General features: G+C 71.7%; 47 protein-coding genes, 2 tRNA genes and 1 pseudogene (1 of these 50 running past the window's edge). 27 read left to right on the forward strand and 23 right to left on the reverse strand.

The window, feature by feature from the left end:
- Positions 1-69: 69 nt before the first annotated feature.
- Genes PT931_RS16320 through PT931_RS16335 form a run of 4 tightly spaced genes read right to left on the reverse strand, consistent with a single transcriptional unit; the run spans position 70 to position 3,843 of the window.
- Positions 70-1,341 (reverse strand): MFS transporter, encoded by a 1,272-nt coding sequence (locus PT931_RS16320; RefSeq protein WP_456246593.1) that lies wholly within the window; start codon positions 1,339-1,341, stop codon positions 70-72.
- Positions 1,338-2,492 carry a MalY/PatB family protein gene (locus tag PT931_RS16325; RefSeq protein ID WP_456246594.1) on the reverse strand — a complete coding sequence of 385 codons (1,155 nt, stop codon included), beginning with the start codon at positions 2,490-2,492 and terminating at the stop codon, positions 1,338-1,340. The genes PT931_RS16320 and PT931_RS16325 overlap by 4 nt, the downstream gene beginning before the upstream one ends.
- Before the next feature lie 12 nt (positions 2,493-2,504).
- On the reverse strand, positions 2,505-2,921 hold the full coding sequence (locus PT931_RS16330) for a GFA family protein (protein WP_456246595.1): 417 nt from the start codon (positions 2,919-2,921) through the stop codon (positions 2,505-2,507).
- 13 nt (positions 2,922-2,934) lie between these two features.
- Positions 2,935-3,843, reverse strand: coding sequence for a 2OG-Fe dioxygenase family protein (locus PT931_RS16335; protein WP_456246596.1), 909 nt, complete (start codon positions 3,841-3,843; stop codon positions 2,935-2,937).
- Between the two features lie 208 nt (positions 3,844-4,051).
- Here PT931_RS16335 and PT931_RS16340 point away from each other — a divergent pair, with 208 nt between their 5' ends.
- From PT931_RS16340 to PT931_RS16355, 4 genes are all read left to right on the forward strand, one after another.
- The gene (locus PT931_RS16340; protein WP_456246597.1) at positions 4,052-5,389 is read left to right on the forward strand and encodes a preATP grasp domain-containing protein; all 1,338 of its coding nucleotides are present in this window, start codon (positions 4,052-4,054) and stop codon (positions 5,387-5,389) included.
- Positions 5,390-5,431: 42 nt separating this feature from the next.
- Positions 5,432-6,046, forward strand: coding sequence for a chloramphenicol phosphotransferase CPT family protein (locus PT931_RS16345; RefSeq protein ID WP_456246598.1), 615 nt, complete (start codon positions 5,432-5,434; stop codon positions 6,044-6,046).
- Positions 6,047-6,075: 29 nt separating this feature from the next.
- Entirely contained in the window at positions 6,076-6,765 is a 690-nt protein-coding gene (locus PT931_RS16350; protein WP_456246599.1) for a hypothetical protein, read from the forward strand.
- Positions 6,766-6,909: 144 nt separating this feature from the next.
- Entirely contained in the window at positions 6,910-8,415 is a 1,506-nt protein-coding gene (locus tag PT931_RS16355; protein WP_456246600.1) for an alpha/beta hydrolase, read from the forward strand.
- A 57-nt stretch (positions 8,416-8,472) separates the two neighbouring features.
- On the opposite strand, the gene PT931_RS16360 is transcribed toward PT931_RS16355, so the two are convergent.
- On the reverse strand, positions 8,473-9,120 hold the full coding sequence (locus PT931_RS16360) for a response regulator (RefSeq protein WP_456246856.1): 648 nt from the start codon (positions 9,118-9,120) through the stop codon (positions 8,473-8,475).
- Positions 9,121-9,178: 58 nt separating this feature from the next.
- Positions 9,179-10,390, reverse strand: a complete 1,212-nt coding sequence (locus PT931_RS16365; protein WP_456246601.1) for a sensor domain-containing protein — start codon at positions 10,388-10,390, stop codon at positions 9,179-9,181.
- Between the two features lie 126 nt (positions 10,391-10,516).
- Here PT931_RS16365 and PT931_RS16370 point away from each other — a divergent pair, with 126 nt between their 5' ends.
- Positions 10,517-11,833 carry an MFS transporter gene (locus PT931_RS16370; protein WP_456246602.1) on the forward strand — a complete coding sequence of 439 codons (1,317 nt, stop codon included), beginning with the start codon at positions 10,517-10,519 and terminating at the stop codon, positions 11,831-11,833.
- 63 nt (positions 11,834-11,896) lie between these two features.
- On the opposite strand, the gene PT931_RS16375 is transcribed toward PT931_RS16370, so the two are convergent.
- The 4 genes from PT931_RS16375 to PT931_RS16390 all read right to left on the reverse strand — a co-directional run bounded on the left by PT931_RS16375 (position 11,897) and on the right by PT931_RS16390 (position 16,710).
- On the reverse strand, positions 11,897-12,115 hold the full coding sequence (locus tag PT931_RS16375; protein WP_363728095.1) for a hypothetical protein: 219 nt from the start codon (positions 12,113-12,115) through the stop codon (positions 11,897-11,899).
- 22 nt (positions 12,116-12,137) lie between these two features.
- Positions 12,138-12,620, reverse strand: coding sequence for a YrhB domain-containing protein (locus tag PT931_RS16380; protein WP_456246603.1), 483 nt, complete (start codon positions 12,618-12,620; stop codon positions 12,138-12,140).
- Positions 12,621-12,706: 86 nt separating this feature from the next.
- Positions 12,707-15,262, reverse strand: coding sequence for a trehalose-phosphatase (gene otsB / locus PT931_RS16385; protein WP_456246604.1), 2,556 nt, complete (start codon positions 15,260-15,262; stop codon positions 12,707-12,709).
- Entirely contained in the window at positions 15,259-16,710 is a 1,452-nt protein-coding gene (locus tag PT931_RS16390) for an alpha,alpha-trehalose-phosphate synthase (UDP-forming) (RefSeq protein WP_456246605.1), read from the reverse strand. Before PT931_RS16390 ends, otsB begins: the two co-directional genes overlap by 4 nt.
- 301 nt (positions 16,711-17,011) lie before the next feature.
- On the opposite strand from PT931_RS16390, the gene PT931_RS16395 reads away from it, so the two are divergent.
- From PT931_RS16395 to PT931_RS16420, 6 genes are all read left to right on the forward strand, one after another.
- Positions 17,012-18,601, forward strand: a complete 1,590-nt coding sequence (locus PT931_RS16395) for a hypothetical protein (protein ID WP_456246606.1) — start codon at positions 17,012-17,014, stop codon at positions 18,599-18,601.
- 102 nt (positions 18,602-18,703) lie between these two features.
- On the forward strand, positions 18,704-21,295 hold the full coding sequence (locus PT931_RS16400; protein ID WP_456246607.1) for a fibronectin type III domain-containing protein: 2,592 nt from the start codon (positions 18,704-18,706) through the stop codon (positions 21,293-21,295).
- Positions 21,296-21,490: 195 nt separating this feature from the next.
- Complete coding sequence (locus PT931_RS16405) at positions 21,491-24,067, forward strand: fibronectin type III domain-containing protein (protein WP_456246608.1); 2,577 nt, start codon at positions 21,491-21,493, stop codon at positions 24,065-24,067.
- 74 nt (positions 24,068-24,141) lie between these two features.
- Positions 24,142-25,128: an AAA family ATPase gene (locus PT931_RS16410; RefSeq protein WP_456246609.1), complete on the forward strand. Its 987-nt coding sequence runs from the start codon at positions 24,142-24,144 to the stop codon at positions 25,126-25,128.
- Positions 25,129-25,165: 37 nt separating this feature from the next.
- Positions 25,166-26,302 carry a DUF58 domain-containing protein gene (locus PT931_RS16415; protein WP_456246610.1) on the forward strand — a complete coding sequence of 379 codons (1,137 nt, stop codon included), beginning with the start codon at positions 25,166-25,168 and terminating at the stop codon, positions 26,300-26,302.
- The gene (locus tag PT931_RS16420) at positions 26,296-28,569 is read left to right on the forward strand and encodes a DUF3488 and transglutaminase-like domain-containing protein (protein WP_456246611.1); all 2,274 of its coding nucleotides are present in this window, start codon (positions 26,296-26,298) and stop codon (positions 28,567-28,569) included. Before PT931_RS16415 ends, PT931_RS16420 begins: the two co-directional genes overlap by 7 nt.
- A gap of 139 nt (positions 28,570-28,708) precedes the next feature.
- Here PT931_RS16420 and PT931_RS16425 read toward each other — a convergent pair whose 3' ends face one another.
- Positions 28,709-30,775: a protein kinase domain-containing protein gene (locus PT931_RS16425; RefSeq protein ID WP_456246612.1), complete on the reverse strand. Its 2,067-nt coding sequence runs from the start codon at positions 30,773-30,775 to the stop codon at positions 28,709-28,711.
- Positions 30,776-30,931: 156 nt separating this feature from the next.
- Here PT931_RS16425 and ettA point away from each other — a divergent pair, with 156 nt between their 5' ends.
- From ettA to PT931_RS16445, 4 genes are all read left to right on the forward strand, one after another.
- A complete protein-coding gene (ettA, locus tag PT931_RS16430; protein ID WP_456246613.1) occupies positions 30,932-32,608 on the forward strand; it encodes an energy-dependent translational throttle protein EttA in 1,677 nt (558 codons plus the stop codon).
- Positions 32,601-32,996, forward strand: a complete 396-nt coding sequence (locus PT931_RS16435) for an acyl-CoA thioesterase (protein ID WP_363728106.1) — start codon at positions 32,601-32,603, stop codon at positions 32,994-32,996. The genes ettA and PT931_RS16435 overlap by 8 nt, the downstream gene beginning before the upstream one ends.
- The gene (locus PT931_RS16440) at positions 32,993-33,697 is read left to right on the forward strand and encodes a hypothetical protein (protein ID WP_456246614.1); all 705 of its coding nucleotides are present in this window, start codon (positions 32,993-32,995) and stop codon (positions 33,695-33,697) included. Before PT931_RS16435 ends, PT931_RS16440 begins: the two co-directional genes overlap by 4 nt.
- Before the next feature lie 231 nt (positions 33,698-33,928).
- The gene (locus PT931_RS16445; RefSeq protein WP_456246615.1) at positions 33,929-34,450 is read left to right on the forward strand and encodes a YbjN domain-containing protein; all 522 of its coding nucleotides are present in this window, start codon (positions 33,929-33,931) and stop codon (positions 34,448-34,450) included.
- Positions 34,451-34,619: 169 nt separating this feature from the next.
- Here the strand turns inward: PT931_RS16445 and PT931_RS16450 are convergent, their stop codons facing one another.
- The 6 genes from PT931_RS16450 to PT931_RS16475 all read right to left on the reverse strand — a co-directional run bounded on the left by PT931_RS16450 (position 34,620) and on the right by PT931_RS16475 (position 41,790).
- On the reverse strand, positions 34,620-36,038 hold the full coding sequence (locus PT931_RS16450) for a M1 family metallopeptidase (RefSeq protein WP_456246616.1): 1,419 nt from the start codon (positions 36,036-36,038) through the stop codon (positions 34,620-34,622).
- 185 nt (positions 36,039-36,223) lie between these two features.
- Complete coding sequence (locus PT931_RS16455) at positions 36,224-37,666, reverse strand: M1 family metallopeptidase (RefSeq protein WP_456246617.1); 1,443 nt, start codon at positions 37,664-37,666, stop codon at positions 36,224-36,226.
- A gap of 34 nt (positions 37,667-37,700) precedes the next feature.
- Complete coding sequence (locus tag PT931_RS16460) at positions 37,701-38,957, reverse strand: delta-60 repeat domain-containing protein (RefSeq protein ID WP_456246618.1); 1,257 nt, start codon at positions 38,955-38,957, stop codon at positions 37,701-37,703.
- Between the two features lie 30 nt (positions 38,958-38,987).
- A complete protein-coding gene (locus PT931_RS16465; protein ID WP_363728112.1) occupies positions 38,988-39,371 on the reverse strand; it encodes a globin in 384 nt (127 codons plus the stop codon).
- A gap of 4 nt (positions 39,372-39,375) precedes the next feature.
- Positions 39,376-40,677: an MFS transporter gene (locus PT931_RS16470; RefSeq protein WP_456246619.1), complete on the reverse strand. Its 1,302-nt coding sequence runs from the start codon at positions 40,675-40,677 to the stop codon at positions 39,376-39,378.
- 165 nt (positions 40,678-40,842) lie between these two features.
- Positions 40,843-41,790, reverse strand: coding sequence for a mechanosensitive ion channel family protein (locus PT931_RS16475; RefSeq protein WP_456246620.1), 948 nt, complete (start codon positions 41,788-41,790; stop codon positions 40,843-40,845).
- A 146-nt stretch (positions 41,791-41,936) separates the two neighbouring features.
- On the opposite strand from PT931_RS16475, the gene PT931_RS16480 reads away from it, so the two are divergent.
- Positions 41,937-42,488, forward strand: coding sequence for an HNH endonuclease (locus PT931_RS16480; RefSeq protein ID WP_456246621.1), 552 nt, complete (start codon positions 41,937-41,939; stop codon positions 42,486-42,488).
- Between the two features lie 112 nt (positions 42,489-42,600).
- Here the strand turns inward: PT931_RS16480 and PT931_RS16485 are convergent, their stop codons facing one another.
- The 3 genes from PT931_RS16485 to kynU form a co-directional block, all read right to left on the reverse strand.
- Entirely contained in the window at positions 42,601-43,230 is a 630-nt protein-coding gene (locus tag PT931_RS16485; protein WP_456246622.1) for a class F sortase, read from the reverse strand.
- A 10-nt stretch (positions 43,231-43,240) separates the two neighbouring features.
- Positions 43,241-43,732, reverse strand: a complete 492-nt coding sequence (locus PT931_RS16490) for a hypothetical protein (RefSeq protein ID WP_456246623.1) — start codon at positions 43,730-43,732, stop codon at positions 43,241-43,243.
- A gap of 139 nt (positions 43,733-43,871) precedes the next feature.
- Positions 43,872-45,128 carry a kynureninase gene (gene kynU, locus PT931_RS16495; protein WP_456246624.1) on the reverse strand — a complete coding sequence of 419 codons (1,257 nt, stop codon included), beginning with the start codon at positions 45,126-45,128 and terminating at the stop codon, positions 43,872-43,874.
- 59 nt (positions 45,129-45,187) lie between these two features.
- Between kynU and ctaJ the strand changes: the two genes are divergently transcribed.
- Positions 45,188-45,457: an aa3-type cytochrome oxidase subunit CtaJ gene (gene ctaJ, locus PT931_RS16500; protein WP_363728119.1), complete on the forward strand. Its 270-nt coding sequence runs from the start codon at positions 45,188-45,190 to the stop codon at positions 45,455-45,457.
- 10 nt (positions 45,458-45,467) lie between these two features.
- Complete coding sequence (locus PT931_RS16505) at positions 45,468-45,878, forward strand: DUF5130 family protein (RefSeq protein ID WP_363728552.1); 411 nt, start codon at positions 45,468-45,470, stop codon at positions 45,876-45,878.
- Between the two features lie 175 nt (positions 45,879-46,053).
- Here PT931_RS16505 and pepN read toward each other — a convergent pair whose 3' ends face one another.
- Positions 46,054-48,612: an aminopeptidase N gene (gene pepN, locus PT931_RS16510; RefSeq protein ID WP_456246625.1), complete on the reverse strand. Its 2,559-nt coding sequence runs from the start codon at positions 48,610-48,612 to the stop codon at positions 46,054-46,056.
- Between the two features lie 118 nt (positions 48,613-48,730).
- On the opposite strand from pepN, the gene PT931_RS16515 reads away from it, so the two are divergent.
- Together PT931_RS16515 and PT931_RS16520 are read left to right on the forward strand one after the other, a co-directional pair.
- Positions 48,731-49,903: a DUF1015 family protein gene (locus tag PT931_RS16515; protein WP_456246626.1), complete on the forward strand. Its 1,173-nt coding sequence runs from the start codon at positions 48,731-48,733 to the stop codon at positions 49,901-49,903.
- A gap of 131 nt (positions 49,904-50,034) precedes the next feature.
- Complete coding sequence (locus PT931_RS16520) at positions 50,035-50,481, forward strand: ribose-5-phosphate isomerase (RefSeq protein ID WP_456246627.1); 447 nt, start codon at positions 50,035-50,037, stop codon at positions 50,479-50,481.
- Here the strand turns inward: PT931_RS16520 and PT931_RS16525 are convergent.
- Positions 50,482-50,673: pseudogene (locus PT931_RS16525) on the reverse strand (hypothetical protein); the annotation flags it as partial.
- 68 nt (positions 50,674-50,741) lie between these two features.
- On the opposite strand from PT931_RS16525, the gene PT931_RS16530 reads away from it, so the two are divergent.
- The 5 genes from PT931_RS16530 to PT931_RS16550 all read left to right on the forward strand — a co-directional run bounded on the left by PT931_RS16530 (position 50,742) and on the right by PT931_RS16550 (position 56,000).
- Positions 50,742-51,614 carry an NAD-dependent epimerase/dehydratase family protein gene (locus PT931_RS16530; RefSeq protein WP_456246628.1) on the forward strand — a complete coding sequence of 291 codons (873 nt, stop codon included), beginning with the start codon at positions 50,742-50,744 and terminating at the stop codon, positions 51,612-51,614.
- Positions 51,611-53,434: a serine/threonine protein kinase gene (locus PT931_RS16535; RefSeq protein WP_456246629.1), complete on the forward strand. Its 1,824-nt coding sequence runs from the start codon at positions 51,611-51,613 to the stop codon at positions 53,432-53,434. Before PT931_RS16530 ends, PT931_RS16535 begins: the two co-directional genes overlap by 4 nt.
- Before the next feature lie 172 nt (positions 53,435-53,606).
- Positions 53,607-54,497 carry a phytanoyl-CoA dioxygenase family protein gene (locus tag PT931_RS16540; protein ID WP_456246630.1) on the forward strand — a complete coding sequence of 297 codons (891 nt, stop codon included), beginning with the start codon at positions 53,607-53,609 and terminating at the stop codon, positions 54,495-54,497.
- A gap of 64 nt (positions 54,498-54,561) precedes the next feature.
- On the forward strand, positions 54,562-55,266 hold the full coding sequence (locus PT931_RS16545; protein WP_456246631.1) for a tyrosine-protein phosphatase: 705 nt from the start codon (positions 54,562-54,564) through the stop codon (positions 55,264-55,266).
- A 14-nt stretch (positions 55,267-55,280) separates the two neighbouring features.
- The gene (locus tag PT931_RS16550) at positions 55,281-56,000 is read left to right on the forward strand and encodes a hypothetical protein (RefSeq protein WP_456246632.1); all 720 of its coding nucleotides are present in this window, start codon (positions 55,281-55,283) and stop codon (positions 55,998-56,000) included.
- 51 nt (positions 56,001-56,051) lie between these two features.
- On the opposite strand, the gene PT931_RS16555 is transcribed toward PT931_RS16550, so the two are convergent.
- Positions 56,052-56,125, reverse strand: a tRNA-Gly gene (locus PT931_RS16555).
- Between the two features lie 51 nt (positions 56,126-56,176).
- On the opposite strand from PT931_RS16555, the gene PT931_RS16560 reads away from it, so the two are divergent.
- A tRNA-Pro gene (locus PT931_RS16560) sits at positions 56,177-56,250 on the forward strand.
- 116 nt (positions 56,251-56,366) lie between these two features.
- Positions 56,367-57,671, forward strand: the 5' portion of a protein-coding gene (gene tig, locus PT931_RS16565; protein ID WP_456246633.1) for a trigger factor. It continues 33 nt past the right edge of the window; only the first 1,305 of its 1,338 coding nucleotides appear in the window; its start codon is at positions 56,367-56,369; its stop codon lies beyond the right edge, outside the window.

Consider the following 57,671-nt stretch of genomic DNA (forward strand, 5'->3'; position numbering starts at 1 on the left):
CGGGGCGGAGGAATCGGCCCCGCGCGCGGGGGTGTGCCCGGGCGGGAGTGCCTGACGCCCGGGAGCCCCTCACCCCTGCCCGATCCCCCCGTCCCGGGGCAGCCGGAACACCGACCCCCCGATCATCGGCAGCGCACTGGCCAGCATCCCCACGGCGCACACCCACAGGGCGTTCCGCTCCCCGACGACCTCGACCAGGAAGCCGCCGAGCAGCCCGCCGACCGGCATCATGCCCCACATCGCGAACCGCATGGCCGAGTTCATCCGGCCGTGCAGCTCGGGCGGGCAGATGGCCTGCCGGTAGGTGATCTGGGCGACGTTCTGGATGGCGCTGCCCCCGATGTAGGCGGCGTACCCGATCGGATAGAGCACCACCAGCCAGCCGGCGCCCACCAGCGGCATCAGCAGGAGCAGCGGGAACGTCACGGCGAACGGCAGCCACAGCGTGCGCGCCAACCCGAACCGCGAGACCACCCGGTTGGCGAACACGCTCCCGATCACCCCGCCGAGCGCGATGGCCCCGGTCACCACGCCGTAGGCGGCGGCCCCCAGGCCGAGGGTGTTCACCAGCAGCAGCGGCTGGGCGGTGAGCAGCGCGTACTCGAACAGCAGCGCGATCATGCCGTGCAGCGCGACCCGGCGGAGGATCGGCTGGCCGGCGACGTACCGCAGCCCGGTGGTCAGCTCCCGGTGCAGCTTCGGCCGGGCGCCGAGCCGTCGGACCTCCGGTTCCCGGGGCCGGATCCCGCCGAGCAGCACGGCGGAGACCACGTGGCAGGCCGCGTTGAACGCCACCGCGCCCGAGGCGGTCAGCCACTGGACCAGCACCCCGGCCGCCGGCGAACCGACGAGCAGGCTCCCGTTCCCCGCGACCTCCAGCTTGCTGAAGCCGGCCAGCAGGCGGTCCTTGCCCACCAGGTACGACACGTAGCTCTGCTGCGCCACGTCGAAGAAGACGTTGCCGACCCCGGTGACCAGGGCGACCACGTACAACTGTTCCAGGGTGAGCGCCCCGAACACCAGGGTCACCGGCACCGACAGGAGCGCCACCGCGCGGATCAGGTCGGCGGCCACCATCACCGGCCGTTGCCGCAGCCGGTCCAGCCAGATCCCGGCCGGCAGCGCGACGACCAGGAACGCGAGCGTGCTCGCCATCACCAGGAACCCCACCTGCCGGGCGTCGGCGTGCAGCACGAGCACCGCGATCAGCGGCAGCGCGACGAGGGTGACCTGACCGCCGGTGCGGCTGATCGCCTCCGAGGCGAACAACAGCTGAAACCCGCGATGGGTACGGAGCAGGTCGCCGGCCGGCCGTTCGCGCTCCCGCGCGTCGACGGTCACGACGGGTCCGCGATCCGCGCGGGGTGGGCCTGAGCCAACCGGCGCACGATCCCGGTGAGGATCGCCGGGGTGGTGGCGAAGTTGAGCCGGACGAAACCCGCGCCGGGCGGGCCGAACTCGGCGCCGTCCATCACGGTCACCGCCGCGCGTTCGGCGAGGCCCGGCGGGTAGGCGCGCAGGTCGAGCCAGCCCAGGTACGTGCCCTCGGGCGGCGTGTAGCGGGCCCCCGGCAGGTGCGCGCCGAGCAGCTCGGCCAGCAGGTGCCGGTTCCGGTCGAGCCGGCCGAGCACGGTGTCGAGCCACGGCCCGCCGGTCCGGTACGCGGCCGTGGCGGCCAGCACGCCCAGGGTGGCGGTGCCGTCGGTGTGCAGCCTGCCGAGGTCGTCCCACCGCTTCCGGTCGGCGTCGTTGCTGGTCAGCAGCTGGGCGCACTTCAGGCCCGCCAGGTTCCACGCCTTCGACGTCGACGTGGCCGTCACCGCGTGCCCCGCCGCGGCCCCGCAGGTGGTCACGTACGGCACGTGGCGGTGCCCGGGATGGACGAGGGGTGCGTGCACCTCGTCGCTGAACACCCGGCCACCGTGCCGTTCCACGACCTCCGCGACGGCCAGGAGTTCGCCGCGCTCCATGACCGTGCCGAGGGGGTTGTGGGGATTGCACAGGACGAGCAGCCCGCCGCCCGCCGCGAAGGCCCGGTCGAGCGCGTCCAGGTCGTAGCCGTGGCGGCCCCCGGACTCGACCATCCCGAGCTCGATGACGCGCCGACCGAGCAGCCGGGGGACGGCCAGGAACGGCGGGTACGCGGGCACGGGCACGATGACGGCCGAGCCGGGCCGGGAGAAGCAGTCGATGGCCACGTGCAGGGCCCGGATCACGTCGGGCAACGGCCGCACGTCCCCGGGGGACACGTCCCAGCCGTACCGGTCGTGCTGCCAGCCGGCGCACGCCTCGGCCAGCCGGTCCGTCAGCCGCGACGTCAGGTAACCCACCTGGCTCCGGCGCACCGCGTCGAGCAACGCCTCCGTGACCTCGGGCGCGGTCCCGAAGTCCATCTCGGCCACACACGCCGCCAGCCGCCCCGGGCCGGCCATCTCCCACTTGAGCCCACCGCGCCCGCGCACGGCGTCGATCGTGAGGGCGTCCTTCGCCATCCGCGAGGTCACCTACTCCGTCAGCACGTGTCTGCCGGCGGCGATGCTCGCCTCCCAGTTCTGACCGTCGAACTCCACGAACTCGATGTGCTCCGCGGCGGCCAGGTCGAGACAACGCGCGTTGACACTGAAGAACCCGGTCGGATGCGACCGGGGACGGTAGAACGGCATGACTCCGCAGACCGAACAGAAGGTGTGGTCGGCGATACAGTTCCCGAACCGGTACGGCTTGAGATACTGCTGCCCCTGATGCAGGGTGAACTGCTCCTCCGGAACCATCAGTTCCTGGTGACCGTGCCGGTAACAGATCCCGCAATTGCACAGTGTGATGGTCAGTTTCCGGCTGGCCGCCGCGGCGAAGGTCACGCCGCCGCAGTGACAACTGCCGTCGTACCACACGCGCTCAATGGTCTCGACCTCTTGCGTCATGGTGTACTCCGTCTCAGTTCACGAGGGCGATCGCGGGGACGGCCGCCGGAATGTCGAACGACACGGGCAGCGTCCGGTGCGGGGCGACCGAGTCGTACCGGAACGAGACGTGTCCCTGCTCGGCGGGCTTCCGGGTGAAGAAGATGAGCATGTCCCGCAGCGCCGGCTCCGCGTCGTCGATCTGGTGCACCGGCGACACACTGTGCTTGTACTCGTGGTCGACGAGCAGCAGGGTGTCCAGGAAGTCGCGGTGCCGCACCCGGCCCCTGACCAGTGCCGGATCCGTCTCGTTCCACCGGTTGCCGTTGACCTCCGCCATGTCGTGCAGGAAGGTCTCCGCGCTGTCGGCGGTCATGTTCCGGGAGCCCAGGAACGTGGTCATCGTGTGGTCCACCCCGTCGGAGTGCACACCCTCCAGCGCGGGTTCGCCCAGCAGGCCCGAGGTCGTGACGGTCCGGAGGTTGAACAGCGTGCAGATCCACTCGTCGCGGTCGTAGTCCAGCCGGGGCCGCCGGGCGATGTCGACCCCGTTGACGACGAGGAACTGCAAGAGGAGCAACGCCTGGAGCGCGGTGTTGTGCTGCAGGTCGTCCTGTACCTCGACGAATCTGCGCGGCGTCTCCGAGTCGTGCCGGACGAAGTCCTCCTCGCGGGAGAGCACGAAGGGCTGCGACTCCAGCCGGTAGCCGCGCCGGGTCCGCGGGTCCAGGCAGAACCGCCCGTTCCTGCTCCGGCGGAACGGCAGCGTCGGGTCCGACTCCAGTTGGTCGCTCACCAGTTTCAGCCGCTCGAAATCCTCGTCCGTCGCGCCGAGCGAACTCAGCAACGGGACCATTTCCGCCCCGTCGACGAACGCCCATCGGGCCCGGATGTAGGCGGATCTGACATCCATGACCGTGGACATGGCGGATTCGAGTTTCACGGCCTTCACCACTCCCTGCGATGACCTGACGGCAAGCGTCCTGTGAGTCGTCATCTTGGTGGGGCCGGCGGGCCGGTGCTTCTTCCAAAGTGCGATCACAGCGGGTGAGGAGCAACGGGCCCGGCGTCTGCCATGTGAGCAGTTTGGGAGAAGACAATTCCCGGCCGTCCCGGAACCGTGGAGCCCACGCCGAACCGAGGGGACGACCGTGCCGAAGTTGATGTTCGCCAATTCGACCAGCCGCGTGATGGCGGCCCGGCCGGACGACGTCCCGGAGGACGCGAAGGACTCCTACCGCTTCCTCGCCCACCGGATGCTGTGGTCGATGGACGAGGGCGACATCGCGATCCTGCCGGGCGGGGTCAGCGAAACGTGGCTGGCGTACCTCGCCGAGCTGCTCGGCCTCGCGTCGCCCCCCACGGTGCTCTCCCTGTGCGACTACCCCGGCGACGGGTGGTACTCCGGCGGCCGGCCCCAGCTCGCCGAGGCCCTGCGCGACCTCATGGCCGCGAGCGGTACCACCGACCCGTGGCGGCTGGAGTGCTACATCCACGACCGGGACATCGCCGGCTGGGAACGCCTGCTCGGCATCGGCGCGGCGGAGTCCGTCCGGTTCGCGCAGGGGACCGCGGAACTCGTCAACTCCAAGTCCGTGTTCCGGGCGATGGCGGCGGCCTGCGGCATCCCGGTCCCGGAGGGCCGGGTCGTGGACCGCGGACCCGAGCTCGTCGACGGCGTGTCCGACCTGCTCGCCCGCACCGGGGCCGTCATCGTCAAGCAGGACGTGAACGCCGGCGGGGACGGCAACATCCTGCTGACCACGGTCCGGGGCGGCAAGGAGGCCGGCGCCCACTACGTGCTCCACCTGACCGCGACGGACCCCGCGACGGTCGCGGCGGCGCTCCGGCCGCACGGCCTCACCGAGCTGCCCGACCTGCCGGCCGGCGCGAGCCCCGCGCGGCACATCGTCGAGGTCTACCACGAGTCGGTCCGCGAGCTGTCCGCCGACATGTCCGTGCCGCTGACCGGCGCGCCGACCCTGATGAGCTACAGCGACCTGCGGATGGCCGAGACGTGGAAGGGCAGCATCTACCCGCCGCAGAACCTCACGCCCCGACTGCACGCGCACCTGGGCGCGTACATGCAGCAGGTCGCCATCGCCGCCCAGCAACTCGGCTACCACGGGCCGATGAACATCGACGCGATCGTCACCACGTCCGGCGAACTGCTGTTCAACGAGTTCAACGGGCGGGTCGGCGGCACGACCGGCATCGACACCATCGGCCGACGGCTCCTGGGGCAGGACTACCTCGACCACCACGTCCTCGCCTCGCGGATCGCCGTGCCCGCGCCCGGGTGCGCCATCCTCACGAAGGCCCTGAGCGAGCAGGGGCTGCTGTTCACCCGCGGCTCGGACCAGGGCGTGATCATCTACAGCGACACCACCGAGGAGACGGGCACGGTCGAGTACGTGGTGGTCGGGCGCGGCTGGGAGGAGACGTTCCGCGCGGAGGAGCACCTGGAAAGAGTGCTGGAGGAGCTCTGATCCGGTCAGCGGGCCGGGCGGTGACCGTGGTGAACTGTGCGCATGACAGAACCGGGCCGACCAGGGCAGATCGTCATCCTGAACGGGGCGGGGCGGTCCGGGAAGTCCAGCATCGCGGCGGCCGTGCAGGACCGGCTGCCGGGCGTCTGGATGAACCTCGGCGTCGACCGGTTCATGGCCATGACCCCGAAACACCTCCAACCCGGCATGGGGTTACGCCCCGGCGGTGAGGCGCCCGACCTGGAACCCCTGGTCGTGACCCTCTACGCCGCCATGTACGAGTCGATCGCCGCCCACAGCCGCCTGGGCCTCAACGTCGTCGCCGACACCCTGCACCACGACGACTACTCCGTCCCGCGCGGCATCCTGCCCGACGCCGCCCGCCGGCTCGCCGGGCTCCCCGTGCTGTTCGTCGGCGTGCGGTGCCCGATCGAGGTGATCCGGCAGCGCCGCCGGGACACCTGGGGCGGCGTCGGATACCGGGAGGGCGGGACGGTCGCCGACCCGGTGCGCCTGTGGCAGGAGGCCGTCCACGACCCGGGGATCTACGACCTCGAGGTGGACACGTCGAAGCTCAGCCCGGAGGAGTCCGCCGAACTGATCGCCCTCCGCCTCCGGATCGGCCCGCCCCCGACGGCGTTCCAGCGGCTCGCCTGAGCGTGGCAGGGAGTTGTCACACTCGCGACATGGACTATGTCGAGCATCCCATGCGGTGGCGTCGCTGGATCGTGGCGTTCGCCGTGCTGTGGGCCACCGTCCTGACGGTCTGGCTCGGGGCGAAGTGGTTCGTGGGCACCGTCAACGGCCAGTGGCTGGTGGCCGCCACGTTGGTGCCGGTGGTGGTCGTCTCGGGGTTCGGCGCGAAGTACTCCAAGCGGGCCTGGAAGGAGAAGCAGGCCGCCAGCATGTACTTCGAGAGAGGGTACGACTGGCCGACCCTGGCACTGAGACTCCTGTACGTCGTGGCTGCCGTGGGGGTCGGGCTGTCCATCGTGAGCGCGACGCCACCCGGCAGTTCGAACTCCAAACGCTCGTACCACAACAGCATCAGCTGGGGTAACCGGGACCAGTACGGGCGGCTGGTGGCCGACTTCACCGCCGGGCGACTGGGCAGGGAGACAGCGCTGCCGTGGCCGGTCCGCGAGATCGCCTTCGACGGCGTCGCTCACCGCCGGTGCTCCCCGGTGGGTGACGGCGACACCGAGTGCGTCCTGTTCCTGTTGACCGACCGCGACTTCGCCGGCACCTGGGGAGCCGGATACGCCTACTATCCGAAATCCCCGGACCAGTACGCCGACCCGACGGTCCGCACCATCGGCGACCACCGGGCCCGGCCGGTCCGGCAACTGCGCAACGGCTGGTGGTGGGTGGCCTAGCCGGACGCGGGACCAGGGGGTAGACCCAGGTCTACCCCGTCGGCGTCAGGTGGCGCTATCGCCCCGACCGTCCCCGGATTCCTAGGGTCGGGGGAGACCACGGGCAGGCGCCCGGTCTTCCCCGAATCCTGTGAGGACACACCCATGCGCACGCTCAGAATCGCCGTCGCCGTGGGCACGGCGCTGCTCGTCGGCGTCGGCCCGGCGGTCAGCCCCGCCGCCGCCGGCCCACCGGGAGGCCCGGCCACCGGCGCCCCGCTCACCTGGCACACCTGCGTCACCGGCCCCGACGACGAATCCGGCGCGGCCCTCGAAGCCGCCGGCGCCTCGTGCGCCGAACTGGCCGTGCCCCTCGACTACTCCCGCCCGTACGGCCGGACGATCAGCGTCGCGCTGTCCCGGATCCCCGCCACGGACCCGGCGCACCGGCGCGGCGTCCTGCTGCCCAACCCGGGCGGGCCCGGCGATCCCGCCCTCGACCTGGTCGTCGAGCTGGCGGAGGTCGCGCCGGACCTGGCCGCCCGGTACGACCTGGTCGGGATGGACCCGCGCTTCGTGGGGCGCAGTACCCCCCTGAAGTGTCAGTGGGACACCGGGCACTCCATGCGCGGCGCCGGCCCGAACCGGCAGACGTTCGCGGCGACCGCCACCCGCGCCCGGGAACTCGCCGCCGGCTGCGTCCGGGGCAACGAGGACCTGCTCGCGCACGCCTCGACCCGCAACACCGCCCGCGACATGGACCGGGTCCGCGCCGCGCTCGGCGAGCCCAAGGTGTCCTACCTGGGCTGGTCGGGCGGCAGTTACCTGGGTGCGGTGTACACCCAGCTGTTCCCCGGCCGGGTCGACCGGTTCGTGCTCGACAGCGCCGTGGACCCCGACGCCTACGGACCCGGCGTGACCCGGGCGATGGGCGCGGCGACCGAGGCGGCGCTGCGCAACTGGGCCGGCTGGGCCGCCGGCCGCGACGCGACCTACCACCTCGGCGCGACCCGGGACGCCGTGCTCGGCACCGTCGCGCGGGTCCACCGGGCCGCCACCGCGCGCCCCCTGCGGGTGGGGGAGTTCACCGTCGACAGCCAACTGCTGCCGCTGCTGCTGTTCCTGCCGATCCGGTTCGACACCGACGAGGACTACGCGGGGATCGCCGCCGACGTGCGGGTCCTCGCCGACGCCGCCGACGGCCGCACCGTCACCCCGGGCCCGGGTCTCCTGCGCCACCTGACCCTGGTCACCGCGCCCGGGACCGGCGACGGCACGTTCCTGCTCTGCGCGGACCGGGCGGCGTCCCGCGACCCCGAGACCTACTACCGCGACATCCAGGCGCACCGGGCCACCGAGCCGCTCTTCGGGCCGCTGACCCGCAACATCACACCCTGCGCGTACTGGCCCACCGCCCCGACCGAGGCGCCGACCCGGATCCGGAACACCGTGCCCGCCCTGATCGTCGGGGCCAGCGGGGATCCGCGCACGCCCTACCCGGGGCAGTTGGCCATGCACCGGGCGCTGGCCGGGTCGCGGATGGTGACCCTCGACAACGCGTACCGGCACCTGGTGTTCGGGGCGGAGGGCAACGCCTGTGTGGAGGGGGCGGTCAACGGATACCTGCTCGACGGGGTGCTGCCCGCCACCGACCTGACCTGCTCCCGCTAGCGGCGCGGAAACCGGGCCGGGCGCCACGAGTACCCGTCGACTGGGCTCTGATCGGGATCAGCGCCGCAGGTAGCTGAGGACGGCCAGGACCCGGCGGTGCCCGTCCTCCCCGCCGGCCAGCCCGAGCTTCGCGAAGATGTTGCCGATGTGCTTGGCCACCGCGGCGTCGCCCACCAGCAGTTCCCGGGCGATGGCCGCGTTGGCCCGGCCCTCGGCCATCAGCGCCAGCACCTCCCGCTCCCGGGGCGTCAGCGCGTCGAGCGGCCCGGCGACCCGCTGCCGGGACAACAGCTGCCGGACCACCTCCGGGTCGATCACCGTCTCCCCGGCGGCGACCCGGACCACGGCGTCGGCGAACTCGGACACCTCGCCGATCCGGTCCTTGAGCAGGTAGCCGACCCCGCCCCGCCCGGCCGGCCCGAGCAGCTCCGCCGCATAGGCCGTCGCCGCGTGCTGGGACAACACCAGAACAGCCATCCCCGGGTACGCGTCCCGCAACGCCACCGCCGCGCGCAACCCGTCATCGGAGTGCCCCGGCGGCATCCGGACATCGGTCAACACCAGATCAGGCGGGTACTCCCCGACAGTCGCCACCAGCGCGTCCGCGTCCCCGACCGCCGCCAGCACCGTGTGCCCGAACGTCTCCAGCAGCCTGACCAGCCCGGCACGCATCAGCACCGAATCCTCGGCGACCACTACCCGCAGACCCACGGCCCCTCCACCCCTGTCGACGTCGCCCCACCCGCAGGCCCGGCCGCGTGGCCTATCCGCGCTGCCACGGCAGTTCCACCGTCACGGAGGTCGGCCCGCCCGCCGGGCTGTGCACGACCAGCCTGCCGTCGAGGACCGCCGCCCGGTCCGCCAGGCCCTGCAACCCGGTGCCGGCGGCCAGGTCCGCCCCGCCCACCCCGTCGTCCACGACGGTCAGCACCAGCAGCCCGCCCCGGTGCTCCCCCCGCACCGTGATCCGCCCAGCGGAGGCGTGCCGGACCGCGTTGCTCACCGCCTCGGACACCACGAAGTACGCCGTGGACTCCACCGCCGACGACGGCCGCGCGTCCAACCGGACATCCAGCTCCATGGGTACCGGACACCGTTCCGCCAGCTCCTCCACCGCCGCCGCGAGCCCGTGGTCCGTGAGCAGGCGCGGATGGATGCCCCGGACCAGCTCCCGGATCCCGGACAGCGCCTGGCGGGCCTGCCGGTGCGCGTCCGCGACGAGGACCCCGGCCCGGCCGTCCCCGGGCAGTTCGCGGGCCGCCAACCCCAGAGTCATGCTGAGGAGTACCAGCTGCTGCTGCGCCCCGTCGTGCAGGTCCCGCTCGATCCGCCGCCGCTCCGCCTCGAACGCGGCCACCAGCCGGTCCCGCGAACCGGCCAGCTCCCGCACCCGCGCGGCCTGGGTGGGGGCCAGCAACCAGCGGGCGAACTCCGCCTGCGCCCCGGCGAGCACGCACAGCCCGTACCCGACGAGCACCGTCAGCGGCACCATCGCGCCCAGGCTGAACAGCACCGCCTCCCCGAACGTGTCGACCACGTGCGCCCCCAACCGCAGCCGCGCGTCGTTCCCGATCACCACGAACAGGGGCAGCAGGAGCAGGACCAGGCACATGCCCAGCACGGTCAGCCCGATCAGGTCCACGGCGGGCAGCAGGGTCAGCAGGCACAGCGCGTAACCGAACTCCCGCCACGTCGCGCCCTCCCGCAGCCGGGTCGCCAGCCACGCCCGCCGGCCCGGCCCGGCCGCGCCGTGCGGATCGGGCGCGCCGGCCGGACGCACCAGCCGCAGCCGCCACCGCTCCCACCGGCCCACGGGCACCCCGACCAGCACCAACGTGGGTACGAGCACGGCCCAGCCGGCGACCGCGAACACCGGCGTGCTCACCAGGTACGCCAGGCACCGCCACGGCCACCAGGAACGCAGGAAGCGCACCGGACGGGCCATCGCGGGCCACAGGGCGGCTTCGCTCGACATACCGACGACGCTACTAGCCAGCCCGCCCCCGGAAACGGTCCCAGGCCCCACCGCGACGGTAGACCGGGCACTACCCCCGCCGGGCACGGGGCAGCGGCGGCAGGGACTTTCGCGCAGACTGGCGCGGTGCTGATCAACCGTAACTACCGGTACCTCTGGCTGGGGCAGGCCGTCTCGCTGGTCGGAGACATGGTTTTTCACACCACGCTCCTGCTGTGGGTGGCCACGGTCCTGCTGAAGGGCAAGTCGTACGCCCCGATGGCGAGCTCCGCGGTCCTGATCGTCGCCTCGACCGCCACGGTGCTCGTCGGCCCGGTGGCCGGCGTCTACGTCGACCGGTGGAACAAGAAGCGCACCATGCTGCGGGCCGACCTGCTCCGGGCCGCACTGATCGCGGCCCTCGCCGGGCTCGCGTTCCTCCCCGCGGGCAGCGTGCCGGTCGCCCTCGTCCTGCTGCTGACCGGCCTGGCGGTCGCGTTGACGACCGCCGTGTCCCAGTTCTTCAACCCCGCCCGGGCCGTGATGATCGGCGACGTCGTCCCCGCCGACCAGCGGGGCCGGGCCGCCGGCTACGGCCAGGCCACCAACGCGCTCGCCTCGATCATCGGCCCGCCGCTCGCCGCCCCGCTGCTCTTCACGGTGGGTCCACAGTGGGCGCTGATCGCCAACGCCGTGTCCTTCCTGGCCTCGTTCGCGGCGATCCGGGCCGTGCGGCCGCCGGTCACCGAGGTGCCCGCCGAGCCGAGGGCCGACGCCAGCGTCCGGGCCGAACTGGTCGAGGGCCTGCGACTGATCCGGCGTAGCCGGGCACTCGTCGCGCTCCTCGCCGTGATCGTGCTGTCGATGCTGGGCGTCGGGGCGGTCAACGCGCTCGACGTGTACTTCATCCAGGAGAACCTGCACGTCAGCCCCAACTGGCTCGGCGCGCTCGGCGGGGCCCTCGGCGCCGGTTTCCTGATCGGCTCGCTCACCGGTGGCAGGCTGGGCGACCGGTTCGGACACGGCCGGACCTACCGGTACGGCATCCTGGCCTTCGCCGTGCTGTTCCTCTGCTACGCCCGCTCCACCGGCATCGTCACGGGCATCTGCGCGCTGACCGCGCTCGGCCTGTCCCTCGGCGTGGTCAACACCGTGCTGACCCCGATCGTGCTCAAGCTCGTGCCGAGGGAGTACCAGGGGCGGTTCTGGGCCACCCTGATCCCCGTGAACAGCGTCGCGTCGATCGGCTCGATGGCGCTGGCCGGGGCGGTCGCCGGATCGCTGTCCCCGAGCTTCCGGCTGGACCTGGGCTGGGTGGCCTTCGGCCGGATGGACCTCATCTTCACCGTCGGCGCGGTGATCGCCCTGGTGGGCGCCGGCTACGGCCTGGTCGCCATGCGCGACGTCGACAGACCCGTCGAGGAGAACTCGGAGCCGGCCCTGGCCCCGGATGCGGCCGGGTAAGCGACGCCCGCCGCCGTGGGCGGGTGTGCGACCGGTGTCGCCGGGCCCCGTACCCGTCGGGTTCTAGAGTTTGTCCGGGGTGATCACGGGATCCGAGCGCTCCGCCTGGATCTGGATCTCGATCCGGGTCTCGGCGGCGGTCGGCCGGTAGATCTCGTCGAACACGCCGAGCGCGGCGCTCGCGGTGCCCCGACGCCGGGCCCGGAGCGCCAGCCAGCCGAGGCCGCCGGCGATCCCGCCGTAGACCGCGAAGGTCACCACGGCCGTGAGAAACCCATCCATGCGCGCAACTGTACGTCGGCGGCTAGGAGTAGAACCCGAGCCCGTATTCGTCCGCCGGTTGGGTGAACTCGTCCGGCCGGTGGGCGCGTAGCTCGTCGTAGCGGTCGGAGATGATGGCCAGGCACTCTTTCAGGGGCCGCTCCCGCTGGTGCTTGAGGAGCTGGACCGCCTGGATCACGCGGCCGGCGAGGATCAGATCATCGACCCGGGACTGGGCCACCCGCTCCTCGGCGACCCGCGCCAACTCCGCCTCGTGCGCCGCCACGTAGAACTCGACCGAACGCGCCGTGCCGGTGCCCAGCAGCTCACCGTTGCGCTTGTCCACCAGGAAGGGCGCGTTCCCCACCAACTGGTCGCGCCAGTCGCCAGACCGGAGGTAGGCCACCGACTCCCAGTTGAACACCCAGCACGACGGGTACTCGAGGACGCCGGTCAACGCCGCCCCCGACCCCATGGCGTCCAGTTTCCGCTGCGCGATGTCCCGTGCCTGCTCCTCGCTGACCACGGGATGAGTCTCCCTCCCCGGGACGGGAGGCGCCAGGCGGTTTCGGTGAACCCGGGGAGGACGGCTCAGCGCCCTCCCCGGGGCCGTCAGGCGTCCAGGAGCTGGGCGCAGCGGATCAGCCCGAGGTGCGAGTACGCCTGGGGGTGGTTGCCCAGGGTGCGCTCGTTCACGGGGTCGTACTGCTCGGGCAGCAGCCCGGTCGGACCGGCGCAGTCGAGGACCTGCTGGAACAGTTCCTCGGCGTCGTGCCGGCGACCCGTCAACAGGTACGCCTCCACCAGCCACGTCGCGCAGATGATGAAGCCGCCCTCCACGCCGGGCAGCCCGTCGTCGGAGTTGTACCGGTACACCGCCGGCCCGCTGCGCAGCTCCGCCTCGACGGCCAGCACCGTGGACAGGAACCTCGGGTCGTCCGCCGGGAGCAGCCCGGACAGGCCGATCCACAGCGAGGCGGCGTCGAGGTCGGTGGACCCGTACGCGGCCGGGTACGCCTTCATGTCCTCGCTCCAGCCGAGCTTGAGGACGTTGTCGGCGATCTGGTCGCGCAGGACCCGCCAGCCCTCGCCCTGCGGCATGGCGTGCCGTTCGGCGGCCTTGATGGCGCGGTCGACGGTCTGCCAGCACATCACCTTCGAGTACACGTGGTGCCGCGGGGGCAGCCGCGCCTCCCACAGCCCGTGGTCGGGCTCGTGCCAGCGGCGTTCCACGGCGGACACCATCGCCTCGATGATGCCCCACTCGTACTCGGTGATCTTGCCGCGCTGCTCGGCGACCGCCGCCACGAGGTCCGCGATCGGGCCGAACACGTCGAGCTGGACCTGCCGGTTGGCCGCGTTGCCGACCCGCACGGGGCGCGAGCCGGCGTAGCCGGGCAGGTTCTCGATGACGGCCTCGGCCCCGAGGTCGGTGCCGTCGAGGGTGTACAGCGGGTGCAGGCGCTCCGGGTGTCCGCCGGTGCGCTCGACACAGCCGGCCACCCAGGTCAGGTACGCCTCCGCCTCGTGCACGGAACCCAGGTCCACCAGGGCGCGGGCGGTCATCGCCGCGTCGCGCAGCCAGCAGTACCGGTAGTCCCAGTTGCGGATGCCGCCGATGGTCTCCGGCAGGGAGGTGGTCGCCGCCGCCAGGATCGCGCCGGTCGGGGCGTCGCACAGCGCCCGCAGGGTCAGCGCCGAGCGGAGCACCTCCTCGCGGGCCAGCTTCGGCGGGTTCAGCCCCGACAGCCACGCCCGGTTCTCCGCGTCGACCGCGTCGCGCCGGACCAGCGCCGCCACGGTGGGCGCCGTCAGGTCCGAGGTGCCGCACCGCAGCTCGATCGTGTACTCGCCGCCCATCGCCGCGAGGTCCACCACCGCCCGCGCGGTGTCGTGCCCGGCGTCGTCCTGGATGTCCCACTCCAGGCCGGGCGCGTACAGCGCGATGGGTTCGTTGGAGCCGAGCACGTGCAGCCCGCCGTCGCCCATGGGCTGGAGCCGCACCGGCACCTGCCCGAACTCGGGACGGGGCGCGAAGGTGATCTGCGCCCGCTCCTCGCCGGCGAGGTGCCGCACGAGGATCGTCTTGTCGGCGTCGGTGTGCGAGGCGTCCAGCCAGTCGGTGACGGTCAGCCCCGACCAGCGGGTCTCCACGACCATCGACGCCTGCCGGTACCGCTGGCCGAGCAGCGGGCGGCCGGGCCGGGCCGGGGAGATCGTGCAGTGCCCGGCCGACTCGCCGCCGAGCAGGTCCGCGAACAGCGCCGCGGAGTCCGAGCGCGGGTGGCACATCCAGGTGACCCGGGCGTCGGGGGTGAGCAGGGCGACGTTGCGGCCGTTGCCGAGCATCGTGTGCCGCTCGATGGGTACGGAACGCTCGCCCAGCAGCCAGTTGCGCCGGATCTCGAACAGCGTCGCCAGCAGCAGCGCGACGCTCTGCGGGTCGGCGACCCGGTGCTTGGCCCGCGACTCGCCCGGCCCGACCTTGATGCCCAGGTCGGGGCCCTGCAGGTGCGCGAACGCGTTCTCGTCGGTGACGTCGTCGCCGACGAACAGCACCGCGTGCGCGCCGAGCTGGGCCCGGAGCCGGTCGAGCGCGGTGCCCTTGTTCGTGGGGATCACCGCGAGCTCGATCACCTCCTTGCCCTCGCCGGCGTGCACGCCCTCCCAGAGGGCGCAGCCGCCGCGGACGGCTTCGAGGACGGCGGTGGCGGTCGCCCGGTCGGCCTCGCGGGTGTGCACCGCGATGCTGGCCGGCTTGACCTCCAGCTTGATGCCGGGCTGGCCCCGGGTGATCTCGACGAGCTTGGCGTGCAGCCGGGCGTGCAGTTCGAGGGCCTCGGCCGGCAGGCCGTGCACGAAGCCCACGTCGAACTCGGAGCCGTGGCTGCCGACGAGGTGGATCTCGCTGGGCAGTCGGGACAGGGCGGCCAGGTCGCGCAGGGCCCGACCGGAGATCACCGCCGCCTGGGTGTCGGGGAGGCTGGACAGCGCCCGGAGCGCGGCGACGCCCTCCTGGAGCGGTGTGGCTGCGGACGGGTCGGTCACGATCGGCGCGAGTGTGCCGTCGTAGTCGCAGGCGACGAGCAGTTTCGGCACCCGGGCGAGGTGGATGAGGGCGGCGCGAAGCCCCGCGTCCAGCGACGCGGCGACATTGTGCATGGTCATGCTATGTGCTCCCGCGGCAGCGCCTCGTCGGCGCTGTCGTTGTCGTTGTCATCGAAACGTGAGTCGATCCCCAGGGCGGCGAGGAATGACCGGGCCCAGAACTGGACGTCGTGGCTGCGGACCTGTCGGCGCAGCGCGCGCATCCGGCGGCTCAGCTCGGCCGGGGAGGCGTGCGCGGCGGTGAGCACGGCCTCCTTGAGCCCGTCGAGGTCGTGCGGGTTGACGAGATACGCCTGGCGGAGGTCTGCCGCGGCACCCGCGAACTCGCTGAGCACGAGGGCCCCGCCGAGGTCGACACGCGCCGCCACGTACTCCTTGGCCACCAGGTTCATCCCGTCTCTCAGAGGTGTAACCATCATCACATCCGCAGCCAGATAGAGCGCAGCCAGCTCCCGCAACGAGTACGACTGGTGCAAATAGTGCACAGCGGGCAAACCTACCCGACCGAAGTCGCCGTTGATCCGGCCCACCTCGCGCTCGACCTTGACCCTGAGCTGGTGATAGTGCTCCACGCGCTCCCGGCTCGGCGTGGCGACCTGCACCATCACCGTGCCCGGTACGCCGAGCTTGCCGTCGCTCAGCAGCTCCCGGTACGCCTTCAACCGGTGTTCGATGCCCTTGGTGTAGTCGAGCCGGTCCACACCGAGGATCACGGTCTCCGGGTCGCCCAGCTCCTGGCGGATCTCCTTCGCCCGGGCCCGGACGTCGGGGTCGGCCGCCACCGACTCGATCGCGTGCGTGTCGATGGAGATCGGGAACGCCCCGGCCTGCACCAACCGGCCCTCGGCCTCGACGACCGCGCCCCGGGGACGCAGGCCGAGCAGGTGCCGGGCGAGCCGGAGGAAGTTCTGCGCGGCGAGCGGGCGCTGGAAGCCGACCAGGTCCGCGCCGAGCAGGCCGCGGAGCAGTTCGACCCGGCGGGGGAGCTGCATGAACAGCTCGACCGGCGGGAACGGGATGTGCAGGAAGAAGCCGATCCGCACGTCCGGGCGCAGCTCGCGGAGCATCGCCGGCACGAGCTGGAGCTGGTAGTCCTGCACCCAGACCACGGCGCCGGGCGCGGCGAGCTCGGCGGCCTGGCGGGCGAACCGCTCGTTCACCCGCTGGTAGCTGTCCCACCAGCTGCGGCGGAACACCGGAGGTTCGACCGCGTCGTGGTACAGCGGCCACAGCGTGCTGTTGGAGAAGCCCTCGTAGTACCGCTCGACCTCCTCGGCCGACAGTGGCACAGGGTGCAGCCGCATGCCCTCCAACTCGAAGGGTTCCGGTGCCGGCCCCGCGCTGCCCGACCAGCCGATCCAACCGCCCTTGGCGGCGGCCAGCACCGGGTGCAGGGCTGTGACCAGCCCTCCGGGGCTGCGTCGCCACTCCTTGCGCCCGTCCGGCAGGGTCACCTCGTCGACCGGCAGCCGATTGGCCACCACCACGAACGAACTAGTCGTCGTCACGTTGCGTACGCCTCCTCACGATGTCGGACCTGGGCGTACCCCACATGAGCCTACTGAATCCAGCCAGACACGGTGCGTACCGACGCAACGCGTGCGAAGCCGGTGAGTCGTGCTCCGCTAACCTCTCTGAACTGTGGAGACGAACCAGGAAACTTCCGGGCGTGGCGGGCTCCGGCGCGGAGATTTAGCCGTTTTCGGGGCTTTTTTCGCTGCTGCGATATACGTCACTGCCCAACTCTGGATCCATCCCACGGAACAGCTGCACGCCACGAACGGGACGGACCAGTCGTTCTTCCAGTGGATGCTGTCCCACGCCGCCTACGCGGTCACCCACGGCGTGAACCCCATGCACGACTCGATGATGAACGTGCCCGACGGCGTCAACCTGATGGCCAACACCTCGGTGCTCGCCCTCGCCATCCCGCTCATCCCGGTCACGCTGCTGTTCGGGCCGGCCGTGTCGTACCTGGTCATGCTGACCCTGGCGTTCGTCCTGACCTCCTGCTCCTGGTACTGGCTGCTGTCCCGGCACGTCGTCACCAGCCGGCTCGCCGCCTTCCTCGGCGCGGCGCTCTGCGGCTTCGGCCCCGGCATGATGTCCCAGGGCAACGGCCACCCGAACCTGGTCGCCCAGTTCCTCATCCCCGTGATCCTCTGGGCGGCGCTCCGGCTCCGGCACACCCGGCCGCTGCGGGGTGGGCTCGTGCTCGGCCTGCTCGTCGTGTGGCAGGCGTTCATCAACGAGGAGGTGCTGTTCCTGTCGGCGATCGGACTCGGGCTGTACGTCCTCGCGTACGCCGCCCTGGACCGGGACGCCGCGCGCGCCGCGTTGAAGCCGATGGCCGCCGGGCTCGGGGTCGCCTTCGTGGTCGCCGGGGCGCTGCTCGCGTACCCCCTCTGGTACCAGTTCTTCGGCTGGCAGAGCTACCGCAGCCTCCCGCTCGGCGTCGAGCACTACGGCGCGGACCTCGCGTCCTTCGCGTCCTTCTCCCGGCTGTCCCTGCTCGGCGACCCGGTGGTGGCCAACCGGCTCGCGCCCAACGCGTCGGAGGAGAACACCTTCTTCGGCTGGCCGCTGCTCGTCGCCGTCGTCGTCGCCGTCGCCTGGCTGTGGCGCGAACACCGGGTCAGGGCGCTGGCCCTCGTCGGCGTCGTGCTGTCCGTGTGCGCGCTCGGCCCCCAGGTCACCTCCTACGCCCAGGACACCGGGATCCCCGGCCCGTGGCGGCTGCTCGCCAAGCTGCCGCTGTTCGACACCGTCGTACCCGTCCGGATCGGCCTGTTCGTGCTGCCCGTCGTCGGGATCCTCACCGCCGTAGCGGTGCAGCGGCTGCTGGATGTCACCGTCGAGCGGCCCAACTTCCGCCGGGTCGCCTTCATCGGGCTGGCCGTCGTGCTCGTCCCGCTGCTGCCCGTGCCCCTGCCCGCCACGCACGCCCCGGTCCCGAAGTTCATCGCCAGCGGCGCCTACGAGCCCTACGTCACCGGCGGCCGGTCCATGGTCACCCTGCCGCCCCCGCACGCGGGCGACGCGACCGTCATGCGCTGGTCGGCCTCGCGGAACCTGGACTTCCCCGTCGCAGCGGGTTACTTCCTCGGCCCGGGCGGTGACTTCGGCACCTCGCTGTTCGGGCCGCCGAAGCGCGCCTCCGACCACCTGTTCACCAAGGTGATGCAGACCCGGGCGCCGTACCCGGTCACCGACGCCGACCGGTCCCGGGCCCGCGACGACCTGCGGTTCTGGAAGGCCGGCGCGATCGTGATGGTCCCCAAGGCCGACCCGGTGCAGGAGGACGCGATGCTGCGGACCGCGACCGACCTCTATGGATCTCCAACATGGACGGGCGAACTGTGGCTCTGGGACGCCCGGACCGTCCTCGACGGAAAGTGACTCCCTTCACGGCCAGTTAACGCCGGTGCTCTTATGCTCGCTCCGGCTCGGAGTGCGGGTGCGGGGAGCCGGTACACGAACATCCACGGAGGTTGACGGGGCATGGCGGTCAAGACACGGAAGTCCGGGGTGGTCGTCACCCTGGCCGTGACGGTGGGCCTGCTGGCCGCGGTGGCGCTGACGGTGTTCGGCCTCGGCATCGCGGACAAGGCCGTCGCGGTCTTCGACTCCAGCTCCTGGGTGTGGAGCGCCAAGTCCGGCGAGCTGGGCCGGATCAACGGCCGGACCGCCGCCGTCGACACCCGGCACAAGGTCAAGGACTCCCAGGGCCACGACGTCCAGATCACCCAGAACGACCGGTACCTGATCGTCCGCGACCTCACCACCGGCAAGGTCAGCTCGCTGGACCTGACGACGCTCCAGGTGTCCGCCACGACCGAGACCGCCCCCGGCACCGGGGTCAGCATCGAGCTGAACAAGGACGTCGCGTTCCTGATCGACGGCGCCCAGGGCGCCGTGCGCCAGATCGACCCGCTCACCCTCACCCCGGTCGGCCAGCCGCTCCGCTTCCCGCCCGGCCTGCGCAGCGGCGGCTTCGACCAGGAGGGCCGGCTGTGGCTGGCCGTGCCCAGCGAGGGCACCGTCGTCGCCGTGCACTCCGGCACCAAGGGCGCCGACGCGACGGTCGCGAGGACCGTCCCGGCCGCCGAACCCCGGCACGACATCTTCCTCTCGGTCCTGGACAAGGGCGTCGCCGTCCTCGACCAGACCGCCGCCGCGCTGGTCACCATCTCCGGCGACCTCGTCCGGCGGATCCCGCTGCCCCTGGACAAGCCGGCCGCCGTCCCCGACCGCACCTCGGGCTCCGAGGTCCCGGTCACGGTCGCCGACGACCGGCACGTCTACGTCGTCCACCAGGACAAGGTCCGCGACTTCGCGGTGCCCGACCAGGGCACCGCCCTGCAGCCCGCCGTCGCCTGGGCCGGCTGGTTCTACGTCGCCGACACCCTCGGCCAGCGGGTCTACGTCATCAACGGCGAGGGCGCCCTCGTCGACCGGATCAAGCTCGACACCGGCGGCGGCCCCGTCGACCTCGACGTGCGCGAGGGCCGGTTGTTCATCAACGCGCCCGCCGGCTCCGGGGCGCAGGTCGTGGACGAGAAGCACAAGGCCACCCCGGTCAACAAGTACCCGGGCCAGGTCACCGGGGGCGACCCGCCGCCGCCGGTGAAGAAGCCCGAGGAGAAGCCGCCGACGCCGCCCACCGGCCCGCCGAGCGCCCCCGGGGCGGTCACCGCGGTCGCCGGCAACGCCACGGCCACGGTCAACTGGACCCCGGCGGCGGACAACGGCCTGGGCATCACGAAGTACGTGGTCACCGGCGGCCCCGACCCCAAGCCCCTCGAGGTCGGCGCCACCCAGCGCACGGTCACCGTGCCCAACCTGACCAACGGCACCGCCTACACGTTCCAGGTGCACGCCGTGAACGCCAAGGGCCCCGGTCCCAAGCGGGCCGCGCCGCCGGTCACCCCGACCCGCGACGTCCCCGACCCGCCCGCGTCGGTGACCGCCACCGAGAACCCCGACGGCACGGTCAAGGTGACCTGGCCGGCGGCGAACGGCCAGGGCCACAAGATCGTGAAGTACACGGTGACGGCGGTCAGCGCCAAGGGCGACGTCGCGGCCGGCGAGTCGGGCACCCCGGAGCTCGTGGTGCCGGACAAGAAGCTCGACTACGGCACGCAGTACGCGTTCTCCGTGGTGGCCGTCAACGACATCGGCGCGGGCAGCAAGCCGTCCCCGGTGAGCGCCTCGGTCACGCCGTACACGAAGCCGGACGCCCCGAAGAACCTCACCGCGCAGACCGCGCCGAACCAGGCGGGCGCGGTCACGGTCAACTGGGCGCGGCCGGCGGAGAACGGCCGGGCGCTGGAGAAGTACGTGGTGACGGCCAACGGCAAGGCCCAGGACGTCGGCGCCGCCGAGACCTCGGTGACCCTGACCGGCCTCGGCGACGGCAAGACGGTGAGCGTCTCGGTGACGGCGGTGAACAAGGCCGGCGCGGGCAAGGCGGCCACCGCCTCCGCCACCACGGTCACCAAGCCGACGATGACGGTCACCGGGAACTCCGCGACGGTCACCGAGGTCAGCGTCGACGTGAACGTCGGGGCGGGCGGCGGCACCCCCACCTGCACCCTGACGGTCGGCGGCAAGAGCGCCTCGGCGGCGTGTTCCGGCGCGGCCAAGCTCACGGTCGGCGGGCTGAACCCGTCCACCGACTACTCGTTCACGGTGGTCGCCACCAATGTGGCCGGATCGAGCAACGAGGGTTCGGGCGGCCAGCGGACGAAGACGGTCCAGGGCGTGGCGGTGTGCAAGAACAACACGTCGAGCGGCGATCCGGCCCAGCACACCTGGTGCAATGACCCGGCGAACGCGATGGCCGTCCGCAGTGGCACCTCGCTGAACAGCGGAAAGGTCGGCTCGGGCCGGGCCACCAACGGCCAGACCTACGATGCGATCTGCGTCACAACCGGCCAGGAGCTGGAGCCGTACGTCTACAACCAGCCGAAGAACAAGACCAACAAGTGGATCCGGATAAACTTCGGCGGTACGCAGGCTTACACCCCCTTTGCGTGGTTCAACCTGAATGGTTATGACATCAACTCGACGGGCCCCCTACCTGGCTGTTAGTTCACCGTCACGGTGCGTCGCACTGTCCTCCGTCGAGGTCCCGGTCCGGGATGGAATGCCTGATGAAAGGCGTCACATCGCGTCCCGTCGATGACCTTGACGGAGGACTTATGATGACGACGGTTCGGGGCCGAGATGGTGACGGAGGGCCGCGGGGGCATGACGCGCACAAAGGGAAAGAACCGTAGGTCAGGGGTGGTGGTCACCCTGACGGTGACGGTGGCCATGCTGGCCGCCGTGGCCCTGACGGTGCTCGGTCTGGGCATCGCGGACAAGGCCGTGGCCGTCTACGACGCCAGCTCCTGGGTGTGGAGTGTCAAGAAGGGCGAGCTCGGCCGGGTCAACGGCGTCAAGGGCACCGTCGACACCCGTACCAAGGTCAAGGACTCCGAGGGCCACAATGTCCAGGTCACGCAGAGCGACCGCTACCTGATCATCCGTGATCTGGAGACCGGCAAGATCAGCTCGCTGGACCTGACCACGCTCCAGGTGACGGCCACGATGGACGCGCCCGTCGGCGTCGGGATCACCCTCGCGCTGCACGGCGACGTCGCGTTCGTCATCGACAGCGTCCAGGGCGCGGTGCGCCAGGTCGACCCGCTGACCCTCAACCCCAACGGCCAGCCCCTGCGCTTCCCGGTCGGGCTGCGCAGCGGCGGCTTCGACGTGGACGGCCGGCTGTGGCTCGCGGTGCCCAGCGAGGGCACGGTCGTCTCGGTGCGGTCCGCGAAGAAGGGCTCCGACCCGACCGTGGAGCGCACCGTCGCGGCCACCGACCCCCGGCACGACATCTCACTGTCCGTCCTGGACAAGGGGGTCGCCGTCCTCGACCAGACCGCCGCCGCGCTGGTCACGATCCGCGACGACATCGTCCGCACCATCAAGATCCCGATGCGCGGCCCGGGCGCGGTGTCCGACCGCACCAGCGGCAACGACATCCCGGTCACGGTCTCCGACGACCGGCACATCTACGTGGTCCGCTCCGGCACGGTCCGCGAGTTCGAGGTCAAGGCCGACCAGGGCCGCGCCCTGGAGCCCGCCGTCGCGTGGGCCGGCTGGTTCTACGTGGCCGACAAGCTCGGCGACCTGATCTACGTGCTCGACGGCGACGGCAACCAGGTCGACCGGCTCGCGATCAAGTCCGGTGGCGGCGGCGTCGACCTCGACGTCCGCGAGGGCCACCTGTTCATCAACCCGCCGTCGGGCGGCGAGGCCACCGTCATCGACGACAAGCACAAGCCGACCACGGTGCCGAAGTTCCCGAACACCGTGCCCGGCGGCGACCCGCCGCCGCCCCCGCCTCCGCCGCCACCGCCGCCGCCACCGCCCGTGCCGGTTCCCGAGAAGCCCGGCGCGCCGGCCACCGTGAGCGCGCTCGCCGGCAACGCCGAGGCCCGGGTCAGCTGGGGCCCCGCGAAGGAGAACCTGTCCCCGATCGTGAAGTACGTGATCGAGGGCGGCCCCAAGCCGATCGAGGTCGGCGGCAGCCAGCAGACCACCACGGTCACCGGGCTCACCAACGGCACGACCTACACGTTCCAGGTGCACGCGGTGAACGGCATCGGGGCGGGCGCGAAGCGCGCGTCGAACCCGGTGACCCCGTCCTCGCAGACCCCGGACCCGCCGGCCAGCGTGACCGCCCAGGAGAACAAGGACGGCACGGTCAAGGTGACGTGGCCCGCGGCGAACGGCCAGGGCCACAAGATCGTGCAGTACCAGGTGACGGGGTACGCGGCGGGAGGCGCCACCGTGGACCTCGGCAAGGCGCCCGGCACCGAGCTGACCGTGCCGGACAAGAAGCTGAAGTACGGCACGCAGTACAGCTTCAAGGTCGTCGCGCTGAACGACGTGGGCGGGGCCAGCAAGGAGTCGGCGCAGAGCAACACGGTCACGCCGTTCAACAAGCCGGCCGCCGTGACGAACCTCAACGCGGCCACGGACACCGCCAAGGCCGGCGCCGTCAAGGTGAGCTGGACGGCGGCCGTGGCCAACGGCCGGAAGATCGACAGGTACGTGGTGACGGCCAACGGCGACTCCAAGAACGTCACGAGCACGTCGACCGACCTGGCCGGCTTCGGCGAGGGCGAGGTCGTCCGGGTGACCGTGCACGCGGTCAACGAGGCCGGCGACGGCCCCAACGCCACCGACACCGCGACCACGATCAAGCGCCCCGCGATCACCGGCGGCGCCGTGACCGGCAACATCAGCTCGGCGAGCGTCTCGTTCTCCGTGAACGACGGCGGCGCGGCGGCCTCCTGCCGGATCGACTTCAGCGGCCCGAACGGCGCGACCGCCAAGTCGGGCAGCTGCAACAGCTTCTCCGTCGGCGGCCTGTTCGCGGGCGCCGGCTACAACTTCACCGTGCACGCGGCCAACGCGGTCGGCGAGGTCACCTGGGCCGGCAGTGTCAACACCGACACGGTCAACGGCTCGATCTGCGGCGGTACGAGCTGCTCGAAGGTCGAGATCCGGGTCGACCCCTGCTACCCGAACCCGGCGGGCGGCGCCGGCAACGGCTGCTCCACCCACGGCGGGTACAGCGACAACGTGTCGGCCGGCTTCCGTGGCAACATGAACAGCGGCGCGGGGCTGAACATCTTCTGCCAGCTCGACTCGGGGCAGGCGATCACGAACCAGGGCGGGACGAGGAGTTCCGTCTGGGTCAAGATCCGCAACGCGCCGAGGGGCGAGGGCTTCCTGCCCTGGGTCTGGTCCGGCACGGGTGGCAACATCCGCGACGGCCTGGCCAGCTGCGGCGCCAAGCCGAACTGATCACGCGCCGCGCGGGAGCGCCCAGCACCCCGCGCGGTGGAGAACAACCGCACCACCTTCAAGGAGCAACTGACGTGACCGCGCCCCATCCCCTGACCCCGGCCGAGACGCAGGGCTACGCCAGCGTGTTCGCCCGCCTCGCCGACAATGTCGGCTCGGTGGTGCTCGGCAAGCCCGAGGTGGTGCGCCTGGCGCTCACCGCGCTGTTCGCCGAGGGCCACGTCCTGCTGGAGGACGTGCCGGGCGTCGGCAAGACGACCCTGGCCAGGGCCATCGCGGCGTCGGTGCGCGGCAAGTGGCGGCGGATCCAGTTCACCCCCGACCTGCTGCCCTCCGACGTGTCCGGCGTGACGATCTTCAACCAGGCGAGCCGGGAGTTCGAGTTCCACCCGGGCCCGGTGTTCGCGAACATCGTGATCGCCGACGAGATCAACCGGGCGTCGCCGAAGACCCAGTCCGCGCTTCTGGAGGTCATGGAGGAGCGCTACGTCACGGTGGACGGCGTCCGGCACCCGGTGCCGCGGCCGTTCCTCGTCGTCGCCACCCAGAACCCGGTCGAGATGGACGGCACCTACCGGCTCCCGGAGGCGCAGCTCGACCGGTTCCTGATGAAGCTCTCCGTGGGGTATCCGAGCGAGGAGGTCGAGATGGAGGTCGTCCGGGGCGGGGCCGCCGGCCGCTCTCCCGACTACCTCCAGCCGGTCACCGACACCGACACGGTCGCCCAGCTGGCCCGCCTCGCCCAGCGGGTGTACGTGGCCGACGCCCTCTACGCCTACTCCGTCCAGCTCGCCTCCGCGACCCGCAAGCACGCCCAGGTCCGGGTCGGCGTGAGCCCCCGTGGCGTGATCGCCCTGGTCCGCGCCGCGCAGGCGTTCGCGCTGTCCGACGGCCGGGCCTACCTGCTGCCCGAGGACATCAAGGCCCTGGTCGAGGCGGTCTTCGCGCACCGCCTGCTGCTCAGCCCGGACGCGCAGCTGCGCGGCGTGACCGCCACCGCCGTCCTGGGCGAGGTCATCGAGGCCGTGCCCGTGCCGCAGCCGGCCGGGGTCACCCAGTGACGTCCCGCACCGCCGCACGGCCGGGGTGGCGCTGACGATGCGGGTCACCGCCCGCGGCTGGGCGCTGGTCGGCGCCGGGCCGGTACTGCTGCTGTCCGGCTTCCTCTTCGGGTACCCGGAACTGGCCGTCCTCGGCGTCGTCGCGCTCGCCGCGTTCGCCGTCGCGATCGGCATCGTGAGCCTGCGGGCCGCGCTGACCGTCGGTCGCCACCTCGACCCCGACCGGGTCACCCGGGGCGAGCCGAGCACCGTGCACCTGACGATCCGCAACGACAACCGGTTCCGGGGCATGACCGTGATCGCGACCGACCGCTGCGGGCCGGCGGGCATCCCCGTCCCGCTGCTGCGGCTGCGCCGGGGCCACGAGACCCAGACGGTGTACCAGGTGCCGACCTCCCGCCGGGGCGTCGTCGACGTCGGACCGCTGCGCATCGTGCGGACCGACCCGCTGGGCCTGGCCGAGGTCGCGCGCTCCTACGGCGCCACCGGCCGGGTCTGGGTGCACCCCGTGGCGCACCCGATCCGGGCGGTGCCGGCCGGCATCGCGCGCAGCCTCGACGGCCGGGTCGACAAGGTCCCGCACGGGCACGTCACGTTCGACAACCTGCGCGAGTACGTGGTCGGCGACGACCTGCGCAGCGTGCACTGGCGCACCTCCGCCCGGGTCGGCGAACTGATGGTCCGCGAGCACACCGACACCAGCCTGCCCGTGATGGTGGTCGTACTCGACGACCGGGCCGACGCGCACACCCCGGAGTCGTTCGAGGAGGCCTGCGAGGCGGCCGCGTCGATCGTCATCGCGGCGCTGCGCGAGGGGCTGCACGTGCGGCTGCGTACCGTGAGCGGCTCGGAGATCTCGGGCACCCAGGGCCGCAACGTGTTCCTGGACCTGCTGGCCGAGGCCACCCTGGGCGCCGCCGAGGCCGACCTGACCCCCGCCGCGGACCGGCTGCGGATCGGCCGGCTGGGCGACACCCTGATCTTCCTGACCGGGCCGGGCGGCGTCGAGGACGTGCGCCAGGTGGCGGCCCTGCGGGCCCAGTACCCGGTGATCGTGGTCGGTCTGATCGGCGCGCCCGACGCGACGCCCACGGCGGCCCCCGGCCTGCTGGTGCTCGCGGCGGCGGACGCCTCGGAATTCACAGTCGCATGGGACGGAGTCGGACGATGGTGACGAGACTGGCGCGCGGCGCGCTCCCGGTCGTCATCCTCCTGGCGCTGACCGGGCTCGCCGGCCTGGCCGGGGCGCGGGTCTACGCCGAGGGGCCCATGCTCGGGCTGCTGCTGGGCGCGGCGGCGGGCTCGATCCTGCTGAGCACCCTGCTGCGGCCGGTGCCGAGCTGGCTGGTCGCGCCGGTGTCGATGCTGGCCCTGGGCGGGTACACGCTGCTGGCGGTCAAGCTGACCATGCGCGCCGACGCGGACACGACGCTGCTCTCGGCGTACCTGGACGCGGCCCGCAACGCCATGCCCCGGCTGCTCACGGCGGCGGTGCCGGTCGAGGCCGCCCCGGACACGGTGCTCGTGCCGATCGTGGCGCTGTGGACCGCCGGGCTGCTCGGCGCGGAACTCGCCGGGCGCGGCGGCCGGCTGCTGTTCGGCGCGCTGCCGCCCACCGTCGCCTACGCGGCGGCCCTGGTCCTCGCCGGCCCGAACGCGCAGCCGGCCCTGTGGCAGCCCCTGACCTACGCGGCGGTGTGCGCGGTGGGCCTGGCCCTGACCGCCCGGCAGCGGACCACCGCCCCCGTCGTGGGCGGCGACCAGCCGACCGCCCCGAAGGACCGGGTGTTCCAGCTCCGGGCCGTCGGCGGCGCGGCGGCCGGGCTCGCGGCGATGCTCGCAGTGGCCGTCGCGGCCGGTCCGCTCGTGTTCGGCGGCGTCGACCGGGAACCGCACGACCCCCGGACGGCCGTCGTCCCGCCCCGCGAGGACGCGCTGGACGCCAACCCGCTGATCCGGATCTCCGGCTGGGCCGCGCAGCCCACCCAGCACCTGCTCGACGCGGAGCTGCCCGGGGACATGCCGATCCGGCTGGCCGTGCTCAGCGAGTACGACGGCGTGACCTGGAAGGTCGGCGCGGACTACCGCAACGCCGGCAAGGTGCTGCCCAGCGTCACCGGGCCCGCCACGACGGGCAAGTCCAGCGTGGTGAAGCAGAGCTACACGGTCGCGGAGCTCGACGGCGGCCTGGTGCCGGCCGTGAGCACCCCGAACCGGATCGACAACCTGCGGGTCGCGTTCGACAGCCGCAGCGGCACCCTGTTCAAGACGGACGGGCTCGGGCCGGGGCAGAAGTACCAGGTGCAGTCGGTGTACACCAAGCCCGACGTGAACCTGCTCTCCGTGTCCGACGTGCCGAGCGGCGAGGCGTACGCGCGCTACCTCAGCGTGGGCTCCACCCTGCCGACGGACCTGGTCAACATGGCCAACCACATCACGGAGAACAACCCGGGCGCGTACGCGAAGGCCTACGCGCTGCAGGGCTTCCTCGCCGAGCACTACAAGTTCAACGCCAGCGCCGCGAGCGGGCACGCGATGCCCAACCTGCAGTTCTTCCTCACCAAGACGGTCGCCGAGGGTGGCCGGCAGGGCACGTCGGAGCAGTTCGCGGCGTCCTATGCGGTGCTCGGGCGGATGATGGGGCTGCCGACCCGGGTGGTCGTCGGCTTCAAGGGCCGGGCCGGCAAGCATCCGGTCCTCGCCTCCGACGCCACCGCCTGGCCCGAGGTGCTCTTCACCGGGGTCGGGTGGGTGTCGTTCGACCCGATGCCCCAGGACCAGAACACCAAGCCGCTCGAGGACGACTACACCCCGCCGCCGCCCACCAAGACGCCCTCGGTGCCGCCGTCCCAGGTCTCCCAGTCGCCGCTCGCCTCGACCGCGGGCGCCCCGGACGGCTTCGTGACCGCCAAGGACCCGATCCTGACCGCGCCGGTGCTGCTGATGTCCACGGGCGTGCTGCTGCTCGGCCTGATGCTGTTCGGCGCGCTGGTCGTGGGTCTGCTGCGCCGGTCGCGGAGCGGCAGGAGACTGCGGTCCGGCTCCCCGCCCGAACGGGTACTCGGCGCGTGGCTGGAGGTGCGCGACGCGATCCGGCTGGCCGGGCACACCCCGCCGCCGCACCTGACCGCCAGCGAGATCGCGCTGTACGGCTCCCTGATCCCGGTCCGCCGCAGGTCCGCGGGGCACGGCACGCCGCTGCCGTCGCTGGACCAGCTCGCCGAGCTCGTCAACGTGGTCGGGTTCGCGCCCGGCCTGGTGGGGGAGGCGGAGGCGCGGTTCGCGGTGGAGCAGTCGCAGGCGTACACCCGGGCGCTACGCAACCGCCGGTCGCTGCTGTACCGGCTCGCGTGGTCGTTGAGCATCCGGCCGTTGCTGTGGAAGCCGAGCCGGCCGGTGGTGGCGGAGCCGGGGCTGACGCCGGTGGGGCCGCGCGCCTGAGGTCCCCGGCGCGCGACCGGCTCCGTGCCTGACCGGCCCCGTGCCTGACCGGCCCCGTGCCTGACCGGCCCCGTGCGTGGCCGGCCCCGCGCATGGCCGGCTTTCGCGTCGCCCCGGCAGCCCGCCGGCTGGACCGGTCTCAGCCCCGGGTGGCCGACGGTGACCTCGTGGCCGAGGGCGCCTTCGTCGGGGCCTTCGACGCGCCCGCACTCGGCAGCGCCCGCTTGGTGCACACCTCCCCGGCAGGGGCGATGTTCGCGCCCGGGTACACCGTGGCGACGACGAAGCAGTAGTCGTAGTTGGCGTTCAGGCCGCCCTTGAACTCGTGCGTCGCGACCCCGGCCTCCAGCACCACCGGCTGGAGGGCGGGCGCGGTGTCCCCGACCCGGTGGCTGGTGATCGTGGTCGGCGCGCGACCGCCCGAGTTGTCCACCCAGCTGATCACGATCGAGCTGCCGTCGGGGCTGTCCTTGAGCGTCACGTTGGTCGGCGCGCCCTGCTTGGTCACGCCGATCGTGCCGGTGGCGTCGGGGGTCGGCGTGTCGGTGGTGCCGCCGGAGTTCAGGGCGACGATGCCGCCGACGATGAGCACGATCAGGACGATGGCCGCCGCGCTCAGGCCCACGATCAGCCGGTTCGAGCCCGGGGGCGTCGGCTGCTGGTAGACCGTCGGGCTGACGGGCACCGGCGGGTACGTCCCGGGCGGCGCGGACACCGGCTGCGGCGAGTACGGCTGGGCGGAGACGGGCTGCCCGGAGACCGGGGCCGGGCTGAACGGCGCGGGGCTGAACGGCGCCGCGTCGGCGTACCCGGACGGCTGGTGGGTCGGGGCGGCCGGCTGTGGCGCGAAACCCGACGGTGAGCTCGACGGCGCGGGCGCGAACGGCGGCTGCGGGGCGAACGGCGACCGGGGCGCGTGGGTCTCGGGGGCGCTCGGCGTGCGGAACACCCCGGGCGGCCCGCTGACCGGCGGGGACGAGATCGGGGCGACCGGCGCGTTCAGCGGCGCGGCGGTGAACCCGGTCGGCCCGGACGTCTTCTTGCCCTCGGTCTCGGGGGCGTCGTTGTGCGGCGCGACGGCAGGGGAGGCGACGTCTCCGCCGGCGAGGGTGGTGTTCTGCTGCTGCCACTCGGGGACGGGGTCCCAGGTCTTCCTGGGCGGCCCGCCGGTGTTCTCGCCGGGAGCGGGCCACATCGGCCACTCGGTGTGCCCACCGGCGTGCACGGGCGGCCCGGGCTGCCCGGTGACGGGCCCCGCGGCCGGCCCACCCGTGGTCTGCGGCGGCGCGAACGGCGAGGCCGGCGGCGCGAACCCCGTACTCGCCGCGGTGTTCGCCACCGCGATCGAGGACGCGTTCGTGGCCGCCGAGGACGTGGCGTTCATCCCGTAGGAGTGCCGCCGCAGCGCCTCCGCGAACGCCATCGCCGAGGTGTGCCGCTCGGCCGGGTTCTTGGCCATCGCCCGGGTGAGCTCCTCGTGCAGCCACTCGGGGACGTCGTCGCGGGGCACCCGGGGCACCGGCTGGTTGAGCACCCGGTCCCGGAAGGCCATCGGGTCGTTGCTGGCGTTGGGGTCGGCGAACGGCGGCCGGCCGGCGAGCAGGTTCCACATCGTGGACGCGAGGCTGTACAGGTCGGACGAGCCGCTCTGCGCGCCCAGCATGAACGCCTCGGGGGAGGCGTGGTGCGGGGTGAGCTTGCCCATGGTCATGGTGCCGGCGAGCGCGTCGGGGGCCCGGGCGATGCCGAAGTCGGCGAGCGCCGGCCCGAACTGGGAGCGCAGGATGTTCGGCGGCTTGACGTCGCGGTGCACGATGCCGGCCTGGTGGGCCGCGTGCAGGGCCTCGCCGATCTTCATGCCGACCTCGAGCACCTCGGGCACGGTGAGCGGGCCGCGCTGCTTGAGGATCTGCGCGTAGGAGCCGCCCTCGCAGTACTCCATGACGATGTAGGGGTTGCCGTCCGGGGTGTTGCCCGTGTCGATGATGCTGACGATGTGCGGCTGGCTGGACAGCGCGACGGTGGTGGCCAGTTCCTGGTCGACGGTGGCCTGGGTGGTCATGACGTCGTCGATGAGGAGCACCTTGACGGCGACCATGCGGTTGAGCCGGGACTGGGTGGCCCGGAACACCAACGCCGTGCTGCCGTTGGCGATCAACTGCAGGTCTGAGTAGCCGGGAAGGACCGGGATCATCGGGCTGGACACGTGCCCATTGTGCTAGTCGTCGGCAAGGTTCGGTAGCACGGTCCGATCACGAGTACCTTTGCGAGGTTTGTCCTAGTCCTCAGGCCGGGGAGCAGCCGTTATCCGGAGCGTGGAAAGATTGATGGCAAACCCATGACTCTCGGAGGCAGTGGCACCGTGGCGCAGTACATCTTCACGCTCGAAAAGGCGCGCAAGGCGCATGGTGACAAGGTCGTCCTCGACGACGTCACGCTGAGCTTCCTGCCCGGGGCCAAGATCGGTGTCGTCGGGCCCAACGGAGCCGGTAAGTCCACCCTGCTCAAGATCATGGCGGGTACGGAGCAGGTCAGCAACGGCGAGGCCAGGCTGATGCCGGGCTACACCGTCGGCATGCTGGCCCAGGAGCCGAAGCTCAACGAGGAGAAGACGGTCCTCGAGAACATCGAGGAGGCCGTCGCCGAGACCAAGGCGAAGCTCGCCCGGTTCAACGAGATCGCCGAGCTGATGGCCACCGACTACTCCGACGAGCTGATGGAGGAGATGGGCGTCCTGCAGGAGGAGCTCGACCACGCCAACGCGTGGGACATCGACTCCGTGCTCGACCAGGCCATGGACGCGCTGCGCTGCCCGCCCGGCGACGCCGAGGTCGGCCCGCTGTCCGGTGGTGAGCGCCGCCGGGTGGCCCTGTGCAAGCTGCTGCTGGAGGCCCCCGACCTGCTGCTGCTCGACGAGCCCACCAACCACCTGGACGCCGAGAGCGTGCTGTGGCTGGAGCAGCACCTGGCCGCCTACGCGGGCACCGTCATCGCCATCACGCACGACCGGTACTTCCTCGACCACCTCGCCGACTGGATCCTGGAGCTCGACCGGGGCCGGACGTACCCGTACGAGGGCAACTACTCCACCTACCTGGAGAAGAAGGCCCAGCGGCTCGTGGCGGCCGGCCGCAAGGACCAGAAGATGCAGAAGCGCCTCACCGAGGAGCTCGAGTGGGTCCGCTCCAACGCGAAGGCCCGCCAGACCAAGTCCAAGGCCCGGCTCGACCGGTACGAGGAGATGGCCAACGAGGCCGACAAGACCCGCAAGCTCGACTTCGAGGAGATCCAGATCCCGCCGGGCCCGCGCCTGGGCAACGTGGTGATCGAGGCGAAGGACCTGGTCAAGGGCTTCGGCGACCGGACCCTGATCGAGAACCTCAGCTTCTCCCTGCCGCGCAACGGCATCATCGGCATCATCGGCCCGAACGGTGTGGGTAAGACCACCCTGTTCAAGACGATCGTCGGGCTGGAGCAGCCGACCGCGGGTTCGGTGCGGGTCGGCGACACGGTCTCGCTGTCCTACGTCGACCAGAACCGGTCCGGCCTCGACGGCGACAAGACGCTGTGGGAGGTCGTGTCCGACGGGCTCGACCACATGATGGTCGGCAAGGTCGAGATGCCGTCCCGGGCGTACGTGGCCGCGTTCGGCTTCAAGGGTCCGGACCAGCAGAAGCCGACCAAGGTCCTCTCCGGCGGCGAGCGCAACCGGCTCAACCTGGCGCTGACCCTCAAGCAGGGCGGCAACGTGCTGCTGCTCGACGAGCCGACGAACGACCTGGACGTCGAGACCCTGTCCTCCCTGGAGAACGCGCTGCTGGAGTTCCCGGGCTGCGCCGTGGTCATCTCCCACGACCGGATGTTCCTGGACCGGATCGCCACGCACATCCTCGCCTGGGAGGGCGACGAGGAGAACGAGGCGAAGTGGTTCTGGTTCGAGGGCAACTTCGAGTCGTACGAGAAGAACAAGATCGACCGGCTCGGGGCCGACGCCGCCCGGCCGCACCGGGTCACGCACCGCAAGCTCACGCGTGACTAGGCATCTGTACGAGTGCCCGCTGCGCTGGTCCGACATGGACGCGTACGGGCACGTGAACAACGCGCGCTTCCTCACCCTGTACGAGGAGGCGCGCGTCGCCATGTTCTTCGTGGACGTGCCGCTGCCGGAGCTCAAGGACGGCGTCGTCGTGGCCCGCCACGAGATCGACTACCTGTTGCCGGTGGGGCACGAGGCCAAGGTGCGGATCGAGACGTGGATCGAGGAGATCCGCAACAGCTCGTTCGTCGTGGCCTACGAGCTGTTCGCCGACGGGAAGCTGGCGAGCCGGGCGAAGACGGTGCTGGTGCCGTTCAACCTGGCGCACCAGGTGCCGCGCCGGGTGACGGCCGTGGAGAAGGCGTTCCTGGAGAAGTGGCGGGAGTCGTGAGCGACCTGGGCGCGTTCTGTGCCCGGGTCGCCCGGTTCGACCCCGCGACCCTGGTGCGGCTCAGTGCGGGCGCGGTGTGGGCGCGGCTGCCGTTCGACGTGCTGGTCACCCGGCCGATCGCCGGCCCCGCCCCGACCGGCTCCGCCCCGACCGGCCCCGCGCAGGCCGGCTCCGCGCAGCCCGGTCCGGCGTCGACTGAGCCCGCGCCCGCCGGCCTCGCGTCTGCCGGCCCCGCACCCGCCGGCCCCACGCCGGCAGGCCCCGGGACCACACCGGGAGCCGCCGTCGACGCCACCTACCGCGTCGACGAGCTCCTCGCCGACCTCTCCGGCACCCCGCCCCTCCGCGACACCGAATGGCGCGGCGCCCTCCCCCTGGCCGCCGGCCGCACCCTGGAGGAGATCCCGGCGGCCGAGCTGCGCCGGGTCGCCGAGGCCGCCGCGGCGACCCTGAAGGCCGCCCCGCCGACCCTCGGCGAGCGCCGGGTCCGCGACGCGCTCCTCGACCATGTCGCGATCACGGTCACCACGGACGACGGCGAGTCCGCCGAGATCCCGGTCCGGCTGGTGCTCGGGCTGACCCGGATGGGTTTCCTCGGCGAGACCCCCGTGGCGGTCCGCCGCAGCGGCGGGTGGACGGGGCTCGTGGGGGAGTTCGGCGCGGCGTGGTACCGGCCGGCACTCAGTTTTCTCACCATCTGAGCGGTCACGGTCCGCCAGCGCTCCGTCGCGTAGGTGGATCACGGTGCGGCCGAACGGACCATTCGGGACAACCCGAAAGTACTAGTCGGGTACTTGCCCGATCGGACCCCACCGAATGTCCGAAATGATACGTACGGTGGAGAAGGTCATGCAGATTCGGGGGCTGACAGCCCCAGGTTTGTCCGGGTAGCGTCGGGGCGGCATGAACCGTCCCGATGTTAGGAGTGAGTCATGGCGTGGTGGCGCTGGGGTCACGACAACCCGCACCGCGAAGAGCCGGAGACCGAGGGTGGCCTCCGCCTCCAGCTGCCCCGGCAGCGTCGCGGCACAGGGGCGGTCGGCCCGGTCACCATGGAGCGGATCGGAGCCTCGCTGTCCCGGCAGGAGATCCGGCACCTCACCGACGCCGACGGCGCGCTCCTCGCGCTCTGGGAGCGGCACGCGGTCCTGTTCACCCTGGAGGGCCCCGACGACGAGATCCTCGTCGTGCGGGCCCGCGCGCACGCCACCACCCCGCAGGAGTGGTCCGAGCGGGCGTATGCGGCGGCCAACGAGTGGAACCACGCGCGCCGCTTCATGAAGGCCTACGTCGGCGACCCGACGGAGCGCGGCGGCCTGCCGTTCTACGCGGAGATGCAGGTGCCGTTCCTCGCGGGCGCGCACGACGAGCTGATCGACGAGCTGATCGACTGTGCGGCCGCCGTCGCCGCCACCTACGTCGACTGGCTGCACTCGGACGCGGGCGTCCTCTAAACCACTTTTTCGGGTACGCGTCCCCGACGGCGCCCCCACCTCGACGGCTCCCGGCAGGTCATCCCGCCGGGAGCCGCTTCGTGGCGTCTCCACCGGCCCGCGCACCCTCACCGGCCCGCGCACCCCGCCCGGCGGTCCGAGCACCCCTCCCGCCGGCCCCGCGCCCCGGTCACGGGGTCGTCGGCGAGTCCAGCCACTTGTCGATCAGCGCCGTCAGGTCGCGCCCCGTGTGCTGGTTCACGAACGCGGTGAACGACGCCCGGTCCTGGTTGGAGTTGCGGTGCTGCCCGGTCCAGTCCCTGGCCAGCGCCCAGAACGCCTCGTCGCCGACCAGTTTGCGGATCTCGTGCAGCAGCAGGGCCGGGCACATGTACACGTTGCTCTCGGCGAAGTTCCCCGGCTTCGGGTTGCCGGGCGGCCCCGCGAGGGTGCGCAGCTCCTGGTCCCGGGCGCGGGTGTCCCGGGCCCAGTCGTCGATGTCGGTGTGTGCCCGTTCGGCCTCCCAGACCCGCTGGATGTACGTCGCCCAGCCCTCGTTCAGCCACACGTGCTGCCAGGTGGTCGGCGTGACGCTGTTGCCGAACCAGTGGTGCGCGTACTCGTGCAGCAGGACCCCCTCCAGCGCCGTGATCCGGGTCTTCGCGCCCAGGGTCACCATCTGCTGGGTCTCCATCCCGGACTGGGACTCGACGAGGACCACCCCGGCGGTGGGGAACGGGTACGGGCCGAGGCGTTGCTCCAGCCAGGCGATCAGGGTGGGCGACCGTTGCAGGAAGGGCAGGCGTTCGGCGTCGCCCTGCGGGGTCCAGTAGGTCATGGGCAGGCCGCCGGGGCCGGTACCCGTCGTCTTCTGGAACTTTCCGACGGCCAGCGTGGTCAGGTAGCTCGCGACGGGGTCGGCGGAGGTGTAGCGGTACGTGTCGCCCTCGACGGGCAGCGGGGTGCCGCTGGCGACGCCGGCCCAGCCCGGGGGCACGGTGACTGCGATGTCGTAGAGGGCCTTGTCGGAGGGCGTGTCGTTCACGGGGTACCAGGTGAACGCGCCGTACGGCTCCTGCATCGTCCACAGGGCGCCGTCGGACGCGATGGTGAGGCCCAGGGGTCCCGCGTCGGCCCGGTGCGAGGGCATGGGGGTGGTGACCGGGGTGCCCCGGTAGCGCACGACGAGGGTGGCGCGCTGGTCGGCGGCCAGGGTGCCGGGCACGGTGAGCTTGTCGGCGGCGAGCGTGCCGGTGCGGGGCGCGCCGTCGAGCGTGATCCCGTCGAGCGCGTAGGCGGCGGAGAAGTCGAGGGCGACGGCGTCCAGGGCGCGGACGGCGCGGACCGTGAGGGTCGCCGTACCCGTCAAGGTCCTGGTGGTGGGGGACCAGGCGAGGTCCAGGCGGTAGCGCAGCACGTCGATGCCGGGATTGCCCCGGTTGGGGTAGATCGGGTCGGCGACCGGGGCCGACAGGCCGGCCGAGTCCGGCGCCGGGCTGGTCGGGACGACCCGCGGCGGGTCGGTCCGGACGGGGCTGGGTGTGACGGCTGTGCATCCGGCGGCGAGCAGCGCCGAGCTGACGGCGATGGCGATGGATGGACGACGCATGCCGCGACCCTACTTTCGCAAGGTCGCGGCAGCGTCACACCCCGGTGCCGAAGCGGGACGCCGCGCCCTGCAGGGCACGGACCCCGCAGCCGTCCGGGCACGAACCCGAGGCCCGGCCGGGCACGAACCCGAGGCCCGTCCGAGCGCGAACCCGCGGCCCGGCCGGCCCCGGAGCCCCGGAACCGTTACGCCGGGGTCGTCGGCGAGTCCAGCCACGTCGTGATCAGGGCCGTGAAGTCCTGCCCGGTGTGCCTGTTCACGAACGCGATGAACGACGCCCGGTCCTGGCTGCCCTTGCTCTGCCCGATCCAGTCCCGGGCCATCGCGTAGAACTTCTCGTCCCCGACCGCCTGGTGGATCTCGTGCAGCATCGCCGCCGGGCACAGGTAGACGTTGCTCTCGGCGAAGCTGTCGGCCTTCGGGTGCCCGGGCGGGCCGACCTTGGCCCGCAGGTCCGCGTCCCGCTTGCGCAGCCAGGTCTCCAGCTGCGCGTCGGTGACGTGGTCGCGCTCGTCCTCCCAGAGCAGCTGCGCGTACATCGCCCAGCCCTCGTTCAGCCACAGGTCGTTCCAGTTGGAGGTGGTGACCGCGTCGCCGAACCACTGGTGCGCGTACTCGTGCAGCAGGTCGCCGTCCATCACGTTCGGCAGCCGCGACCTGTCGGCCACCTTCGGGATCCCCATCGTGATCATCTGCTGGGTCTCCATGCCCGACTCCGACGCGACGAGCACGATGCCGCCGCTCGGGAACGGGTACGGCCCGAACTTCTTCTCCAGCCACTCGATGTACTGCGGTGACTTCCGCAGGTACGACAGGATCATCGGGTCGGTGTCGGCCTTGTACCAGTAGGTCAGCGGCAACCCGTGCGGCCCGGTGGCCGTCTCCTTCTGGAACCTCCCGACCGCCAGCGTGGTCAGGTAGCTGGCCACCGGATCCTTGGACGTGTACCGGAAGGTGTTCCCCTCCTGCCTGTCCGGGGTGCCCGACGCGATGGCCGACCAGCCCTCGGGGGCGGTGACGGCGAAGTCGTACAGGGCCCGGTCGGACGGCTGGTCGTTCGCCGGGTACCAGGTGAACGCCCCGTACGGCTCCTGCATCGTCCACAGTTCGTTGTCGGCGGTGACCGTCAGTCCGAGGCCCTCCGCGTCACCCCGGTGCGACGGCATCTTCACCGTGGCCGGCGTGCCGTGGTACTTGACCACCAGCGTGACCGGTTTGTCCTTCGTCAGCGCCGCGGGGATCGCGAACTTCTCCTTCGCCACACTGCCGGCGCGCGGCTGCCCGTCGACGGTCGTCTCGTCGAGGGTGTAGTTGGCGAAGTCGAGCCGGATCTCGGCGAGGTCGGCCAGCGGGCGGATCCGCAGGGTGGCGGCGCCCGTCAGGGTCCTGGTGGTCGGGTCCCAGGCCAGGCCGAGGCCGTAGTGCAGGACGTCGAGCTGGGGGTTGCCGCGCTCCGGGTACACCGGGTCGGCGACCGGGGCGGACCGGCCGGCGTTCCAGGCGGCGTAGTCCACGGCCGGGGCCTTCGACGCGGCGGCGGTGGCGACGGGGGCGGGCCCGGGGTCGGTGGTGCAACCCGCGAGGGTCAGGGCCGCGAGGGACGCGGCCAGCAGAGAGGTGCGACGCATCGGGCGAACCTATGCGCCGGAAATCGCGGGATGATCACGGGACGAGCGGGAAGAGCCCCAGCCGGGCGTGGTACTCGCGACCGAGGTGTTCAGTGTCACTCCCCACCAGCAGCCCGCCGTCGAACGGGAGGAGCGCCTCGGTCCCGATGCCCCGGTCCTTGGTCGGGTTCCAGGACAGCGCCCGCCCGGTGTCGGGGTCGATCGCGCCGATCCCGGGCCGGGACACCGCGCCGGCCCCCGGGTACTTGTTGCCGTACGGGTTGTCCAGCCACTGCTGGTGCCCGCCGACGTACACGGCCGCGTCCGTCACCGCCACCGACAGCAGCGTGTTCCCGCCCGTGTGGTTGACCCACACCGGTTCCTGACCCGCCCCGCCACCGGTGTCGAACCGGGACGCGCTGTTGCACATCCGCTCCGGCCCGGCCGCGTGCCCGCTGGCGACGATGACGAAGTACGAGCCGTCGGCGGAGACGTCGATGTTCCGCAGGTAGGTCTCGTAGTCGGGGCTGCACGTGGTGTTCGCGACGGCGTCGGTCGACCAGGGGGCCAGTTCTGCGCGCGCGCCGTCGGTCCGGGCCACCGCGATCTGGTACCGCTCCTGTCCGGACACCCGGGTGAACGTGCCGTCGAACACCAGGGTCCCGCCGTCCTCGCTCACCGCCATCGACTGCACCCAGACCTTGCCGTCCGGGCGGGCCAGCCCCAGGTCGAAGTCGGGGTCCACCCGGCCGGTGGTGGTGTCGACCCGGGCCAGCGCCCGCCGGGACACGCCGCCGAGGGTGGCGAAGTCGCCGGCCACGTACAGCCGGTCGCCGCGGCTGGCCAGCGCGCGGACCAGCCCCGCGCTGTCGTCGATGTTCGTCCGGAAGCCGGTGTCCAGGGCGCCGTCGGCCCGGAGCTGGGCCAGGCCGTGCCGAGGCACGCCGTTGACCCGGTGGAACTCCCCGCCGGCGTAGACGGAGCCGGCCGCGCCCGGGGCCAGCGCCCGCACCGGCCCGTCCACCTGTGGGGCGAACGGCAGCACGTGGCCGTCGGCGAGGCTGAAGGCGAACAGGTTGGACCGGCCGTGGTCGCGGCCGTCGGCGTCCTGGACCGCCGTGAACTCGCCGCCCACCACGACGGTGTCGCCGAGCACCGCGAACGCGTACACCGCGCCGTCGAGGACGTGCGGCGTCCAGTCGACCGGGTCGACGGACACGACATCAGGGTGGACGAATCCCGCCCGGGCGGGGGCGATGGTGAACAACCCGGCGGCGAGGATGGCTGTGAGGGTCAGCAGTCGGCGGCGCATATTGGATCAACGACCCAAAGCGCCCGAAAGCTACTCCTCCTCGTCGAAAGTGTTGACCATGAAGTAGGCGGCCTTCTCCATGTAGTCCCAGAGCTCGGTCTCCTGGTCCTTGGGCAGGCCCAGCCCGTCGAGCGCCGCGCGCATGTGCCGCAGCCAGGCGTCGCGCTCGGCGGGGCCGACCCGGAAGGGCACGTGCCGCATCCGGAGCCGGGGGTGGCCGCGCTGCTCGGAGTACGTCTTGGGGCCGCCCCAGTACTGCTCCAGGAACATCCGGAACCGGTCGGCGGCGGGGCCCAGGTCCTCCTCCGGATACAGCGGCCGGAGCAGCGGGTCGTCCGCCACGCCCGCGTAGAACGCGTCGACGAGCCGCCGGAAGGTGTCCGAGCCGCCCACGGCGTCGTAGAAAGAGGTCACGCCCCTATCCTGCCAGCTTGCCCGTGGCCCCGTTCGCGGCCTGCGTCTCGGCGATGGCGGCGTTGATCACCTCGGGGGCGGGCCAGGCGGCGCTCGCCACCAGCATCAGGACCGCACCGCCCGCGCACCACGCCCCGATCACGTACGGCACCCGGGTGATCTGGGTCAGCGAGCCGGCCACGAGCAGCGCCGCGCCCTGGGTGAGCTGCATGCCGGCGGCCATCACCCCGAACGCGCGCGCCCGGTGGCTGGCCGGCAGCGACTGGACGAACAACGCGTTGGCCAGCGGGTTGAACCCGCCGAACATGAAGCCCGCGAGCGCGACCATGGCCAGGACGACCGGCAGCGGGGGGTTGAGCAGCGCGGGCACGAGGACGAGGGGCGCGAGGACCACCAGCGGGCGCAGCGCCCGGCGCCGGGTCTCCGGGGACATCACCCGGGGCAGCAGCAGGCCGCCGAGCGCCAGGCCGGCGGGCGCGGCCGCCATGATCAGGCCCTGGGACCGCCCGTCCGGGTCGAGCTCGGCGGCCCAGCCGGCCGCGAGGCCCTCGGGGACGGCGATGAACGTCAGCCCGGCGAGCACCACCAGCGCGATGGCCCGCAGCACGGGCCGGCCGAAGACGATGCTGATCCCCTCGCCGGTCTCCCGGAGGATGTGCCGGGGCGTGCCCTCCGGGACGGTGGACCTGCGCCGGGAGACGGAGAGCGCGAGCAGGAGCGCGGAGATCCCGAAGGTGGCGGCGTTGAGGCCGAGCGCGATGTGCGCGTTGATCGCGGCGAGGACGCCGCCGGTCACGTAGCCGAGGATCTGGATGGCCTGCAGCGCCGAGCTCTGCGCGCCGATCGCCAGCACGTACCGGTCGCCGGTGAGCACCTGGGGGAGCAGCGCCGAGCGGGCCGCCTCGAACGGCGGGCTGAGCATCGCGGTCGCGAACAGCAGGACGAAGATCATCCACAGCGGGGTCCGGGGGAGTGCCACGATCCCGACCAGCGCCATCCGAGCCAGGTCACAGACGATCATGACTCTGCGGTACGGATACCGGTCCGCGAGCGCCGCCAGCACCGGCCCGCCGGCCAACCAGGGCAGGTACGACAGCGCGAACGCCGCCGCCGACGTCAGCGGCGAGTGGGTGAGCTGGAAGACCAGGGCCGTGATCGCGGCGCGGGCCACGTAGTCCCCGAACCAGGACAGCGCGCTGGCGCCGAAGATGCCGCGGAACTCCCGTTCGGCGAACACCTGACGGTAGGTCGCCGGGCGCGCGGGCACCTCCGACTCAGTGGCGGGGCTGCGCGGCTGGTCGGACACGGGCGATGGGGTCCTTCCTACGGCGACGCGTCAGGGGTGTTGGTGCTACTACTCGTTCCAGAGTTTGCCTGATTGGCCGACATTACGGTAGTCCGAACGGCTGATGGCTCACGGAGTGCGGACATTGACATCTTATCGATGCCGAGCCGCAACCAACTTGTTCGACTACTCCGGACGGTGGGGCGCCCGACCGGGGCCGATCCGGGAGGAAATGCCGGCCGCGTCGAGGGCCGCCGTCACCTGTCCTCGCAGGTCACGGCCTATCCGCCACTGTGCCTCGGAGGAGGTCTTCGCGGTCACCCGGACCACGGCTCCATCGATGGTCAGTTGCTCGACACCGAGGACCTTGGGCGGTTCGAGGAACTCGGCGGCGTTCTCCTCCTCGGTCGCGAACTCCTCGACGGCGACCCGGATCACCTCCATGGCCTCGTCCACGCCCGCGTAGCCGACCGGGATGTCGAGTACCACCGTCGCCCAGCCCTGGCTCTTGTTGCCGACCCGCACGATCTCCCCGTTGCGCACGTACCAGACGACGCCGCGCACGTCCCGGATCGTGGTGACCCGCAGCCCGACGGCCTCCACTGTGCCGCTCGCCTCGCCGAGGTCCACGGTGTCCCCGACGCCGTACTGGTCCTCCAGGAGCATGAACACCCCCGACAGGATGTCCTTGACCAGACTCTGCGCGCCGAAGCCGAGCGCCACGCCGGCGATGCTGACCGTGGCGAGCACCGGCCCGAGGTTCAGCCCCAGCTCCGCGAGGATCATCATCGCGGCGACCACGCCGATGATGGCGCCGATCGCCGACTTGAGCAGCGAGCCGATCGTCTCCGCCCGCTGCGACCGGCGCTCCGACAGCAGCCCGGACTCGAGCAGCGCGGCCTTCTCCTTCAACGGCTTGAGGATGGCCGGCATCGAGCCGGTCGTGACCCGCTTGATCATCCGGCCGATCAGCCAGCGGATCACCAGGGCGACGAGAATGATCCCGATGATCCGCAACGGCTTCACCAGGAGCCAGTTGCTGCTCTGGGCGACCCAGGAGTTGTTGGTCTTCTCCCAGACGATCCAGCAGAAGGTGTCGTGCGCGCAGGTCGGCGGAGTATCGGAATCGATCATCCGCCTTTCGTACCGCATGGGCCTCCGGGGTGTTCGGGCGGGGTTTGCCGAAAAGTTCGACCACCCGTCCGATAAAAGACACGTGCATTCGGCACTAATGTCGGGGAGGATAGACGCAGCTCTACGCTCTCACGCGGAGGTGCCAGATGGGAGAAGGTCCGCCAGCTACCCGCTCCGTCGCGTTACTTCTCAACGCGACGTATGAGCCCCTCTGTGTCATCTCCGTACGAAGAGCCGTGATTCTCATTCTCACCGGCAAGGCCGTGTGCGTCACCGACGGCGACGGCCTCATGCACTCCGAGCGCGAGCTGCTCGCCGTGCCCTCGGTGATCAAACTGACCCGGCACGTCCGGGTGCCCTACCGCGCGCACGTCGGCCTGACCCGGCGCGCCGTGTTCGCCCGCGACGGCTGGCACTGCGCCTACTGTCGCGGCCCCGCGGAGACGATCGACCACGTGCTGCCCCGGAGTCGGGGCGGTCGTCATATCTGGGAGAACGTGGTCGCCGCCTGCGCGCGGTGCAACCATCGCAAGGCGGCCCGCACCCCGGCGGAGATGGGCTGGCGGCTGGCCACGCCCCCGGCGGCCCCGCACGGGCCTGCCTGGCGGATCCTGGGGCACCGGTCGCCCGATCCGCGCTGGAAGGACTGGCTGCGCACCCCGGACTACGCCGACCAACCCGCCGCCGCGGCGGCCTAGACCCTCCTGACGGGTACGGGCGCGGCCCGACCTCCAGCGCGGGCCGCCACACGCGGCGCCCGCCGGCCCGCCCCGCGCCCCTTTCCGGGCGCCCGCCGGCCCGGCCCGGTGCTCAGCGCGTCCTCGCCAGGCTCGCGAACACGACGATGTTGTCCGCGTAGCCCAGCTCCCCGCCCACGTACGCCCCGCCGCAGGTGATCAGCCGCAGCGTGGGCCCCGTGTACTCGCCGAACACCCGCGCCGTGGGGAACCTCGACTTCGGGAACCGTTCGACCCCGTCGACGTGGAACACGGCCACCTTGCCGTCGGTCCGGGACACCTCGACCAGCGCCCCGGGCTTCAGCTCGCCGAGCTTGTAGAACACGGCCGGGCCCTTCTTCCCGGACACGTGCCCGACCAGGATCGCGGGGCCGACCTCGCCGGGTGCCGGGCCGGGCCGGTACCAGCCGGCGATCGTGGGTTTCTCCAGCGACGGCACCCCGACCTCGCCCTTGTCGAGGCCGACGGTGACGAGGGGCGCGTTGACCCCGATCGACGGGATCTTCACCCGGGTCGGGTTGGCCCGGCGCAGCGGCGCGACGGAGAAGAGCGGCGCGGGCCGGGCGCGGACGGCGCTGGCGGGGTCGGGGCCGGTGGGCGCGGAGGCCCAGCTGCCGAGCCCGGCGCCGACCGTCCACACGCCGAAGAGGACGAGCAGCCCGGCGCACGCGGCGAGTAACCGCGAACCCCGGGCCGCCGGCACAGCAGTTCCGCTACGCGTCGCGGCGCCGCCGCCAGGCGAGCAGCCCGACGATGCCGCCCAGGCCGGCGATCCCGACGCCCGTGGCGGTCATGACCGCGCCGGAGCCGCCGTCGAGCGCGATGCCGCCGGTGTTGGGGCCGTGGCTGGGGGTGGGCGCGGCCTTGTACACGTACAGGCTCTGGGTCGCCTTCACGTCGCTGCCGTTGCAGTTCGCCGTGATGGTGTAGACCCCGGTGGCGGCGTCGGCCGGGATGACGACGTTCGCCCAGACGGAGTTGTTGCCCACCGACTGGTTGAGTGTCACCGGGCCGACGGTCGACGGCGAGAACGTCGCGGTGGCGGTCTGGCCCTTGCAGTTGTTGGCCGTCAGCTTCACGGTGCCGCCGGTCTGGATCAACTGTGGCTCGACCACGAGCGCGATGTTGTCGGCGGCGAGGGCGGGTGTGCCCGCCCCCAGCGCCAGGATCGTCCCTGCGGACAGGGCGGTCAGTAGCCGTCGCATGCCTCCCCCTTCGGTGGGCCTAGGGAGATTAGAGCATTTTTAGGGGTACATCGGGGAAGTCCCCCAATATCCACACAGAAGTATCCGCACTCTGCCCATCGGGGCACTTCTGCTGCTATGTGCCCCGGGGAGGCTCCCGCTATGTGACCCGGGCGCGCTCCGCCGGGAAGCCGTCCTGCTCGCCCGCCGCCACCAGGTCCCGGAGCCGGGCGAAAGCGTCGAAGACATCGGTGTGCCGGGTGTACAGCGGGGCCGGGCCGATCCGGAGCCGCTCCGGGGTCCGGAAGTCCGGGACCACGCCCCGGGCCTGCCACGCCTGGCAGATCTGCCACGCCTGCTTGTGGTGCAGGGTCACGTGCGCGCCCCGGCGGGCGGCGTCGCGGGGCGTGGCCAGGGTGAAGCCGAGCGGGGCCAGCCAGGCGTCGTGCAGGGCGATCATGAATTCCGTGAGGCTCTGCGCCTTCGCGTAGATCGCGTCGATGCCCGCCTCGGAGGTGAGCTTCGCGCCCTCCAGGGCCCCGTACAGGCCGGCGACCGGGGGCGTGCCCACCAGGAAACGGTCGATCGAGTCGGCGGGGGAGTAGTCGTCGCCCATCTCGAACTGGTCCCGCTGGCCGAACCAGCCCCAGATCGGCTGCCGCAGGGCCGTCTGGAGGTCCTCGCGGACGTACAGGAACGCCGGCGCGCCCGGCCCGCCGTTGAGGTGCTTGTACGTGCAGCCCACGGCCAGGTCCACGTCCGCGTCGGTCAGCGGTACGGGCACCGAGCCGGCCGAGTGCGACAGGTCCCACAGCACCAGGGCGCCCACCCCGTGCGCGGCGGCGGTGATGCCCGCCATGTCGGCGATCGCGCCCGACCGGTACGCCACGTGGGACAGGGAGACCAACGCCACAGTGTCGTCGAGGGCCGCCACGACGTCGGCCAGGGACACCCCGGCGTCGATGTCCGTGCGGATCTTGCGTACCCGCAGGCCACGGGCCTCGGCGAGCCCGGCGAGCACGTACTGGTCGGTCGGGAAGTTGTCGTCGTCCGTCACGATCACCCGCCGGTCGGGGCGCGCGTCGAGGGCGGCAACCGCCAGTTTGTACAGGTTCACGGTGGTCGAGTCTGAGACGATCACCTCACCCGGCCGCGCCTGCACCACCCCGCCCGCGAGGACGTCGCCGGCCTGCCGGGCGAGCTCGATCCAGGTCGACCAGCCCCGGATCAGCCGGGTCTGCCACTCCTCCTCGAACAGGGTCCGGAGCCGCTCCAGGGTGGCCTTCGGCGGCCTGCCCAGGGAGTTCCCGTCCAGGTAGATGAGCTGATCGTCGGTGCCGAGCGCGAACCGGTCGCGGAAGGCGGCCAGCGGATCGGCGGCGTCGAGGCGCTCGGCGGATGCACGTTCGATGATCACGGTGGGAATACTAAGCCCCTGGCCTCGCGGGTGGCACGGTCTCCGATACCGTGACACCCATGTTTGGATATTCGATGAACACGGTGCTGTTCGTCGTCGGAGGCGCGCTCGGCGTCGTCGCGTTGGTCTACGCCATCGTCTACGGTTCCAGCTCCCGCCAGGCGAAGCGGTACCGCCCGGGGCGTTCCTTCGAGTTCGCGCCCGTCTGGTTCCTGGCCCAGCCCGAGCTGCTGGTGACCGGGCAGGAGTCGCGCGCGAAGCTTCCGGCACTCACCGGCGTCCAGCCGGCCGCAGCGGGGACGAAGGGTGGAGCCAGTGGCAAGTGGTAACGCTCTCGCCGTGTCGGGCGAGGAGCACGGGCACGCCCCGCGGACCTGGTACCCGGAGGTCGTCGACGGCCCCTTCACGTCCCGGCAGCTGATCCGGATCGACGAGGCCCTCCGCCTCGCCGACTCCGAGAGCGGCCTGACCTTCAGCGTGTACGCCGGCGACCTGCACGTCCCGGTGCGCGGCCACGCGGAGAAGCTGCACAGCCAGCTGCCCGACCCGGACAACAGCGTCCTGATCGCGGTCTCGCCGAACCAGCGCGTCCTGGAGCTCGTCACCGGCGAGAAGGTCCGCAAGCGCCTCCCGGACCGCGACTGCGCGCTGGCGGCGTTCTCGATGACGGCGGCGTTCACGGGCGGCGACCTGGCGGGTGGCATCGTCACCGGCCTGAGCCAGCTGGCCTCGCACACCCAGAAGGTCTAGACCCTCTTTCTCCGTCGTCAGGAGCCCTCCCCGCCCTGGGGACGGGCTCCTGACGCCGTTTCCGGCCCTGTCGCCCGCACCGGCCCCAGCCCGACCCTGCGCCCGTCCGGGCCGGGCCCCGTGCGCACGGAAAGGGGCCCGCACCAACCGGTGCGGGCCCCTGACCTGGTGACAGCTAGGCGGCCGCCACGTCGCACTTCCGCGCCGCGAGCGCCCGCACGATGTCGTCGCGCCCCTCGGCGATCAGCCGCCGCAGCGGCGCCGGGTGGCTCGCGTCGGCCAGCCAGGCGTCGGAGGCGGCGACCGTCTCGTCGCTGATCTGCAGCTTCGGGTACCCGAAGACCGCGAACATCTGGGCGATGTCCCCGTCCCGCAGCTCCCAGATCCGGGCGACCTCGGCGAAGAACTTCTCCGTGTACGGCGCGATCAGCTCGACCTGGGTCGAGTGCTGGAACCCGAACACGAGGAACCGGGCCTGCATGTTGGTGAGGTCGCCCTCGCCGGTGAGCTGCGCCCACGCCGCGGCCTTGGCCTCGGCGGTCGGGATCAGAGCCCGGGCCATGACGGCCTCCTGCTTGCCGGTCGCCGTCGGGTCCCGGTCCAGCTCGGCCTCGATGTCGGCCTCGGTGGCCTGGCCGTTGGCGACGAGGGCCTGCACGAGGTGCCAGCGCAGGCCGGTGTCGATGGCCAGGCCCTCGGGGACGTCCACGCCGTCGAGCCAGCCCCGCAGTACGGCGAGGTCGGCCGCCGAGCGGGCCGTGTTCGTGTACAGCCGGGCCCAGGCGAGCTGGAGCCCGCTGCCCGGGGCGGCGGCGGCCACGGTCGCGCGGGCGGTGCCGGCGATCAGCTCGTAGCCCTCGGCGGCCCAGGACGGGTCCGCGTAGGCGCTGAGCGTGGAGTTCACCTGGCGCGCGATGACCGTGACGATGTTGATGTCGGTCTCGGCGGGCAGGCCCGCGGCGACCTGGCGGACGTAGTCGCGGGCCGGCAGCTCGCCGTCGCGGAGCGCGTCCCAGGCCGAGGCCCAGGTCAGGCCACGGGACAGGGAGCTCGCGAAGCCGGCGATGTGCTCGCGCACGGTGGCCGCCGACCGCTCGTCGAACCGGGTCTTCGCGTACGTCAGGTCGTCCTCGTTGAGGAGGAGGACATCGGGCTGCCGCACGCCGACCAGGGCCTCGACCGAGGTGGCCTCGCCGGCCACGTCCAGCTCGATCCGGTCGCGGAGGACCAGTGCGGAGCCGTCGAGGTCGTACAGGCCCAGGGCGATGCGGTGGTTGCGCAGCGTCGGGTACCCCTCGGGGGCGGTCTGGTGGATCACGACCGAGGTGTAGTTGCCGTCCGCGTCGACCGCGACGGTCGGGCGCAGCGTGTTGACCTGCGAGGTCTCCAGCCACTGCGCGGCGAACTCGCCGAGCTTGCGGCCCGAGGCCTCCTCGAGCGCGCCGAGCAGGTCGCCGAAGGTGGCGTTGCCCCACGCGTTCTGCGCGAAGTACTGCCGCAGGCCGGCGACGAACGGCTCCTCGCCCACGTACGCGACGAGCTGCTTGAGCACGCTCGCACCCTTGGCGTAGGTGATGCCGTCGAAGTTGACCTCGACCGCCTCGACGTCCGGGGTGTCGCAGTACACCGGGTGGGTGCTGGACATCTGGTCCTGCCGGTAGCCCCAGGCCTTGCGGGCGGACAGGAACGTCGTCCACGCGTCGGTGAACCGGGTGGCCTTCGCGTTGCACCAGTGGCTCGCCCACTCGGCGAACGACTCGTTCAGCCACAGGTCGTCCCACCACTGCATGGTGACGAGGTCGCCGAACCACATGTGCGCCATCTCGTGCAGGATGGTGTTGGCGCGCTGCTCGTACTCGAAGTCGGTCACCGCCGACCGGAACACGTAGGCGTCCTCGGCGAACGTGACGCAGCCGAAGTTCTCCATCGCCCCGGCGTTGTACTCCGGCACGAAGATCTGGTCGTACTTCGGCAGCGGGTAGCGCACCCCGAACTGCTCGTGGAAGAAGTCGAAGCCCTGCCGGGTGATCAGCAGGATGTCCTCGGGGTCGAAGTGCTCCTTGAGCGACTGGCGGCAGTACAACCCGAGGTCGATGCCGTCGTGCGAGCTCTTGACCTCGTGGTACGGCCCGGCGCACAGCGCGTTGATGTACGTGCTCATCTTCGCGCCCTGCTCGAAGTGCGTGACCTTCGCGCCGGTCTCGTGGTCCTCGACGGACGCGACGGGCGCGTTGGAGATCAGCTTCCAGTGCTGCGGGGCGGTCACGTGCCAGGTCGCCACGGACTTGAGGTCCGGCTGGTCGAAGCACGCGTAGGTGCGCTGCGCGTCGGCGGTCTCGAACTGCGAGTAGAGGTACACCTCGCCGTCGACCGGGTCGACGAACTTGTGCAGGCCCATGCCCGAGTTCGAGTAGAGGAACTGGCCGACCACCACGAGGACGTTGTCGGCGGCGAGACCGGGGACCGCGAGGCCCTTCTCGCCGGACCACTCGGAGAGGTCGAGCTCGACGCCGTTCAGCGTCGCGGACTCGATCGAGTCGGCCGCGACCTCGATGAACGTGTCCGCACCCGGCTCGGTGCTGGTAAAGTGGATCTCCGACCGCGAGCGGTACGTCCGGTCGCCCGGTTTCCCGCCGCCGTCGGTGAGATCCAGGGAGATGTCGTACGAGAGCACCTCGAGCAGCCGGGCGCGTTCGACCGCCTCGGTCTGGGCGAGGTTTCGGGTTCCTGCCACCTGAATAATCCTCCATCGGCGGTGACGGCACAGATATCGGAAGGAAGTCTTGCACAATTCCGGGGGTACCGCGCCACCGGAGCCGGCCGATCCGAGGGTGGCCGGTAGGGTTTTGACCATGACCGTCGCGTACCCCATCAGCAGGGCCTGGGTCTCTGCCGGTGGCACAGGAGCACAGAACTACGACGAGTTCGCCGATGACGCCGAAATCACCGCCATTATCAGTGCCAATCCGGTCAGCGCGTTGGGTGTGGAGATGCCGCACCGCGCACCGGAGAGCCTGGGCAAATCCTTCACCGAATCGTTGCCCGACGCCGCGGCCCGGCTGACCGCGGCCAAGGAGCAGGGCAGGTACACCCCTGCCGAGGAGATCGTCGCCGTCTACCGGCTCGGCAAGGGCTCGTTCGGGGTGTTCTGCCTGGTCGACACCAGCCAGATCTCCACCAACGCGGACGAACCAGGCCTGGTCATCCGCAACGAGGACGTCTTCATCGAGAAGGTCCGGGAGCGGGTCGCGCTCGCCGAGGCCGTCGGGCACCTGCTCTCGCCCGTGCTCCTCCTGCAGACCGGCAAGGGTGCCGAACTGCACGCGCTGCTGTCCGAGCTGACCGAACGGCTCGGTGACGCCGACGTCGCCGACACCGACCAGGCCGGCCGGGAGCACGCCATCTGGGTGCTGGGCCCCGGGGCCGACCGCGACGCGGTGCTGGCCCTGGCCGGCGGCGGCGAACTGATCGTCGCCGACGGCAACCACCGCAGCCTGGCGGCCCAGACCGGCCACCTGCCCAAGTTCCTCGCCGTGGTGACGACGCCGGAGTCGATCGCGATCCAGCCGTACAACCGACTGGTCTCGGGGGTGGAACTGGATCTGGCCGCGCTCGGCGGCGAGCTGGTCGAACTCGACGGCCGCCCGGAGGTGCCGACCGCCGGCGGAACCATCCACGTCTACCAGGGCGGCAGGGGTTACGCCCTGCGGCTGCCGGTGGCCGACGACGCCAGCGTGCTGGACCGGCTCGACCACGCGCTCGTCGAGAAGCAGGTCTTCAACCAGGCGCTGGGCCTCGACGCCGGCGACAAGAAGATCAACTACGTCGGCGGGGACTACCCGGCGTCGTGGCTGTGCGACGAGGTCGACGCCGGCCGGGCCAGCCTGGCCATCCTGATCGCGCCGGTGACCGTGGACGACTTCGTCGCGGTCAACCTGTCCCGGCTCAAGCTCCCCCGGAAGAGCACCTGGTTCACCCCGAAGGCCCGGGGCGGGCTCGTGCTGTCGGAGCTGCCCCGCGCGTAGCGCACGCCGGCCCGGTGCCCCTCGGGGTGCCGGGCCGCACCATGCCCGGTCGGGGCCGGGCACGTGCGCCCGGTCGGGCGACGCGAGCCACCGCCGCCGGGCCGGACCCGGCCGGATGGAATAGTGGCCGCATGCGCGTTTACCTGGGAGCCGACCACGCCGGCTACGAACTGAAGACCCACCTGGCCAGCGTCCTGTCCAAGGAGGGGCACGAGGTCGTCGACTGCGGCCCGCACGCCTACGACGCCGAGGACGACTACCCGCCGTTCTGCATCGACGCGGGTGAGCGGGTCGTCGCCGACCCCGGCAGCCTGGGCGTCGTGATCGGCGGCTCGGGCAACGGCGAGCAGATCGCCGCGAACAAGGTCGTCGGGGTGCGCGCCGCCCTGGCGTGGAGCGTGGAGACCGCGCAGCTGGCCCGCGAGCACAACGACGCCAACGTCATCGGCATCGGCGCCCGGATGCACACCCTGGACGGGGCCACCGAGATCGTGACCGCGTTCCTGACCACGCCGTTCTCGGGCGTCGAGCGGCACAACCGCCGGATCGCCCTGATCAGCGCCTACGAGACCAAGTAACTAGGACAACTGCTCTGGCGGGACCCAGTTGCGGCGGACCACGACCACCTGTTCGTCGGCGGTCGCCAGGTCCTCCGCGGTGGGTCTCGCCGCGTCCCGGGCGCGCAACGCCGCCCCCACGCTGACCTGCGACGAGCCGGGGCCCACGAGCCCGCGCAGCCCGCGGTCCGGGTCCTCACCGCCGCGTCGGCCGAAGTCCTTCACACCTGTGACGGTAGCGTAGGTGTCAGCAAGGAGACTGTTTTCGACGGAGAGTGAGCATGGAGACCTATCTGGTGACCGGCGGTGCCGGCTTCGTGGGCAGTAACGTGATTCGTGCTCTGCTGGAGCGTTACCCGGCGTCGCAGATCGTCTCCCTCGACAACTACCTCACGGGCACCCGCGCCGCGCACGTCGACGACGCCCGGGTCACATACCTCGAGGGCAGCACGGTCGACGTGAACGCCCTCGACCTCCCGCCGCTGAAAGCGGTCTTCCACCTGGGGGAGTACTCGCGGATCCCGCAGTCCTTCGACGAGCCCGACCTGGTGTGGGAGCTCAACCTCCGGGGCACCAAGGAGGTCGTGAAGCTCTGCCACGCGCACGGCGCGCGGCTGGTCTACGCGGCGTCGAGCTCCAAGTTCGGCAACGAGGGCCAGGACGAGCACCTGAACCCGTACGCGTGGACGAAGGCGAAGAACGTCGAGTACATCACGAACTTCGACGCCTGGTACGGGCTCGACCACGTGATCACCTACTTCTACAACGTGTACGGTCCCGGACAGATCAAGACGGGCCGGTACGCGACCGTGATCGGCATCTTCGAGACCCGCACCGAGGCCGGCGAGCCGCTGCCCGTGGTCTCCCCGGGCACCCAGACCCGCGACTTCACCCACATCGACGACATCGTCGCGGGCATCCTGACCTGCTACGAACACGGCAAGGGCGACGGCTACCTGCTCGGCGCGAACCGCGAGTGGACCCTGCTGGAGGTCGCGGAGATGTTCGGCGGCGAGATCGAGATGGTGCCCGCGCTGCGCGGCGAACGCGAGCGCGGCGCGGCCGACTCGGACAAGGCCCGCCAGCTCGGCTGGACGACCACGCGGTCGCTGGACGAGTACATCGCGGGATTCAAGGCTAATCTCGGGAAGTGACCGAACTTCTCGATCTCGTCTGTGGGCCCGCCGGCCCGTTGCCGGAAACCCACCAGAGATACCGCCTGGTGCAGCACCTCGGCTCCGGTGGCCAGGCCGAGGTCTACCGGGCGGTGCGGGTCTGCAGTGGAGTCAGTTCCGCCCCGATGACCGTGAAGGTCTTCCGGGTCGACCCGCTCCGGCCGATCGCCGACGAGCTGCGGTCCTGGGACAAGGGCGACGCGGCCCTGATGGACCTCAACAACCGGGGCGTCCCCGGCATCTGCCGGCGCGCGGACGGCTTCTGGGGCCCGCCGCCGCACCCGCCCGGTGAGCTGCCCCCGCCCGGCGACGCCGTCCCGATCCAGGTCTACGACTACGTGCCCGGCGTCAACCTCCGGGAGTACGTGTCCCAGCGGCACGCCGGCGGCCGGCTGCTCAACGCGCCCGCCTCGCTGGCGTTCCTCGCCCGGATCCTCAAGGAGCTGCACCTCCCGGAGGACCCGTCGGCGTGCCCCGTGCTGCACATGGACATCAAGCCGTCCAACGTGATGGTGCTGCCCAGCGGCGAGATCCGCCTGATCGACTTCACCGGCGCGCGGTACCACCGCCGGGACCACATCACCCAGATCGCGTACACGGTCGAGGCCGGCGGCCCCGAGGCGTTCAGCGGCACCGTGGGCCCCGCCTACGACGTGCACGGCTTCGGCGCGGTGGCCTACTACCTGGTCACCGGCGCCTTCCCCCGGATGGAGCACACGGGCCCGGAGCAGCCGGACGCCCCGCCGCCGCCGTGGGCGACCCTGCGTTCGCACCCGATGCTGGAGTCCCGGCCGAAGCTCCGCGACCACCTGCTCGCCCCGCTGGCCGACGAGCCGGCGCACCGGCCGACCACGGCGCAGCTGTCCACGTGGGTGTCCGACCTGGTCGAACTGGTCCGCGCCGCCGGGGTCCCCGACATCGGGGTGGACTGGATGTCGGCGGCCCCGAGCCGCACCGTGGGCCGGGCGACCGTGACCCCGCCGAAGCAGCCGGTGGCTGGCACGGACACGGGGGCCTTCGCCCGGATCGAGAACCTGGAACGCGAGCTGGTGCACCTGCGCGAGGTGCTGGCCCGGCCGGCGGTGCCGACCCCGAGCCCGGCGTACGCGGTGCCGCCCGTGCAGAACCAGGTGTTCGCGCACCCGGTGTCCCCGGCGCCGTACCGGCCGCCCGTGGACCCGTACCGCGACGCCCGCCCGCAGCAGGCCCACCACCAGCCGACCGCCGCGTTCGACGCCCGGCAGCGCCCGGCACCGCAGGCCACCGCCCCGCTCGACCGGACCAGGGTCGCCCCGAACGGCCCCGGGTCCTCGCCGGCCGACCGGACGAGGGTCGCGCCGCCCGAGCGGACCCAGCTCTCCCCGCAGGGCGACCAGGGCCCGGCCGGCCGGGCGTCGGTGCCGAAGCCGCAGGAGAAGCAGCAGGAGCCGACCGCCGAGATCCGTGAGCGGCACCGGGAGCCGACCCTGTCGTTCGGGGAGCGGCTGGAGCTGTTGGCCCGGGGCTGGGAGTTCAGCGCGGTGGGCGCGGCGTTCTCGTTCGTGTGCTGGGGGATCTGGGCGTTCGCCGGGGGCTTCGGGGGGCTGGGCGGCAAGTTCGGCGCGTTCGTGTTCGAGCTGCTGATCGGGCTGGGCGTGTTCGGGCTGTGCCGGCTCGTCGGGCTGCTGATCATCGTGCGCTGGTGGGGGAAGACCCGGAAGAGCGCGCGGGTGTCACACATAGTAGTGGCGCTATTCCTTGCGGTCACAGGGCTGCAGTACCTGGACAGTACTGGCTGGCTGTCACGTCTTATCAGTTGATTTCCGTCACCTGCTCCGCGTCGATGCCGGTCAATTCGACGTGACGTGAGTCACATTCGCCACGCAAAGTAGTCTCCGAAGCGTCTACTTGCCGAGGTGGCCTGTGCGACGCCGACCTCGTAGTCGGTGCCCGTCACCCCGGACTCCAGCACCCTTCACGGAGGAGAGCACGTTGACCGCAACCGCCCACGCCCCGGCGGCCGAGCTCGCCATGACCCCGGACCAGCGCGAACAGTTCGACCGCGACGGTTACCTCATCATCCGCGGGGTGCTCACCCCGGAGGAGATCGCGCACTACACCGCCGCGATGGACCGGGTCTACGCCGAGCACGCCGCAGCCGGGAAGCTCGGCGCCGACGGCTCGCTGCACAAGCTGAGCGCCGTCGCCAGCTGCCCCGAGCTCGCCGGTCTGATGACCCACGAGAAGGTCTTCCCGCTCGTCTGGTCGACGATCGGCTGGAACGTGCACGTCTACCACTCGCACCTCGACGTGCACCCCAAGATCGAGGTGCACAAGCCCGCCCGGTTCGAGTGGCACCAGGACGGCGGCCGGCAGAACCGCGAGATCGAGACGGACCCGCGTCCGCAGCTCTCCGTGAAGCTCGCCTTCTTCCTCACCGACCTGTCCGAGCCCGGCCGGGGCAACCTCCAGGTCGTGCCCGGCAGCCACAAGACCAACTGGATCCAGGGTCCGCCGCGCCGCGACATGGAGTGGCCCAACCCCGAGGGCGCCATCGAGGTGCAGGTCGACCCCGGCGACGTGGTCTTCTTCGACCGGCGGATCTGGCACGCCCGGTCCAACAACTACTCGGACTTCACCCGCAAGGTCGCCTTCTTCGGGTACACGTACCGGTGGATCGCCATCCGCGACGAGAAGCCCACCTCCTTCGACGAGCTGACCCCCGTGCAGCGCCAGATGTGCGACCTGCTCGACGGGCGCGCCGTGGACCGGGTGGAGGGCGGCGACCACGCGTGGGGCCACTTCCCGAGCGAGGTCCCGCTGTACGTGCAGCTCAAGGAGGGTGGTCACCTCGACCCGACGTACCCCCCACTCAAGCCGTAACCGGCACACAACTCTGCGCGCCCGGCTGATGTCGGGCGCGTAGTCGCGTGGTTACGGTGACGCGATGTTCACCAACGCGTTCAACTTCCGTGACTTATCCACAGCGGACAGTGACCGGATTCGCCCCGGTCGGGTGTACCGCTCGGACGCGCTCACCCAGCTCGACGACGCCGAGTGGAAACGCTTCCGGGAACTGGGCGTGCGCACCGTCCTCGACCTGCGCACCCCCGAGGAAGTGTCCACCCAGGGCCGGATCCGCCCCGACTCCGCCGTGGACTACCGCAACCTCTCCCTGCTGAGGACGTTCTGGGACACCGTCGCCTACGACGAGTCCCAGGGCGTCGCCCGGTACCTGTGCGACCGCTACCTCGACCTCACCGACGAGGGCGCCGCCGAACTGGCCACCTGCCTCGACCTGCTCGCCACCCCCGACGCCGGCCCGGTCGTCTTCCACTGCGCCGGGGGCAAGGACCGCACCGGCGTCCTCGCCGCCCTGGTCCTCGGCCTGCTCGGCGCGTCCGACCAGGCCATCGTCGCCGACTACGCCCGCACCGCCGACACCGTGCACCTGGTCACCGCCCGCCTCGCCGCCGGGTACGGCCACGGGGCCGGACACTTCCCGCCCTTCAGCGCCTGCCCCGGCGACGCCATGTCCCTGTTCCTCACCGAACTGCGCGCCCGGCACGGCAGCCTCGACGGGTACGTCTCCTCGATCGGGGTGCCGCCCGCGACCGTGGCCGCGCTGCGTACCCATCTGATGCCCTTGTGATCCCAGGAGCCCCCGTGACCGAGCAGTACGCCGCCCTCATCCGCCCCGTCGTCGACCGGGTCTACAGCACCGCCCGCGCCGCCGGACGGGAACGCGGACGCGCCGTGATCGAGAAGTTCGGCGTGCACCCCGGTTTCATCCTGAGCTTCTACTTCGGGCTCCTCGCCCGGCCGATGTCCGCCGAGGGCCTCGACGCGGCCCTCGCCTACGTCGGCAACGACATGACCGACGAACTCGCCGCGGGGGTCACGGTCGTCGGCCCGGACGGCGCGTGGCACCTCACCGACCTGGGCCGGACCCTGGCGCTCGCGATCCAGGACGCCACCGCCGAGGCCGCCGCGGAACTGTGGTCCCGGACGTCGGTGGCCACGATGCCGGGGCTGGCCGTCGTACCCAGACTGGCGGAGCTCGTCGGCACCCTCGTGGCGGCCGGGGCACCCACCGGAGGACCCGCCTTCGCGACCCTGGCCCCGGTCTTCGAACCCGCCGACGCCTCGCCCGCGCTGCTGCTGATGAACCGGCTCGGGGCGTTGCGGCACCACCGGGGCGACGCGCACCGGGCCGCGTGGGCCGCCGCCGGACTGACGGTCGACGGCGTCCGGGCGCTGGCGGACGGGCCGGTGCGCGACGCCGTCGAGGCCGACACCAACCGGCGGGACGCGCCGGTCTACGCGGCGCTGACCGAGGGGGAGCGGTGGGAGCTTCTGGCCGGATTGGGCGCGCTGGCCGGATAGGCTCCCGCGCGAACGACGAGGGCCCCGGTGTGGTGACCGGGGCCTCACGGGTGGAGCGGGCGACGAGAATCGAACTCGCGTAGTCAGTTTGGAAGACTGAAGCTCTACCATTGAGCTACGCCCGCATGCGCCGAGGCGCGCCCCCAGCTTAGCGGGTAGACTCCCGGAGGTTCGACCGGGATGTGGCGCAGCTTGGTAGCGCACTCGCTTTGGGAGCGAGGGGTCGCAGGTTCAAATCCTGTCATCCCGACACAGACTGTGACCTGTGCTTCCTGTTCGGGTCCCAGCCATGTCAGGCAGGCGACGCTTGTCTAAACTCGTTCGGTCAGACCTCTTACGACCGCAAACCAATCAAGGAGTACGCCCGTGCAGAGCACCGTGGAGACCCTTAGCCCGACCCGGGTGAAGCTGTCCATCGAGGTGCCCTTCGCTGAGCTCGAGCCGAGCCTCAAGAAGGCGTACCGCACGCTGGCCCAGCAGGTCTCGATCCCCGGCTTCCGGAAGGGCAAGATCCCGGCAGCGGTGATCGACCAGCGGATCGGACGGGGCGCGGTGCTCAGCGAGGCCGTCCAGGAGGCCCTGCCGGAGCAGTACATGGCGGCGGTCCAGGCCCACGACGTGAAGACGATCGGCCGGCCCGACATCGACGTCCAGGAGCTGGCCGACGGCGAGCCGCTGAAGTTCACCGCCGTGGTGGACGTCCGCCCCGAGCTGACCCTCCCGGACTTCTCCGGCATCAGCGTCACCGTCGACGAGCTCGAGCTCACCGACGAGCAGGTCGACGAGCAGGTCAACAGCCTCCGTGACCGGTTCGCCACGCTCAAGGGCGTCGAGCGCGCGGTCGCCAACGGCGACTACGTCACGCTGGACCTCAACGCCACCGTCGACGGCAAGGACGTCGAGGGCGGCTCCGCCAGCGGCATCTCGCACGAGGTCGGCAGCGGCCAGCTGCTGCCGGGCCTGGACGAGGCCGTCGTCGGCCTGTCCGCCGACGAGTCGACCACCTTCACCACCGCGCTGGTCGCTGGCGAGTTCGCCGGCCGCGACGCCGACGTGGCCGTCACGATCAAGGGCGTGAAGGAGAAGGAGCTGCCGGAGCTGGACGACGAGTTCGCCCAGATGGCCAGCGAGTTCGACACGCTCGAGGAGCTCCGCGACGACCTGCGTACCCGGCTCACCCGGGTCAAGCGCATGGAGCAGCTCATGTCCGCCCGCGACAAGGCGATCGACGCCCTGATCGAGGCCGTCGACGTGCCCGCGCCCGAGTCCGTCGTCGCCGAGGAGGTCGAGCACCGCAAGGAGTCCATGCTCGAGCAGCTCCAGCGGGTCGGCGCGAACCTGGAGGAGTACCTCAAGGCGGAGGACCAGACCGAGGAGGGCCTCACGGCCGAGCTGACCGAGTCGGCGACCAAGGCCGTCCGGATCCAGCTGCTCCTCGACGCGATCGCCGAGGACCAGGACGTCCAGGTCTCCGACGACGAGTTCGGCCAGGAGATCGTGCACCGGGCCCAGCAGTCCGGCGTCGCGCCCCAGCAGTACTACGACCAGCTCGTGCGGGCCGGCGTCGCCGGCTCGGTGTTCGGTGACGTCCGTCGGGGCAAGGCCCTCGCCCAGGTCGTCGAGAACATCAAGATCACGGACACCACCGGCGCGGAGCTCAAGGTCGACGAG

The organism is Longispora urticae (assembly GCF_053902585.1).

What these genes read in the sequence shown, in the direction of transcription:
- ctaJ (WP_363728119.1), top strand. Translation starts at nt 45,188, where the DNA reads ATGTTTGGATATTCGATGAACACGGTGCTGTTCGTCGTCGGAGGCGCG.
- PT931_RS16545 (WP_456246631.1), top strand. Translation starts at nt 54,562, where the DNA reads ATGTTCACCAACGCGTTCAACTTCCGTGACTTATCCACAGCGGACAGT.
- PT931_RS16415 (WP_456246610.1), top strand. Translation starts at nt 25,166, where the DNA reads ATGCGGGTCACCGCCCGCGGCTGGGCGCTGGTCGGCGCCGGGCCGGTA.
- PT931_RS16460 (WP_456246618.1), bottom strand. Translation starts at nt 38,957, where the DNA reads ATGCGCCGCCGACTGCTGACCCTCACAGCCATCCTCGCCGCCGGGTTG.
- PT931_RS16400 (WP_456246607.1), top strand. Translation starts at nt 18,704, where the DNA reads ATGGCGGTCAAGACACGGAAGTCCGGGGTGGTCGTCACCCTGGCCGTG.
- PT931_RS16450 (WP_456246616.1), bottom strand. Translation starts at nt 36,038, where the DNA reads ATGCGTCGTCCATCCATCGCCATCGCCGTCAGCTCGGCGCTGCTCGCC.
- PT931_RS16515 (WP_456246626.1), top strand. Translation starts at nt 48,731, where the DNA reads ATGACCGTCGCGTACCCCATCAGCAGGGCCTGGGTCTCTGCCGGTGGC.
- PT931_RS16420 (WP_456246611.1), top strand. Translation starts at nt 26,296, where the DNA reads ATGGTGACGAGACTGGCGCGCGGCGCGCTCCCGGTCGTCATCCTCCTG.
- PT931_RS16445 (WP_456246615.1), top strand. Translation starts at nt 33,929, where the DNA reads ATGGCGTGGTGGCGCTGGGGTCACGACAACCCGCACCGCGAAGAGCCG.
- PT931_RS16325 (WP_456246594.1), bottom strand. Translation starts at nt 2,492, where the DNA reads ATGGCGAAGGACGCCCTCACGATCGACGCCGTGCGCGGGCGCGGTGGG.
- otsB (WP_456246604.1), bottom strand. Translation starts at nt 15,262, where the DNA reads ATGACCATGCACAATGTCGCCGCGTCGCTGGACGCGGGGCTTCGCGCC.
- PT931_RS16330 (WP_456246595.1), bottom strand. Translation starts at nt 2,921, where the DNA reads ATGACGCAAGAGGTCGAGACCATTGAGCGCGTGTGGTACGACGGCAGT.
- PT931_RS16375 (WP_363728095.1), bottom strand. Translation starts at nt 12,115, where the DNA reads ATGGATGGGTTTCTCACGGCCGTGGTGACCTTCGCGGTCTACGGCGGG.
- PT931_RS16475 (WP_456246620.1), bottom strand. Translation starts at nt 41,790, where the DNA reads ATGATCGATTCCGATACTCCGCCGACCTGCGCGCACGACACCTTCTGC.
- PT931_RS16455 (WP_456246617.1), bottom strand. Translation starts at nt 37,666, where the DNA reads ATGCGTCGCACCTCTCTGCTGGCCGCGTCCCTCGCGGCCCTGACCCTC.
- PT931_RS16490 (WP_456246623.1), bottom strand. Translation starts at nt 43,732, where the DNA reads ATGCGACGGCTACTGACCGCCCTGTCCGCAGGGACGATCCTGGCGCTG.
- PT931_RS16345 (WP_456246598.1), top strand. Translation starts at nt 5,432, where the DNA reads ATGACAGAACCGGGCCGACCAGGGCAGATCGTCATCCTGAACGGGGCG.
- PT931_RS16350 (WP_456246599.1), top strand. Translation starts at nt 6,076, where the DNA reads ATGGACTATGTCGAGCATCCCATGCGGTGGCGTCGCTGGATCGTGGCG.
- PT931_RS16365 (WP_456246601.1), bottom strand. Translation starts at nt 10,390, where the DNA reads ATGTCGAGCGAAGCCGCCCTGTGGCCCGCGATGGCCCGTCCGGTGCGC.
- PT931_RS16355 (WP_456246600.1), top strand. Translation starts at nt 6,910, where the DNA reads ATGCGCACGCTCAGAATCGCCGTCGCCGTGGGCACGGCGCTGCTCGTC.
- PT931_RS16520 (WP_456246627.1), top strand. Translation starts at nt 50,035, where the DNA reads ATGCGCGTTTACCTGGGAGCCGACCACGCCGGCTACGAACTGAAGACC.
- PT931_RS16480 (WP_456246621.1), top strand. Translation starts at nt 41,937, where the DNA reads ATGGGAGAAGGTCCGCCAGCTACCCGCTCCGTCGCGTTACTTCTCAAC.
- PT931_RS16395 (WP_456246606.1), top strand. Translation starts at nt 17,012, where the DNA reads ATGCTGTCCCACGCCGCCTACGCGGTCACCCACGGCGTGAACCCCATG.
- PT931_RS16530 (WP_456246628.1), top strand. Translation starts at nt 50,742, where the DNA reads ATGGAGACCTATCTGGTGACCGGCGGTGCCGGCTTCGTGGGCAGTAAC.